Annotated in this window: 50 protein-coding genes, 2 pseudogenes and 1 riboswitch (2 of these 53 cut by a window edge); of the genes and pseudogenes, 27 read left to right on the top strand and 25 right to left on the bottom strand. The window is 47.7% G+C overall.

Annotation, left to right across the window (positions count from 1 at the left end):
* Nucleotides 1-1,342: the 5' portion of an FAD-binding protein gene (locus SIB64_RS11605; RefSeq protein WP_413440354.1), read on the bottom strand. It extends 419 nt beyond the left edge of the window; 1,342 of the gene's 1,761 nt are visible here — the first part of the coding sequence; its start codon is at nucleotides 1,340-1,342; the stop codon falls past the left edge of the window.
* Between the two features lie 586 nt (nucleotides 1,343-1,928).
* Between SIB64_RS11605 and SIB64_RS11610 the strand changes: the two genes are divergently transcribed.
* From SIB64_RS11610 to SIB64_RS11620, 3 genes are all read left to right on the top strand, one after another.
* Entirely contained in the window at nucleotides 1,929-2,822 is an 894-nt protein-coding gene (locus tag SIB64_RS11610; RefSeq protein WP_413440355.1) for an alpha/beta fold hydrolase, read from the top strand.
* Between the two features lie 209 nt (nucleotides 2,823-3,031).
* On the top strand, nucleotides 3,032-3,223 hold the full coding sequence (locus SIB64_RS11615) for a hypothetical protein (RefSeq protein ID WP_413440356.1): 192 nt from the start codon (nucleotides 3,032-3,034) through the stop codon (nucleotides 3,221-3,223).
* Nucleotides 3,224-3,633: 410 nt separating this feature from the next.
* Nucleotides 3,634-4,068 carry a hypothetical protein gene (locus tag SIB64_RS11620; RefSeq protein ID WP_413440357.1) on the top strand — a complete coding sequence of 145 codons (435 nt, stop codon included), beginning with the start codon at nucleotides 3,634-3,636 and terminating at the stop codon, nucleotides 4,066-4,068.
* A gap of 537 nt (nucleotides 4,069-4,605) precedes the next feature.
* On the opposite strand, the gene SIB64_RS11625 is transcribed toward SIB64_RS11620, so the two are convergent.
* Nucleotides 4,606-5,229 (bottom strand): hypothetical protein, encoded by a 624-nt coding sequence (locus SIB64_RS11625; protein WP_413440358.1) that lies wholly within the window; start codon nucleotides 5,227-5,229, stop codon nucleotides 4,606-4,608.
* A 1,686-nt stretch (nucleotides 5,230-6,915) separates the two neighbouring features.
* Between SIB64_RS11625 and SIB64_RS11630 the strand changes: the two genes are divergently transcribed.
* Nucleotides 6,916-7,326 carry a DUF302 domain-containing protein gene (locus SIB64_RS11630; protein ID WP_413440359.1) on the top strand — a complete coding sequence of 137 codons (411 nt, stop codon included), beginning with the start codon at nucleotides 6,916-6,918 and terminating at the stop codon, nucleotides 7,324-7,326.
* A gap of 653 nt (nucleotides 7,327-7,979) precedes the next feature.
* Nucleotides 7,980-8,390: a hypothetical protein gene (locus SIB64_RS11635; RefSeq protein ID WP_413440360.1), complete on the top strand. Its 411-nt coding sequence runs from the start codon at nucleotides 7,980-7,982 to the stop codon at nucleotides 8,388-8,390.
* 1,036 nt (nucleotides 8,391-9,426) lie between these two features.
* Here SIB64_RS11635 and SIB64_RS11640 read toward each other — a convergent pair.
* Nucleotides 9,427-9,471 carry a hypothetical protein gene (locus SIB64_RS11640; protein ID WP_413443009.1) on the bottom strand — a complete coding sequence of 15 codons (45 nt, stop codon included), beginning with the start codon at nucleotides 9,469-9,471 and terminating at the stop codon, nucleotides 9,427-9,429.
* Between the two features lie 78 nt (nucleotides 9,472-9,549).
* On the opposite strand from SIB64_RS11640, the gene SIB64_RS11645 reads away from it, so the two are divergent.
* Both SIB64_RS11645 and SIB64_RS11650 read left to right on the top strand, forming a co-directional pair.
* On the top strand, nucleotides 9,550-9,681 hold the full coding sequence (locus tag SIB64_RS11645) for a hypothetical protein (RefSeq protein WP_413440361.1): 132 nt from the start codon (nucleotides 9,550-9,552) through the stop codon (nucleotides 9,679-9,681).
* Between the two features lie 771 nt (nucleotides 9,682-10,452).
* Nucleotides 10,453-11,172 (top strand): hypothetical protein, encoded by a 720-nt coding sequence (locus tag SIB64_RS11650; protein ID WP_413440362.1) that lies wholly within the window; start codon nucleotides 10,453-10,455, stop codon nucleotides 11,170-11,172.
* Between the two features lie 795 nt (nucleotides 11,173-11,967).
* Here SIB64_RS11650 and SIB64_RS11655 read toward each other — a convergent pair.
* Both SIB64_RS11655 and SIB64_RS11660 read right to left on the bottom strand, forming a co-directional pair.
* Nucleotides 11,968-13,710, bottom strand: a complete 1,743-nt coding sequence (locus tag SIB64_RS11655; RefSeq protein WP_413440363.1) for an arabinan endo-1,5-alpha-L-arabinosidase — start codon at nucleotides 13,708-13,710, stop codon at nucleotides 11,968-11,970.
* Between the two features lie 963 nt (nucleotides 13,711-14,673).
* A complete protein-coding gene (locus tag SIB64_RS11660; protein WP_413440364.1) occupies nucleotides 14,674-14,907 on the bottom strand; it encodes a hypothetical protein in 234 nt (77 codons plus the stop codon).
* A 1,490-nt stretch (nucleotides 14,908-16,397) separates the two neighbouring features.
* Nucleotides 16,398-16,496: riboswitch (guanidine-I (ykkC/yxkD leader) on the top strand.
* Nucleotides 16,497-16,521: 25 nt separating this feature from the next.
* Between SIB64_RS11660 and speB the strand changes: the two genes are divergently transcribed.
* From speB to SIB64_RS11695, 7 genes are read left to right on the top strand one after another with little or no spacing between them, the layout of a single operon-like run.
* Nucleotides 16,522-17,712, top strand: a complete 1,191-nt coding sequence (speB, locus tag SIB64_RS11665) for an agmatinase (protein WP_413440365.1) — start codon at nucleotides 16,522-16,524, stop codon at nucleotides 17,710-17,712.
* A gap of 3 nt (nucleotides 17,713-17,715) precedes the next feature.
* The gene (locus SIB64_RS11670; protein WP_413440366.1) at nucleotides 17,716-18,117 is read left to right on the top strand and encodes a hydrogenase maturation nickel metallochaperone HypA; all 402 of its coding nucleotides are present in this window, start codon (nucleotides 17,716-17,718) and stop codon (nucleotides 18,115-18,117) included.
* Nucleotides 18,118-18,135: 18 nt separating this feature from the next.
* Nucleotides 18,136-18,843 (top strand): hydrogenase nickel incorporation protein HypB, encoded by a 708-nt coding sequence (gene hypB, locus SIB64_RS11675; RefSeq protein ID WP_413440367.1) that lies wholly within the window; start codon nucleotides 18,136-18,138, stop codon nucleotides 18,841-18,843.
* A gap of 36 nt (nucleotides 18,844-18,879) precedes the next feature.
* On the top strand, nucleotides 18,880-19,884 hold the full coding sequence (locus SIB64_RS11680) for an ABC transporter substrate-binding protein (protein WP_413440368.1): 1,005 nt from the start codon (nucleotides 18,880-18,882) through the stop codon (nucleotides 19,882-19,884).
* On the top strand, nucleotides 19,884-20,711 hold the full coding sequence (locus SIB64_RS11685; RefSeq protein ID WP_413440369.1) for an ABC transporter permease: 828 nt from the start codon (nucleotides 19,884-19,886) through the stop codon (nucleotides 20,709-20,711). Before SIB64_RS11680 ends, SIB64_RS11685 begins: the two co-directional genes overlap by 1 nt.
* Before the next feature lie 2 nt (nucleotides 20,712-20,713).
* Nucleotides 20,714-21,469 (top strand): ABC transporter ATP-binding protein, encoded by a 756-nt coding sequence (locus SIB64_RS11690; protein ID WP_413440370.1) that lies wholly within the window; start codon nucleotides 20,714-20,716, stop codon nucleotides 21,467-21,469.
* The gene (locus SIB64_RS11695) at nucleotides 21,463-22,551 is read left to right on the top strand and encodes an aromatic ring-hydroxylating oxygenase subunit alpha (RefSeq protein ID WP_413440371.1); all 1,089 of its coding nucleotides are present in this window, start codon (nucleotides 21,463-21,465) and stop codon (nucleotides 22,549-22,551) included. Before SIB64_RS11690 ends, SIB64_RS11695 begins: the two co-directional genes overlap by 7 nt.
* Here SIB64_RS11695 and SIB64_RS11700 read toward each other — a convergent pair.
* The 7 genes from SIB64_RS11700 to SIB64_RS11730 all read right to left on the bottom strand — a co-directional run bounded on the left by SIB64_RS11700 (nucleotide 22,482) and on the right by SIB64_RS11730 (nucleotide 31,541).
* A complete protein-coding gene (locus SIB64_RS11700; protein ID WP_413440372.1) occupies nucleotides 22,482-23,348 on the bottom strand; it encodes a sugar phosphate isomerase/epimerase in 867 nt (288 codons plus the stop codon). The genes SIB64_RS11695 and SIB64_RS11700 overlap by 70 nt on opposite strands.
* The gene (locus tag SIB64_RS11705; RefSeq protein WP_413440373.1) at nucleotides 23,348-23,515 is read right to left on the bottom strand and encodes a hypothetical protein; all 168 of its coding nucleotides are present in this window, start codon (nucleotides 23,513-23,515) and stop codon (nucleotides 23,348-23,350) included. Before SIB64_RS11705 ends, SIB64_RS11700 begins: the two co-directional genes overlap by 1 nt.
* Before the next feature lie 432 nt (nucleotides 23,516-23,947).
* Nucleotides 23,948-25,828 carry a hypothetical protein gene (locus SIB64_RS11710; RefSeq protein ID WP_413440374.1) on the bottom strand — a complete coding sequence of 627 codons (1,881 nt, stop codon included), beginning with the start codon at nucleotides 25,826-25,828 and terminating at the stop codon, nucleotides 23,948-23,950.
* A 224-nt stretch (nucleotides 25,829-26,052) separates the two neighbouring features.
* Nucleotides 26,053-27,249 carry a glycosyltransferase gene (locus SIB64_RS11715; RefSeq protein ID WP_413440375.1) on the bottom strand — a complete coding sequence of 399 codons (1,197 nt, stop codon included), beginning with the start codon at nucleotides 27,247-27,249 and terminating at the stop codon, nucleotides 26,053-26,055.
* A complete protein-coding gene (locus tag SIB64_RS11720) occupies nucleotides 27,240-28,766 on the bottom strand; it encodes a glycosyltransferase (RefSeq protein WP_413443010.1) in 1,527 nt (508 codons plus the stop codon). The genes SIB64_RS11715 and SIB64_RS11720 overlap by 10 nt, the downstream gene beginning before the upstream one ends.
* A gap of 30 nt (nucleotides 28,767-28,796) precedes the next feature.
* Nucleotides 28,797-31,118, bottom strand: a complete 2,322-nt coding sequence (locus tag SIB64_RS11725) for a glycosyltransferase (RefSeq protein ID WP_413440376.1) — start codon at nucleotides 31,116-31,118, stop codon at nucleotides 28,797-28,799.
* 75 nt (nucleotides 31,119-31,193) lie between these two features.
* On the bottom strand, nucleotides 31,194-31,541 hold the full coding sequence (locus SIB64_RS11730; protein WP_413440377.1) for a Nif11-like leader peptide family natural product precursor: 348 nt from the start codon (nucleotides 31,539-31,541) through the stop codon (nucleotides 31,194-31,196).
* Between the two features lie 286 nt (nucleotides 31,542-31,827).
* Here SIB64_RS11730 and SIB64_RS11735 point away from each other — a divergent pair, with 286 nt between their 5' ends.
* The 4 genes and pseudogenes from SIB64_RS11735 to SIB64_RS11750 all read left to right on the top strand — a co-directional run.
* Nucleotides 31,828-33,960, top strand: a complete 2,133-nt coding sequence (locus SIB64_RS11735) for a C1 family peptidase (RefSeq protein WP_413440378.1) — start codon at nucleotides 31,828-31,830, stop codon at nucleotides 33,958-33,960.
* A gap of 540 nt (nucleotides 33,961-34,500) precedes the next feature.
* Nucleotides 34,501-34,800, top strand: a complete 300-nt coding sequence (locus tag SIB64_RS11740) for a hypothetical protein (RefSeq protein WP_413440379.1) — start codon at nucleotides 34,501-34,503, stop codon at nucleotides 34,798-34,800.
* Nucleotides 34,801-37,178: 2,378 nt separating this feature from the next.
* On the top strand, nucleotides 37,179-37,352 hold the full coding sequence (locus SIB64_RS11745) for a hypothetical protein (protein ID WP_413440380.1): 174 nt from the start codon (nucleotides 37,179-37,181) through the stop codon (nucleotides 37,350-37,352).
* A gap of 2 nt (nucleotides 37,353-37,354) precedes the next feature.
* Nucleotides 37,355-38,764, top strand: a pseudogene (locus SIB64_RS11750) (SwmB domain-containing protein); the annotation flags it as partial.
* 388 nt (nucleotides 38,765-39,152) lie between these two features.
* Here SIB64_RS11750 and SIB64_RS11755 read toward each other — a convergent pair.
* A complete protein-coding gene (locus tag SIB64_RS11755; RefSeq protein ID WP_413440381.1) occupies nucleotides 39,153-40,736 on the bottom strand; it encodes an alpha/beta hydrolase in 1,584 nt (527 codons plus the stop codon).
* A 373-nt stretch (nucleotides 40,737-41,109) separates the two neighbouring features.
* On the bottom strand, nucleotides 41,110-41,526 hold the full coding sequence (locus SIB64_RS11760; RefSeq protein ID WP_413440382.1) for a hypothetical protein: 417 nt from the start codon (nucleotides 41,524-41,526) through the stop codon (nucleotides 41,110-41,112).
* A gap of 54 nt (nucleotides 41,527-41,580) precedes the next feature.
* Between SIB64_RS11760 and SIB64_RS11765 the strand changes: the two genes are divergently transcribed.
* Complete coding sequence (locus SIB64_RS11765) at nucleotides 41,581-42,918, top strand: hypothetical protein (protein WP_413440383.1); 1,338 nt, start codon at nucleotides 41,581-41,583, stop codon at nucleotides 42,916-42,918.
* Nucleotides 42,919-43,084: 166 nt separating this feature from the next.
* On the opposite strand, the gene SIB64_RS11770 is transcribed toward SIB64_RS11765, so the two are convergent.
* The 3 genes and pseudogenes from SIB64_RS11770 to SIB64_RS11780 all read right to left on the bottom strand — a co-directional run bounded on the left by SIB64_RS11770 (nucleotide 43,085) and on the right by SIB64_RS11780 (nucleotide 46,215).
* Nucleotides 43,085-43,747, bottom strand: a complete 663-nt coding sequence (locus SIB64_RS11770; protein WP_413440384.1) for an SDR family oxidoreductase — start codon at nucleotides 43,745-43,747, stop codon at nucleotides 43,085-43,087.
* Between the two features lie 416 nt (nucleotides 43,748-44,163).
* A pseudogene (locus tag SIB64_RS11775) lies at nucleotides 44,164-44,472 on the bottom strand (DUF2939 domain-containing protein); the annotation flags it as partial.
* 102 nt (nucleotides 44,473-44,574) lie between these two features.
* The gene (locus SIB64_RS11780) at nucleotides 44,575-46,215 is read right to left on the bottom strand and encodes an FAD-dependent oxidoreductase (RefSeq protein ID WP_413440385.1); all 1,641 of its coding nucleotides are present in this window, start codon (nucleotides 46,213-46,215) and stop codon (nucleotides 44,575-44,577) included.
* Nucleotides 46,216-46,267: 52 nt separating this feature from the next.
* On the opposite strand from SIB64_RS11780, the gene SIB64_RS11785 reads away from it, so the two are divergent.
* Both SIB64_RS11785 and SIB64_RS11790 read left to right on the top strand, forming a co-directional pair.
* Nucleotides 46,268-46,666: a hypothetical protein gene (locus SIB64_RS11785; RefSeq protein WP_413440386.1), complete on the top strand. Its 399-nt coding sequence runs from the start codon at nucleotides 46,268-46,270 to the stop codon at nucleotides 46,664-46,666.
* 138 nt (nucleotides 46,667-46,804) lie between these two features.
* Entirely contained in the window at nucleotides 46,805-47,083 is a 279-nt protein-coding gene (locus SIB64_RS11790) for a DUF3764 family protein (protein WP_413440387.1), read from the top strand.
* Here the strand turns inward: SIB64_RS11790 and SIB64_RS11795 are convergent.
* The 3 genes from SIB64_RS11795 to SIB64_RS11805 form a co-directional block, all read right to left on the bottom strand.
* Complete coding sequence (locus SIB64_RS11795; RefSeq protein ID WP_413440388.1) at nucleotides 47,080-47,316, bottom strand: hypothetical protein; 237 nt, start codon at nucleotides 47,314-47,316, stop codon at nucleotides 47,080-47,082. The two genes, SIB64_RS11790 and SIB64_RS11795, sit on opposite strands and share 4 nt — an antisense overlap.
* Before the next feature lie 454 nt (nucleotides 47,317-47,770).
* Nucleotides 47,771-48,799: a hypothetical protein gene (locus tag SIB64_RS11800; RefSeq protein ID WP_413440389.1), complete on the bottom strand. Its 1,029-nt coding sequence runs from the start codon at nucleotides 48,797-48,799 to the stop codon at nucleotides 47,771-47,773.
* A gap of 1,102 nt (nucleotides 48,800-49,901) precedes the next feature.
* On the bottom strand, nucleotides 49,902-50,345 hold the full coding sequence (locus SIB64_RS11805) for a hypothetical protein (RefSeq protein ID WP_413440390.1): 444 nt from the start codon (nucleotides 50,343-50,345) through the stop codon (nucleotides 49,902-49,904).
* 237 nt (nucleotides 50,346-50,582) lie between these two features.
* Between SIB64_RS11805 and SIB64_RS11810 the strand changes: the two genes are divergently transcribed.
* The 4 genes from SIB64_RS11810 (at nucleotide 50,583) to SIB64_RS11825 (ending at nucleotide 52,234) form a co-directional block, all read left to right on the top strand.
* Complete coding sequence (locus SIB64_RS11810) at nucleotides 50,583-50,837, top strand: hypothetical protein (RefSeq protein WP_413440391.1); 255 nt, start codon at nucleotides 50,583-50,585, stop codon at nucleotides 50,835-50,837.
* A 253-nt stretch (nucleotides 50,838-51,090) separates the two neighbouring features.
* Entirely contained in the window at nucleotides 51,091-51,507 is a 417-nt protein-coding gene (locus tag SIB64_RS11815; RefSeq protein WP_413440392.1) for a hypothetical protein, read from the top strand.
* A gap of 166 nt (nucleotides 51,508-51,673) precedes the next feature.
* A complete protein-coding gene (locus SIB64_RS11820) occupies nucleotides 51,674-51,868 on the top strand; it encodes a hypothetical protein (protein ID WP_413440393.1) in 195 nt (64 codons plus the stop codon).
* Nucleotides 51,869-51,907: 39 nt separating this feature from the next.
* Entirely contained in the window at nucleotides 51,908-52,234 is a 327-nt protein-coding gene (locus SIB64_RS11825; RefSeq protein ID WP_413440394.1) for a hypothetical protein, read from the top strand.
* Nucleotides 52,235-52,268: 34 nt separating this feature from the next.
* On the opposite strand, the gene SIB64_RS11830 is transcribed toward SIB64_RS11825, so the two are convergent.
* Both SIB64_RS11830 and SIB64_RS11835 read right to left on the bottom strand, forming a co-directional pair.
* Entirely contained in the window at nucleotides 52,269-52,505 is a 237-nt protein-coding gene (locus tag SIB64_RS11830; RefSeq protein WP_413440395.1) for a hypothetical protein, read from the bottom strand.
* A gap of 373 nt (nucleotides 52,506-52,878) precedes the next feature.
* Nucleotides 52,879-53,121 (bottom strand): hypothetical protein, encoded by a 243-nt coding sequence (locus tag SIB64_RS11835; protein WP_413440396.1) that lies wholly within the window; start codon nucleotides 53,119-53,121, stop codon nucleotides 52,879-52,881.
* A gap of 417 nt (nucleotides 53,122-53,538) precedes the next feature.
* Here SIB64_RS11835 and SIB64_RS11840 point away from each other — a divergent pair, with 417 nt between their 5' ends.
* The gene (locus SIB64_RS11840; protein ID WP_413440397.1) at nucleotides 53,539-54,420 is read left to right on the top strand and encodes an alpha/beta fold hydrolase; all 882 of its coding nucleotides are present in this window, start codon (nucleotides 53,539-53,541) and stop codon (nucleotides 54,418-54,420) included.
* Here SIB64_RS11840 and SIB64_RS11845 read toward each other — a convergent pair.
* The 3 genes from SIB64_RS11845 to SIB64_RS11855 are packed head-to-tail and all read right to left on the bottom strand — an operon-like array spanning nucleotide 54,356 to nucleotide 57,002.
* Nucleotides 54,356-55,237 (bottom strand): metal ABC transporter permease, encoded by an 882-nt coding sequence (locus SIB64_RS11845; protein WP_413443011.1) that lies wholly within the window; start codon nucleotides 55,235-55,237, stop codon nucleotides 54,356-54,358. The two genes, SIB64_RS11840 and SIB64_RS11845, sit on opposite strands and share 65 nt — an antisense overlap.
* On the bottom strand, nucleotides 55,230-56,000 hold the full coding sequence (locus tag SIB64_RS11850) for a metal ABC transporter ATP-binding protein (RefSeq protein WP_413440398.1): 771 nt from the start codon (nucleotides 55,998-56,000) through the stop codon (nucleotides 55,230-55,232). The genes SIB64_RS11845 and SIB64_RS11850 overlap by 8 nt, the downstream gene beginning before the upstream one ends.
* A 6-nt stretch (nucleotides 56,001-56,006) precedes the next feature.
* Nucleotides 56,007-57,002, bottom strand: a complete 996-nt coding sequence (locus SIB64_RS11855) for a metal ABC transporter solute-binding protein, Zn/Mn family (protein WP_413440399.1) — start codon at nucleotides 57,000-57,002, stop codon at nucleotides 56,007-56,009.
* 125 nt (nucleotides 57,003-57,127) lie between these two features.
* Between SIB64_RS11855 and SIB64_RS11860 the strand changes: the two genes are divergently transcribed.
* Nucleotides 57,128-57,671: the beginning of a CobW family GTP-binding protein gene (locus tag SIB64_RS11860; protein WP_413443012.1), read on the top strand. Its footprint extends 833 nt past the window's final position; 544 of the gene's 1,377 nt are visible here — the first part of the coding sequence; its start codon is at nucleotides 57,128-57,130; its stop codon lies off the right edge, out of view.

The raw sequence follows: 57,671 nt of genomic DNA on the forward strand, positions 1-57,671 counted from the left end.
CGTGGCGTGATGCTTCAAAAAAAGTGTCGGCTACTGCTGCTGGTTGATCGCGCATCGCGGCAGCTGGAACCCAGAGAGAGTCGTAGCTGTTCCAAAAAGCTCCCACTTCCCCCTGATTGCTGGCCCACCAGAAGCGGCTGGCTGGAGTGCCCGGCCGTGGATCACGGTTGATCATGCCTGGGTCGAGTTCATCCCAGTAGCTGGCATTCCAGAGCTGCTCAAACGGCAGATCCGTGTAAACCGGCTGAACATCAAAGTCTTTGGGACGGGATCGGAATGGCTGCAAGAAGGCTTCGAACGTGCTGCGGACTTCGCTGTCCTCCAGATCGAGCACGGTGAGTGTGAAGCTGAGTTTGTTGTCAGGCCCAAACTTCACCTTCTCTCCCCAAGCCGGATTGTCGAGGTTGTTGGGGCAAAAACGGATGAACGCCTCAATCAGCTCGCCATAGCCCGAATCAGTACTGGCTTTGACCGCTCCAGTGATGACGGTGAGGCGCTGCGGGATGGGATGGCTCAGCAAGGTGATTTCACTGAGCACAGCAAAGCTGCATGGACCACCGCCGCGCAGAGCGAAGAACAGATCAGGGTGGCGATGCGCATTCACGGTGCGGATGACGCCATCTGCGGTAATCACCTTGGCCTGCAGCAGATTGGCCGCTCCGCTGCCGAACCGTTTGGAGAAACTGCCGAAGCCACTGCCGAGGATGAAGCCGCCGCAGGCACCAACGCTGGTGCAGCCCCCTCCCTGCACATAGCGCCCTGCACGGGTGGCTTGCTCGTAAACCTCCAGCCAGCGGGTACCGGCTTGAACGGTGATCGCGGCTTCGGCCTTGGTACCAGCGGGTGCCCCCTCGGGGAGGAAGGCTTCATGCACGGTGACCTGCCGCATCCGGTGCGTCCAGAGCAGCAGTGAATCCGGTGCGCAGTTGCGGCCGAGGTAGTCATGACCAGCGCCCTTCACCACCAAGCGCAGATTGTTCTCGCGCGCAAAGTTCACCCCAGCAGCAAGATCTTCAGCGCAGGTGGCGGCGATGGCCCAGCGACTAGCGCTGGCTGTCCATCCACGCAACCAGCCAGTGGATTGGAGCCCTCCCGGTTGTTCCTGGATCCAAAAGGGGTTGCGCAGCTTGGTTAGCACTGATGCCGTTGCTTGATGCCAAGGCAACGTCGGTTTGAGGAGTTCACCGCGCAACTGGCGGCGAAGTGCCTGAAAAGACGCGCTGTTCCAAGCACGATTGGCGGCTCTGGCTGAACTGGGCCGCAAGCCTTGGACCACCTGGCTCAACGCAGTCCCTGCGATCGTGAAGAGCAGATCGCGACGGCGCCAATGACGATGGCCCATTTAGCAATGACTCAGTTGAGGACACTCTGTTTGGCGCCATCGGATCGATCAACCAAACCACGTCTATTGAAATTGAGCATCGGCCACCAGGGCCAGCGCTGTTCCTCAGATTGAAAGCCGTTTGAAAGCGCGCGGTTCAAACCCCATACCATACCCACGCTTCTACCCAAAGACGGTGCTATATAGCGGCTGTTATTAAACAGGCCTGAAGACAATGTCATCGACCTGTGCTGTGAAAACACAACCCAGCCGCAAAACCCACTGACTGCCTCTCAGTGAAACCGAACAATGAACGTACTCAATCCTGCGGAGCCTGACGAAGACACGAAGAACTGAGTCCGACAGAGCTTCGATGGTCATTGACACATCACGACCGCCCTCATTTGATCGCTTAAGCGAGCGAACAGGACTTCTGCCAAGAGACAGACTGATGAATTGTGATGTCGCGGCATCTCCCCTCAAGCTTGTTCGCCATCCCGTTATTAGAAAAATGAACAACGCGTTCTTTCTGGTCTATCTCGAATGTGCTTCGCAAATCATAGATATTATAATGACTTAAATAGCACAAGAGACATTGACAAAAGACATGAAAAAAATTCTCACAGAACTAATCATTTTATCTTGCCTCTACCATCCAATCCAGGCCTCCGCCCAAGCCAATTTCACAGAAATTGATGGGTCCATTCTATATTCGGAGTACTACCCGAATTCTCAATCGGAATTCAAAGGGACAATCATCTTTCAGAATGGGTCTGAGTCGCCTTTAAAAGTATGGACTATCAACAAAACCTTCTTTGATTGCGTCAGGGAAAACGGCAATGCGTTTATGTACGACAGAAGCGGCCTCGGCCAAAGCCCACCAGATTTAAGTGTCTCTTTAAAAAAACCAATAACAGCTCAACTCGTTAATTCAAAATTAATGAAGTTATTGGGAAAAAATCATATACGAGGACCCTACGTTCTTGTTTCACACTCTTACGGCGGACTGTATGCAGGATATTTTGCTCGCAAACACCCTCACTTAGTTGCTGGCATGCTAATGGTCGACCCTGTACCGAAAAACTATCAGTATTCAGGTCAAATCCTGGAAAAATTTAAGTTCACCCTCAAGAAATTGAAAAATACTACAAGCAAAGAAGTCTATCAACGGTACAACCTCGAAAGCCCAAGAGAAAGCAATATGATGACAGCCGATTCGTTTTACCAACAACTTGGCTTCAACAAAACCAAGAAGCAGCTGGCTGAATTACCCGAAATGACTAGCAAATTTCCAATCACAATCATATCTTCCTCTGACATGGAAAAGAATGCTCCAATCAAAGGAGATTGGTATGCCCTACAAAAGCAATGGCTGAATCAAAATCCTGAGAGCATGATTTTCAAGGCCCGTGGCGGTCACTTTTTACAACTCGATCGGTCCAAACTAGTTTGCGAAGAACTTAACAAACTTGTGGGAATAGCAGTACAGTCTTCCAAATAAAGATTGTAGATATGAAAGAACTTGTTGCATTAACCCAGCTCAATAATTAAATAGCAATACCTTTCCCAACTCAACTCAACTCAACTCAACTCAACTCAACTCAAAAGCTAGCTGCTTACCAACGCTCACGGTTATCCCTTTAAGCGCGCCGAGGATCAGGAGAAAGTCAATCAAGACCTGCAGCTGCTGCCATAAACGAGACGGCCAGCGTGATCGCTGGGTTCATGGCACATCCATCAACCAAGACAATGAACATCACTAAACAGTCCCTTGAGCAGATCGAATGCGGCAACGGTGGTTTCGTTCGCGAGATTTTAACTGTATACAGGATTGTCAAAGAATGGACTGAACCTCAAAAGAAAGGCCGAGCAATAATGCTGTTGATCAAGCCAACAGGGTGACGGCTAGACCATTATCCTGATTTCTTTGAATCCATCTAACGCCATTGATAAACCATCACTTGGACCTCCTCAAACAATAATATTACAAGTACTATTCCTACTAAACATGGCAACCTGGAGCAATCTCTTGAGTATCTAGATGCTGTGAATAGTTGTGGTCCTGTTGCCACGGCCAATTGGGACTATGTTAACTTATTTATCGGTGGCTTGCCTGCTTTTGTTGATGTTAAACATGGCGCGCCTGAACCAAAGATGCCATAAATTCAAAGGATTGAATCCACTAAAAAATCACCCAACACAAGCTTGAAACCATTTGTGCAACAGGCTACCCTTGCTCTTATCAAGGAAAAATCAAAACATAAACAGAAAAGACGCTTATACTGATGCGAATAAACAGTAACGCAACAACTATGCTTAATCGTCAACCTCCTACAGAAGAATGGAATTTCAAGTTAAAAATATCTAAGTCTAATTTAATTGCATTGTTCATATTAATTTCTATGGGAGGGGGTCTGGTCTACGGCCTCCTTCCCGGTCTTAAACGATTGGATAAAATGCAAAATTTAATGCCAATCACGTCTCAGCAGGAAGCTCTCAGGGCTTGCCAAGAAGAAATCAATGTGGCAATAACTGAGTATAGCTGGTATAGAAGTGATGAGTATACGGATCGCACAATCCTCAAGCACTACTGCGATCCAATTGAGACGAAGACCCAAGGGGTCTATATGTATCACCCCAAGATTGAAGTCATTGAGGAATCCAAGATAGGATCGAGTAGTGAAGTTGAAACGCATAATTTGCGTGGCCTTATGGAACTTGACAATTACTTCGCCTTCGACGAATAAAGAAGTTGTTTTAAATGGTATATACCAAAAGGTAAAGAAAGGCAGTGGCAAGGATGGTGCTGCTTAATACTAGGGCTGTGCGGATGTGGTGTTTGGCTTCGAATATCAATTAGAGAAACTCAATTGCCTCTGAGGGCAGCACGCCACTCTTCTTCTTGGTTCACAATTAATGCGGAGCATTGAACTCGATCAACTCTTTAGAAAAAGCCAAGATATCAATATTCCTTGAATTAATGATCAACAAAAATCAAGACCCTGTCAATTATAATGTTGTACAATTACAGTGTGGTCATTTTTTTGGAAGGTGTCATTCAGGGCAATCAATCGATTGATTTACAAATGAAGAGCATCGACATTATCGCAAAAAACATTAAATGATTTACAATGAACAGGTACGAGTTGAACTAAAAATAACTAAACCACCATCTAATGCCTGATGTAGAACAATTCTGTGAATTTCATTGAGAGTTCACATGCTCGTGGGCGAATACCACCACGTCTTTTCTCGAAGGCGCAAAATCGCAGATATGAGTCAGATCAGCAAATTGATGAGCCTGAAGAAAAGAAGGTAATTTGTCCAGTTGGCACTTGATCACCACTGTCAAAAAGGTTAGCAAGATCTAAATAATTGCTATCCGTGGGATAAACATTTAAAAGCTGGGTAACCGAAGAAACATCCTCTTCCCAATAGGAATGCTGACTATAAACCCGCTGAGGAGAACTAAATTGCTCCTTAGGGTAGAAAATGATATTACATCCCGAATCAATCATTGTGTATCCAAAAGACTCATTCAAGCCTTCCATGTCCATCATGAATAGCACAAAGCTTGTCTTTTTGTCCCAACCATCTAACTTGCTAACTTTGGCCGAATTTTTGTATTCGAGACCACCTCGCTTGAATTTATTTTGCTTATTGATCTTAGAACCCCAGATTTTATGAGACCCATTCTTGCTGATCTCAAAGTATTTAATTGTATCGCCGTAACCATGCTCGTCGGAACCATCGATATAACCTTTTATTTTTCGCTTTGATGAATTTTGAGGGATCCATTCTCCAAAAAACTTCATTACGTCAAAACGTTGATATTTTAATATAATACCACACTCTTCTGTTAAAGCAACACAGGCATATAAATTATTGGACAGAGTTGAGAAAGCCAAAAATTTTAAGCACAAGAGAGTCACACAAAAAGTAGTTGTAAGATCAAGGTTGTCACCCGAATTGCAAATCCTACTCATACAAACAGTCGGACGATGCCTGACAACCAGGCAACAGAACAACTAACCTAAACAACCTGAAGACGATTTCAAATGCACAGTCTTCCTATGCAAATACAAAAATTCTTCCCTCTTAGCCAGGCATGTTATTTTGTGTTGGATTAGATCAGATCAGGCGGAAGCACTGGTCGATCCCCAGCATGGCATCCAGAGGGTAAGGACATCGAACGAACCACTTTGGGGTCCTGCGGGGAGAGCGTGGGAATGACAAGTCGATTACAGAGTTTTGGAGCCAGTGACAAACAACACAGGAATCGCAGACTCAGGTAATCGGGTCGAGCAGTAGAGATTCAGAGGAAGGAGCGTACATCAGCGGGATCTACCCCATCAAACTGATCCACAACAAATATGAAAAATTATAAGAAAACCGATCCATTCAATCGCGTTAAATCTCATTCCAAGAACGGTTTCCAAATTTTACAAGGCTTCGATAAAACAGAGTCGAAAAGCAAAAGAGTGAACATGACAATTGAGCCACTCCAAAATGTCGATATCAGTAAGATTGAGCACAACATTATCCTCGAAAGTGATCTGGGTAGAGCGACAAGTAAGTGCAAAAATATTAATAATTTATCAGAAAAGTCTGTAGGTTTATTCACACAACCAGTGACAGCAAACGAATGGATAAGTTAATGCCTGTATCACTGGCAGCCATTCATGGAAAATGATGGAATAGATATTCAACATGGAATGTGATAGTGTCCTGTAAAAACTCATCAAGATCAATCTGAAGCGAATTTAAAAGTGGTAGAAAATGTTGTGGATACTTACAACACTCTAGAGAATGCCATACACGCAGCCCGAGGAACATTTGAGTACGCCAAGACAGCTTAGAAAGTTGACACTGATGCGAAAATCGATCAACTTGTTGAGGCGGTTGGTGGCGCGGCAAATGGGCAAGAAAACTGGCTAACGAACACTGATGTCTTGAAGACACTATTGGGCTTTACCATGAAAACCCCGATGACATTACGGGCGGTGCAGGCAGCAACGATCCGCTCATGAGTGGCAGCCAAAATCTCAATATGAAAATACTTAAAGGACTAAACCCACAAAAAACACAACCAAAGAAAATCAAAATAGCAACTATAGAATCATTTCATAGAAGAGCCTATTACTTATCCTGGGGTCTCTATTGGCTCTATGGCATGAAATCTAGGCAGTAAAGCTGGTTGATTTAACAAAATAGTGATGCAATCACTGCAACTGATATATTCATTGATGGCATATTCTGAAGCGATGGTGGGACGAGCATGGAGGAAATGAAAATATCTAGTTCAATTGGCGGGGCACTTCCAGTTCATTCAATGAACTGAAAACTGTACAAGCCTCTTCAAGGGTAAAGCAGAGGGCAATGATAAAACGAAATCGATGGCCAATCAAAAAAACACAGACACCAGTAGTAACCTAGAATTTGGACCTAAAGGCAAAAAATCGAAAATCAAGTTAGATCGGTTATCCATCGTCGACCAGCGGCAATCTCTCAACAACCTGTTTCAGATGCCGTACAAAGCCAACATTTGCTAAGTAAAGTAATAGGCCTACACAACGGCATGGCCCTATCCACAGATGAACAAAGCAGACACTAACGGCGTGATCTCCAGAGAAACTAAGCAATCCGTAGCTGTAACGATCCAGCGCATTCAACGACTGCTCGACGAACAGGGTGTAAACGTATTTGGTGTAGTTGATCATGGCGCGGCTGCTCAAAAGGCCGACCTGGAGCTTGATGAAACACAGGTGATCCTTTTTGGCAATCCAGCAGTTGGCACACTGCTGATGCAAGATTTCAGACCGATTGCCCTTGAACTACCTTTGAAATTGCTGGTGTACAGCGAGGGATGCTCAACCCGTATTCAATACAGGCTTCTGAGCAGCCAAGCAAACGTCTACGGGTTTGATCCGAACACGCCAATCATTAAGAAGCTCGATCTGTTCATCACAAAGCTGGCACAATCAGCGGCAGATGACACGCCATAGCAATAATCTGCTAATAAGAATTAAATCCTGCTCATCCTCGATTAATAACGAACCATTAATCACCAGAAACAAAGACAAGCAATAACACCATCACACCATCTGGATGATGATCTTGAAGGAAATATCTGTGTCATCAAGACGATTCACGACAAGCAGAGCCAGCATCAAAGGCTGAAATAGCTGTAGCAGCAGGGAATTGACAAGTTGAAACATCTTTTTTCAACAGATCGATTACACAAGTTGTCGAAATTCTTAGGTCAGTATCGTTGTGGCTTATTTCAAGCAGCCCATAGCAAGATGCATGTACGCTGGATTACAATCCAGCTTCGTGGCAAATGGGCAGTTCAACTTTAAAGTCACTTTATGCCGCATCAAGAGGGGAAAGTTGCAAACCAGTGGCTTGCCAAGCAGCTTCGATGCCCTTAAGCAGAGAAGGCCGCTAAGGAAGCGTTAAAAGAGGCAGCGTCATAAACCTCCATTTTGAGTCACCCCCTTAATGGATCAAGGCTGCGAGAGCTACCAACCATCAAGCGTTCCCCTGCTTCGTCAAAGCCCGGATGATCCTTGGTGATCCGCAGAAACCTTTTACCTGATGAGCAGATGAGTGAGTAGAACTTGGCTAGAAATGACAATGAACACCACTTAAATGAACCATGGCGACCAGCATTGACGGTCAATACAGGGTGATTGCCTGCCAGCTCAAAGCTCACTGGCTGGCACCTGGGATCTGGAGCCATTACATCTGGGAGATCAAGAATGGACGCTTCAAGCTGCACAACCATGACGTATGCCCATCAGCTTATGTAGGCAGCTTTGTTAAGTACGCTACTGGCGATGTTGTAGCAGATGACGCCACGGGCACATTGGACATGACGCCTGATGGCGGTCAATTTGCGGGCCAAGCCCTGAAGGGCGTATTCAAGCTTGATGACTCAGGCGAAATTGTCAGTCTTGTGCTGGCCTTTCCTGGACACGAACGAGCGACAAGCTATGCCGCTGATCCTGGCCAGGTGTATGAAACTTGGCAACGGCTAGAAACGGCGTCGGGCTCCTTGTTTATGTGAACTTCAACTAGACAGATCCAACAACCAAGCCTCATCACTTAGTTTTCAGGAGGTTCCAATGGGGATGTGATGTTTCGATGGATATGGAGTGGTTTCGCCGCGTTCAGCCTCCTGTTGCATCGCTTAAGCAGTTAGTTCTGGTTCGCATACGGACGAGAATTCAGCCTTTGGCGGAGTGTCAGGATTTCGACACCACACGTTTATGGGAGATGGGTTCCCAGATGAAACGGCCCTGGAGTGCTTGGGAGGCGAAATCAATCATCGCATCAATCAAATGAATCTTTTGGCGCAATTGTTGTAATCATTCTTGCAGGTACTTCTAGAGCGGCTATCGATCAGAAGCTTGGGCAATCATTTTTGAAATTGTTGATATTCAATCGCAGAATCGGCATAGTTCAGTAGCAATAATATCAAGTTTATTTCAGTAAATGCTAAGAAGATTGCCAACTTAAGAATCAAGAGGATACTTAAAGGCAAGATCTCAGCGCTCAGGAGGACATGCTGGTTCCTACACTTATTGGCTATGCAGTAGGGGAGTTTGTAAAATTCAATGCACAAAAAGAGGGTGGTGCTTATCTCCCCAATACTAGAAGGAACAAGGCAGTTCCTGGAGAGGATGAACGATCGTAAAACCTTTCCTACCACGCAATGTTCGCGATGTCTGCAGCAATATTTGAGCTTGTAGATTTGAGTCTAGACCAGGTACTGATAGCTATTAATACTACATCAATGCATACACTGCATATATCCATAGCAAGGTGGAATCATTAATTGGTATGATGGCAGTAATTATAATTTGCTTTGCACTCGACAGTCTTCTGATTTTCCTAAAATCTCTAACGGCAGAATTGAAAACCATAAAATAGCTCGACGGGACATTTTTGATAACTACAAAAAAAAATTCATAAAGGCAAGTGATTAAAAACAGATACGAACCGGAAAGAGTTAAGCAGGGAGGATTAATAGTCGCAATCTATCCCCAACAAACCAAACACGGACACCAGCCTTGCCAAATGCGGTTTTTTTGGTGTCAATGTCATCGCAATGGAGGTGCGCACCGCTGCCAACCCATTTTCAGCATCGTTTTCCATGCCTCTATTGCGTTTTAACGCGGAATTAGTCTCTGCATTTGCGGGATTGGTTAATCCGGTGGCCGCCAATGGAACGTTCGCAATATCACCCACTCACCATGGGCTGTCGGCACATCTGGCTTGAAGTGGACGACCTTTTGTTGATCAGCGATGGCCAGCCAGCCCTCACCGTGGTGTTGTTCCAGTCGTTGTTGCGTTGAACGATTGTTGATCGGCATTGCTGTAGCTTGGCCACCATCCGGCTGGATCGCAGGTTGTCGTGAACAGTAGCGAGAAGGTTGAATCTTTCTAAGAAGAAAGAATCTAGAGTAAGTCAGTAATGGGATAGAACAGTCCGGTAGCTTGTTGGGTTCAAAAGCCAAAGATCGGGAGCTTAAATCTTGCTCTGCTTAAATCAGGCGACTGGCTAGAGCACGGGATTCATAACCTTGAGGTCGTGGCTTCAAATCCCAACTAATCCGCCTAAGCCGAGGGCGCATAACCGAGGAATGGATCTGCTGCAGGGTTTTCGACGGTTGACTATCGACCGACTGCTTAGAAGGCAGTTGCTCGATCCAACTGGGTCATCGCTGGCTTAGAGGCGCACCAGATTGGGGTCGGGTGGCTCACAAATCAGGAGATGCTCAATCGGTGCTTATCAAGCTAATGAAACATGCCAATTCGTCAGACATCTCATGCTCATCGATATGATTTATGATCTTCTCAGTAACACCAAAAAGCCAAAAAATTAGCTCTTGATACCCAGAAAGATTCACTATGACCTGCTATATTAATAAAAAAATATACACAAATTTCTACATCATTTGAAGAGTATCCAAAGAAGAATAACCTTGCAAATCTGGCCAATTCGCCCTTTGCTGTTATCGCAAAGGGCGAAGATTTTCCTGAATCCTAATTAGATGCAACTAGACGCTTGAAAAAAATCAATAGCTATCATATAATGATAACAAGAGAATTACTATCGATCCAAAATGTTGAATGAAGATCAATTGATCATTAACTTTGCAGACCATATCACCACTGTCCTTACGATTGAAGAATTACGATCAATCAGTCAAGCGCTATTCAAAATCGGCTTGCCTCAGGCTTGGCCCCTCTCTGAGCAACCCGGCTTTGCAACTGCAGGGATCCGTTTCGGCAATCTAAATTTAGAACTTTGCACAGTTGATCGTCGGTTCAACAAGCTCAACGACTGGCTCACGTTTGAACCAGTGGACCTCGACAACCTTTCGCAAGAGCTAGCTCTGCGCGGCATTGAACACGATCCATTCGATGCCGTCGTGATTCACGGACAGCCCATTTACACCAGAGTCGGTCTGCCCTCATTGGCTGAAGGGCAAACGGCGTTGCAACTCTGCCATACCTTTTATCCAACTCGAACGACAGGACCGATCGCCCCCAAAAATCAGGCAGGAATCAGCTACGTATCGACAATCAAGCTTGGGATGACCGATCGTTCAAAGCAGACAATGGAGAAACTTCTATCACCGAAACAATTTGTGAACTCGGTAGACTTTGAACAAGGTCCAGGTCTTCTCATTTCCCCTGCGGCGCAACTACAGGTTAAAGGATTCATAGTTGTAACAGATAATTCTGAGCAAGCAGTTGATACACTCGTTGAAGCGGGAATGACACGACTTGATGCACACATGGTTCAAATAGGATCACTGAAGATTGAGATCAGCGATTAAAGATCTGACTCCGATCGCAAACCTCAGGATTTTTCGCTCATCCAGGTCAAGTAGAAAGCAGGAAAAATATTTGGTTCCTGAGCAATACACCCCCAACAAAATCCATGAATTACCAACCCCGCTAACAAGGGCGATCTTTTTCTTGGAACCACTTTTTTTCAGTGGATTTAAGCAAAGCAGCAATGCTAAACCAGCTTCTCACCAATAACCCGCTCCACCCGCAAAAGAGAGGAATAGGAGTGTTCACCAACAAAGCAGTGATCTTGTACATGTTAGGGCAATACATATCAAAGCAGTTCCAACTACACCTCAGTTCCTCACCAAAGAACAAAGACCAACTCATTTAATCGATGGGATCAAGAACATAAAATTGATGATTGATCTTCTGATTGCAGCGGCAGTGCTCACCTCGCCATGGCCATTTGGGTCTGTTTGAATTTGGTCTCCGATGAATAGACATCCAATCACCCCTCAGCCCAGATTGAGTTTTTATGAATAGACATACTTTCACCAAAAATTATTTGTGACTGAGGGTAGTAATTAGCGAAATCAAAAACTAGATACAGATCAAAGTTCAGCTGTACAAAAAAGCCTGATGGCAAGAGGAGGCTTCGAGCCGGAGTTTCTTGATCGTCAGAAGCAACGAATGGCATTCCAAGGCGGTACCTGCATATCCAACACTGAACTAGCGTGTACTACACACATTTAATGCAAGGCACAATAGGATCTGCAAACAACCAAATCATTAATGAGTATCAAGCATGATCATCAAGATTTCTGCAAGAGGTATTGCACTTAATGGTCAGGGACAAGCGTAAAGGTATCAACACCTAGTTCCTGAGCAAAATATTCTTTTTGGTTATTATTTTCTAAACCATTAATTGATCGGAAATCACTTCTTAAGTTATCATTTTCATCGGAAATAAAATTTATTTCTGTCGAAGCACAGGCAGGAGTCCTTATGTTGGCACTGTTATTGATGATTGGATCAAAGCTTTTCTCACCAGTAAACCTATAGTGCCTATCATCAAAATCCCCATATTCATCAGCAAGAGCATAGAGACTGTCCTCAAGATCATAAAATTCAATCGGTCTTTTAGGGTTAATACCAAGAAGGTTGATGACATCCCTGGAATCAAGCTCTTCGCCAATAATTTGCTCAGTCAATGTAAGAATATCTTTTCCATCAACAGAGCGCCACTTAAAGGGAGACCTCAAATCAGCATATTCCTCTAAAAATTCATCAATTTTTAAAGTGACATCATCGTAACCGTCCTCGAAATCAATATCATCATCAAAATGACCATATTCGTCGGCAAGATCATAGAGACTGTCCTCAAGATCATGCAATTCAATCGGTCTTTTAGCTTTAATATCAAGCAGGTTGACGACATCCCTGGAATCAAGCTCTTCGCCAGTAATTTTTTCAGTCAATGTAAGAATATCTTTTCCATCAATCGAGCGCCACTTGAAGGGAGAGCTTACATTTTCATAGGCTTTAAGAAATTCATCAATGTCATCACTAATTTCTTCAAAGACTCCTTCATACTCGTCATCAACTTCACTGTTGTACGCTAAGTTATCGGCATGTTTTACCTTTATTACTGATCCCAAAATTGGCCATCCATCCTCCCAAATCAATTTTCTAAGGCCTAGCTTAGATGTACCTTTTAATAATGAATCGTAGTAATGATAAGTGAATAAATGACGGCCATCCCTGAGGCTAATTATTCCAGCGTGTCCAGGGCCTTTCTGTGAACCAACGGCATCAAGAAAAATTGTACCTCCGGCATTACTGAGATCAAATCCGTCCTTATCTAAATAAGGACCACTTGGTGTATTTGATCTACCAATTCTTATATTATAGGTACTTTTTGAGCCGGAACAACATCCTCCCCAGTTCACAAAAAGATAATAGTAGCCATCATATGGATAAATATATGGTGCTTCTATAATATTCTCCTCATCGATAATCAAACCACTAGCAATGTGTTTAAAACGTGCATCACTGTTATCATCTCCAGCCCAAGTTTTCTTTGGTTTATGAGCTAACAGCCCACTATCAGGATCGAGTTTTGAAACATAAATACCACCAGCATGAGAACCAAATACCAGCCAAGGATTTCCCGAATGATCATTAAATACGCTAGGGTCCATAGCTCTAGGGTGATTTTTTTCTCCCTCTGAGTGAACAACTACTCCATCATCTATCCATGCTCCTGAGGAATAATAGGCTCTACCAATGTAGTCATGGACTGTTCTTCTATTTTCATCATAGACAGTATAATAAATAACATCAGCACTAGGCATTGCCGGCGCATCAAATTCACCAGTTTTATTCCACTTCTGTACTTTTTTGGTCCACTTTGGCTTATTATCATTAAATATGGAAGCCTTTTCCGACAACACTCCGGTTTTAGGGTCGAGACTCCATCGCTGCAAACCCTTGCCAGCAGTTCCACTTGTGCTGAATATGAGCTGACCGCTCTTATCAAGAACTAGCTGACTGGGATCATGAATAATCTCCTTCCAGCCCATCTTATGATCATTTAGCTAGACTAAAAATAAGTCTATATTTATGATTCGATCAAAAATTGAATAAAATATTTACACCTCTGTTCCTCTATAATTTGTCAATTGACCTGCTCGTTGTTTAGTATTGCTTAGAAAGTTATACATCCCTTATTTGAATTATTGTCATCTTCATATGCTGCAAGGTTAATCTCGACCAAGGTGTGTTCCGATTGTTTCTTATTTCCTATTTAAAGAATTAATAATGGTATAGATACAGCAATGATCAATGAATTCTCAAATATTCAATTTAGTGTATCTATTAAGCCTCGTCAGGGTTCAGACTGATTCGTGAAGAAGATCGAGCAGCGTATCAGTACATCAAATTTTTCACTCCCCATTCCCCTATTAAACCTCTGGCAATAGTGGGTCCTCTTGTACGCCAGCAACTGTTCTAAGGATGTTCTTCTGGTCCATTCGGCTCTTGAGATCTTGTCAGTCGTGGTAGAGAAGAGAATACCTAAGCTGTGACAAGCAAATCAAGTAACTTTACTAAGGCATCATTTCTGAACTGAGTTTCAGGGAGTTCATGGGGAAATCAATTTTCTGCAGTAAAACTTACTATGGGATGGAGTCTCGGCAGCTAATTTGATGTTGCAAACCAAAGGTTTCTGGAGTAGTGATTCACTCCATAGCTGCCTTGCTGTTACAGCATAGAGAAGCAGGTGCTGTATCAGCGTGAGTGGAACTTAGTCGGCCACAACGAAAGGTCTGTAGATTCTTGTGAAGACCGTTGGACTTGTAGAGAAGTCCATCGCGAGTCGCCGACAAGCAACTGAACTCGCCATCGCTGGCATGGCGGTCATAAAGGTTCCAACCCCAATGTTGAATGCAGTTGTTAGGACAAATATGAATGGAGACGTTGTGAGCGTATCGTTGCGAAGGTCGAAGTGTTAAATCATCTGAGAAAAAAATTTTCTCAAACTTGAACTAAATTCTCTTTTCTGAAGGATCGTCTTCAATTTCAAAAACTGACTCTGGGGTTCCATCTTTGATTCTTTGCTTTGCGTAGCGCAACTCCAGCTCATAAAGCCTTTTTGCAGAAGCCTCTGCAAGGCTTTTATATCCTTGCTTTAGAAAAAAGGCTTGGCGAAGACGCTCTCGTTTGATAGCGAACTCAGATTCACATCGAGCTGATGTTCTAGATTCTCTTCGATCTTTCATGCTAGAGAGAGTGAATATAATTTCCCTATGCCAATGCTAATAATGAAAGCAAACATTATCACAACGTCCCATGATTTTGATCTGACAAAATAGGGCATTGAAATAGTCATGGCCAAGATATGAGTTACGATGCCAACCATCACATTTAGGTGCAAAATAATAAAATATGCAGCAATAACCAAACAACTACCAATAATTCGAAGTGTGATTAACTTTTCCATTCCAACAATCAAGTTAACACCTAAATTATGTCAAGGTGCCTTTGTCTGCTGTGGGCATGATCAACTAGAGAAAACCGTACAAATCAAAGCTAAGCAACACGCACAAGTGAAGTGTCGTTCTGTGGCGCTGCCAAGGGCAGATTTTTCTTTGTATCACAGCCTCCGATGTGGGGGTTCCAGGCCAGCAAAACTTAAAATAGCGAACTCAAATCCAAGACAACCAAAAAATAATTGGCTTTAGCTAATTATTTTCAGCCATTTAATGATCTAACGACTATTTTACCTCATAGAAAATCATTCTGCTCATCATTATCATCCATTTGAGCTTGCATGAACAAAGCTGATAATGGGAGAATCATGCAGAGGCCAATAAGTAATTCCATTGCGTTTCAGGTGCATAGAATAAATCTGCATGCTTCGGGAAATCAAAAATGTTCCATCCGCGTCCTTTTTGACGAGAAAGCGTGTCAAATGATGCAGTTGCGGCAAAATGAATATTTATTTCGCTTTGCTGTGAGATGTGTGCTGGTTTTGGGGTGTGAATGAAAAATCACTTTAACCACGAAAAACCTGTCATTATTGATGTGTTAAAGGCTTGACTGGAAAATCCGTAGCGATCCGTCGACGCCGCTTACTTTCCTCTCCAAAATACATATAGCCTTCTTCATTTTTATAGCGCCTTGCTTGCTTACAATTTTTCTACACTTTGAAAAGGTAATCTGGCTATAGCTTCAGCTTATTAACATGAATTCGTATCATAAAAAAACACAGTCAACTGGTTGCTGCAATGGTTCATCGCATCGGCTCAAGGCTCAGTGCGCCACCGCTGAAGGCGCTTAGATGATGGTTAAAGAGCTGCTGTTGTTGCACTGAAAACCAAATCAGCTAGATGAGGATTCCCAAGGATGGTCATGGCGTGATTCGATCACTCGACCCCTGCCTCCTTCAACTGAAGCATAAGGTGTTCCATCTTAAACCCGTCGCAAAAGTAAGGCCTGAAACCAAAACAACGAGGGGATTGTGTAAGGAAGCAGCGGCAATCTGATCGGTCGGTCGACCTTTTGATGAAAAGAATCTGTGAAGGCTTGAATGGACTCAACAGGCCTTGTCTGCAGCACGTCCACCAGTGAAGTTAGTACTGCTGCGTTTATTGCCAAGCTTGATACCAGCTTGATACCAGGAAGTGAAGCTGAAGCGAACTCCATAGATGGTGGCTCTTTGGTAGTGGATTACACCTCACCACTTCTTTAACGACGGCACAACTTAGGAAGCGGAGAAACCTAGGGTTCCGATTCCTACGGGAATGCCTGGTCCAAGAGGTTTCGGCCGGATCAACCGGCTGCACGGAGGGACAAAAGCCCGGGAGACCGCCAGACACACAACCTCCCCTCCGATGTCATCCCCAATAGAACCAAGCGGGGCCTTCCAGCGCCTCCATCCCAGTGAAGGGATGGAGGCGCTGGAGAAGGAACGCCAATTGCCACTCACTGGATGGCAACAGGAAGTTGATCAGGCCAAGCGCCTGGGACTCGAGGCAGCCGAGAGCATTGTTGATCGCAACATCTCAACATTTTCGCGGGGGGAACTGCCACATTTCGCGGGCATCAACACCTTCATGAAGGCGCCTTATCTCGAGGACGTGAACCAAGTTGGCAACTACGACGTGGCCATCGTTGGTGTTCCCCATGACTCCGGAACCACATACCGCCCGGGAACGCGCTTTGGCCCCCAGGGCATCCGTCGCATCTCAGCGCTTTACACCCCTTACAACTACGAAATGGGGGTGGATCTGCGTGAACAGATCACGCTCTGCGATGTCGGCGACATCTTCACCATTCCCGCTAATAACGAAAAGAGTTTCGATCAGATCTCCAAAGGCATTGCTCACATCTTTTCCAGCGGAGCATTCCCGATCATTCTTGGAGGCGATCATTCGATCGGTTTCCCAACGGTACGAGGGGTTTGCCGGCACCTTGGGGACAAGAAAGTCGGCATCATCCACTTCGATCGCCACGTCGACACCCAAGAGATCGACCTCGATGAGCGCATGCACACCTGCCCATGGTTCCACGCCACCAACATGGCCAACGCCCCGGCAAAGAATCTGGTGCAACTGGGCATCGGCGGCTGGCAGGTTCCAAGAGAAGGCGTGAAGATTTGCCGGGAGCGCGACACCAATGTGCTGACGGTGACCGATATCACCGAGATGGGGCTTGACGCCGCTGCGCAGTTCGCCATCGAACGGGCCACCGACGGCACCGACTGCGTCTACATCTCCTTCGACATCGACTGCATCGATGCCGGCTTCGTTCCCGGCACCGGCTGGCCCGAGCCTGGTGGCCTTCTGCCACGCGAGGCCCTCAAGCTGCTTGAGCTCATCATCCGCAATGTGTCGGTCTGCGGTTTGGAAATCGTGGAGGTGTCTCCTCCTTACGACATCAGTGACATGACCTCACTCATGGCCACGCGCGTGATCTGCGACTCTATGGCTCATCTTGTTGTCAGCGGGCAGCTGCCACGCAAGGGGAAGCCGGAATGGATCAGCGAGGTTTGCAACATGAACGTCGATCAAAAGTGGAGGTGAGCCATGCACGAAGTCGACATGACCAAATGTCTTCTGATCTCCTTGAACCAATGGCGAGAACTACAGCAGGAATCCACAGCCATGGTGGAGACGGTCCATCTCGATGTTGGTCGTTTCACATGCGTTGAACCCGACCAGCTGGTGACCACCTACAACGCCGCCGTTCAAGGAAGTTGGTTGGATGGCTCTCGGCTAGCCATCCATGAGATTGCCTTCGTCGGCAGATGCATTGTCTGCGCGAGCGATTACACACCTATGCCGGATTCCGCCTACCGGTCGCCTTGTTGTGATCACCCACTGGAGCAGATCGTCAGCGGCCGTGAACTGCGAATCCGCAGCATCGACTACCGCATCGACACCGGCGCTGAACTTGAGTCCAGTTCAGTCCAGCGTTCTCATCAATGATCGATAACCGACCCAACCATGCACAAGCCTCTCGAAGACAACCTCGCCCTGAATCTGCTCGCCGCCAACGACCATCAGGCTGAGCACAATCACGAGCATTTCCAATCCTGGAACCTGCTCTGTCTCAATTTGATGAGCAGTCCAGGTGCAGGCAAAACGGCATTGCTCGAGCGATCGCTTCCACAGCTCAGCAAAACATTGCAGATGGCTGTGCTGGAGGGCGACATGACAACCCAGCTCGATGCCCAGCGCCTCGAGGCTGTCGGCATCCCCGTGGTCCCGATCACCACCGGCCGGGCTTGCCATCTCGATGCCGCCATGGTCAGCGGTGGCCTGACCCTGCTCAAGCAGCGTCTCGATCCCACCGCTCTGGATGTGCTGCTGATCGAGAATGTGGGCAACCTCGTTTGCCCGGCTGAATTTGAGGTAGGCGAACACCACAAAGTGGCCCTGCTGAGTGTCACCGAAGGCGACGACAAACCCTTGAAATACCCACTGATGTTCCGCCAGGCGGATGTGGTGCTGATCACCAAGATCGATCTTCTGCCCTATCTGCCGGTGGATCTGGAGACGATCCGGCACAACATCCACAGCATCAACCCCAACGCCAGCGTGATCGAGGTCTCTGCCCTTACGGGCGAAGGCATTGCGACCTGGCATCAGTGGGTTCAACAGGCTCTTCTCCAGAACGTCCAGACACCCACAACTGCTCTGGCAACGGCCTGAGCTCCGCTCCATTTCTCTCCACCCTGCGCCCATGCCATGACCAAACAACTTCGCAACGTTCTCATCGCCGGATTAGCCCTGCTGATCGCCGTCGCCTGTGCCAAGGCACCGACGCCAACCGCAGTCAGTGGGCCACCGATCGTGCTCGGCTACAGCAACTGGGCCGGCTGGTGGCCGTGGGCGATCGCCGTGGAGGAAAAACTCTTTGAAAAGAACGGCGTCAATGTGGAGATGAAGTGGTTTGATGGCTACGTGCAGTCGATGGAAACTTTCGCTGCAGGCAAAATCGATGGCAATTCCCAAACTTTGAACGACACGATCTCCTTCCTGCCGGGCGAGAACGGCGGCGAAGTGGTGGTGCTGGTCAACGACAACTCCGCTGGTAATGATCAGATCATTGCCGACGCCTCGATTCAGTCCGTCACCGATCTCAAAGGCAAGACCGTCGCCGTTGAAGAAGGTGTGGTGGACGACTACCTTCTCAGCCTTGCCCTCAAGGATGTTGGTCTCAGCCGCGACGATGTGGTGATCAAGGGCATGCCCACCGACCAGGCCGCCACCGCCTTCGCCGCAGGCCAGGTGGATGCCGTCGGTGCGTTCCCGCCTTACACCGGCACGGCCATGACCCGTGAAGGTGCCCGAGTGATTGCCAGCTCCAAGGAGTATCCCGGCGCGATCCCCGATCTGCTCACCGTCAGCGGTGATCTGATCAAAGAGCGGCCTGACGATGTTCAAAACATTGTCAAGACCTGGTGGGACGTGCGGGCGTTCATGGCCGAGAACCCTGAAAAGTCCGAGGCGATCATGGCCAAGCGCGCCGGCATTCCCACCGAGGAATACGAGCAGTACAAGGACGGCACTCGTTTCTTCACCGTTGATGAAAACCTCGAGGCCTTCAGTGCTGGTGAAGGAATGCAGTTCATGCCGTTCGCAGCCGAATCGATGGCGGACTTCATGGTCTCGGTGGGTTTCATTCCGGAGAAACCTGAGATGAGCAATTTGTTCGACTCCAGCTTCATCAAGAAGGTCGCCGCGTCCTGATGAGCACCAGGGCCGCTGCTGCCAAGACAGGGTGGCCCCTCGGGCTGTTCTCCCTGCTCAGCCTGGGTGTCACCCCATCCAGAGGGGTGATCAGCGGCCTTCAGATTGCGTCCCTGCTGGTCCCACTCCTCGCTTGGACAACCATCGCGAGCATGGGGGTGGTGGATGAGAAATTTCTGCCCTCCCCTGGAGCGGTGTTCCGCTCCCTGGCCTCGATGGCCGAAAGCGGAATCCTGTTTCAAGACATCCTCGCCAGCACCGGGCGGGTGTTCGCCGGCTTCCTGCTCGCCACGGTTCTTGCAATTCCGATCGGGATCTGCATGGGTGTCTACCCGGCTGTGTGCGCCCTCTGCGAACCGCTGATCGCGATGCTCCGCTATATGCCGGCGGCCGCGTTCATTCCACTACTGATCATCTATCTCGGGATCGGAGAAGAGCCCAAGATCGCACTGATCTTTCTTGGAACGGTTTATTTCAACATCCTGATGGTGATGGATGCCGTGAAATTCGTTCCCAAAGAACTGATCGAAACCACCCTCACCCTCGGTGGTCGCAGCCGGCAGGTGTTGGTGCAAGTCGTGGCCCGCTACAGCATGCCCAGCATCATCGATACCCTCCGCATCAACATCGCCACCTCCTGGAACCTGGTGGTAGTAGCAGAGCTCGTGGCCGCTGAAGTGGGCCTGGGCAAACGCATCCAGCTCGCCCAGCGTTTTTTCCGCACCGACCAGATCTTTGCAGAGCTCATCGTGCTCGGCCTGATCGGCTTCGCGATCGACATGGCCTTCCGCCTGTTGCTGCGTTTCACCTGTCGCTGGGCGGTCTGATCATGGAGTTGCATCTTGAGAACCTGAGCAAACGATTCGGCAGCAAAACGGTTCTTGAAAAGATCAACTTCTCGATGCAATCCGGGGAGTTCCTGGCCCTGGTCGGCAGCTCGGGCTCAGGGAAAAGCACGATCCTGCGCCTGATCGCCGGGCTGGACCAACCCAGTGAGGGCAGCATCCTGGTTGATGGTGATCCCGTCACCGGACCCGGCCCGGATCGAGGCATGGTCTTCCAGAAATACAGCCTCTATCCCTGGCTGAGCGCCGCCGACAACGTCGCCTTCGGGATGCGGCTTCAGGGGATCAAACCCCAGGAGATTCGGGAACGCACCGGCTACTTTCTCGAAGTGGTCGGCCTCAGTGATGCTGGCGCGAAGTTGCCTCGAGAACTCTCCGGTGGGATGCAACAACGGGTGGCGATCGCCAGGGCACTCGCCACGAACCCAAGGGTGTTGCTGCTCGATGAACCGTTCGGGGCGCTGGATCTGCAGATCCGCGAATCGATGCAGGATTTTCTGCTTCAGCTGTGGCAACGCACCGGACTCACGGTGCTTCTGATCACCCACGACGTGGAAGAAGCTTTGGTGCTGGCGCAACGCATCCACGTGCTGGCCCCTGATCCCGGCCGGATCATCCGCTCGATCGATGTGAATCTCGACAAGCAAGACCTCAGCCAATTGAGGCTGAGCAAAGACTTTCTGGACCTGCGCCGCAGCCTGTCCGGCACGCTCCGAGCCCTTGAGGCCGCCTTGTGCTGACGCCTCCCAACCCGATCAGCGCTGATTTTCTACCGAGCTGGCTCTACGACTCGGAGACGATCCACCAATGGGATCAACAGCATTACAGCCATCGCTTCTGGCATCCCGTCGCCGCAACCTGCCGCCTCCGCCCAGGCCAGAGCCTGGCCCTGACCCTGCTGGGACAACCGCTGCTGATCACCTGGCCCGAGCGGGAGCAACCCAAGGCTTTTCACAACCGCTGCCCGCACCGGGGTGTGGCGTTTCAGACAGAGGAGCATCAAGCAAGAACCTGCCGTCGACTGATCTGTCCGTATCACGGTTGGACCTACAACCTGCAGGGCCAGCTACTGGCAGCAGCGCGGGAACACGACTTCATTCAGCCGTTTGATCGAAGCGACTGGGATCTGCAATCTCTCCCCTGCTGCGTCGACGGTCCGTTGATCTGGGTCGCCTTGGATCCGAACGTGATCGAGCTCGACGACCAGCTGGCGTTGATCCATCGCAAGGCGGCGATCGCCTGGCGAGGGCCTCAGAAGCAATGCCGATTGATCCAGGTCAGCCTGGCCTGCAACTGGAAAATCGCTCACGACAACACACTCGACGATTACCACGTCGCCATTGCTCACCCAACGACTCTGCACCGAGAACAAGGGCCTGTGCGTCACTACAGCTATCAGTTCAGCCCCTACGTGAATCTGCTGGAGACTCCACATCCCGAGGGTGGAATGTTCCAAACCTTCGGTCTACCGCCATGGACCCATCTGCTGGTATGGCCCGATCAGCGCATGGCCCTCTTGGAGTTTCTGCCCCAAGAGCTGAACCGTTGTTCGCTTCAACTGCGACTGTTCAGCAGCCCCAACAACGGGGACGAGGACGCAATCGAGGCATGGCTGCAGCAGCTCCTCACTTTTCTGGCAGAGGATCAACGCCTGATCGAATCAGCGCAACGGGGCTATTCCACTGGGTTTGTCCCAGGGCCAGCCCATCGGCTGGAGCAGCGGATTTTGCATTGGCAGGCGATCTACCGCGATCAACTCACCGCTGCCGGCAAAGTCAACGATGAGCGCAGCCAGGATGCCATCGCGGCATTTAGTGCCTGAACATCCGCCAGAGGTTCAGCGCTGAAGGGTTGCAACGGCATGTAGCCATCCGGTCCGAATTCCGGAGTGATGGTGACGGGTTGGCAACGGTCGCGGTTGCCGCTGTCCAAGAACATCTGCCAGCAAGCCCGGTGGGCCTCAAGCGCATCCGCCCATTCCGGTGCGAAAGGGTGGGGCACCGAAGGACCCTGGGGGTGACCGACCCGGGCATGAATGTGATCCACATGTGCTGCGATCGCTTGGATCGGCGCAAGATCCGGCGTCATCAGGCGCTCTGAGACAGCGCACCAATGGCTCAAATCTGCGGTGAGCCTCAAGCGTGGATGCTGCTGCAGCCAGGAGGGCAGACACCAAGGATTGAACAAACTGCGGCTGCGATGGGTTTCAAGGCTGACCGGAACCGGAAGCGGGTCGATCAGATCGAGAACGGCTTCAAGGAAATAGTGCTGAACAGAGCTATCCCAGCTATCGCTGCCTGTGATCAGAGATATCTTCAGCGGTTCGAACTGCAAGGCTCTGGCCAGTTGCTCTCTGAGCTGCTCGAGATGCTGTTTAGGAGTCCAGGACAGATCTGGGCAGTAATCACCGCCACTCACCAATTCGAGGATCAAGTGCTGATCACAAGCTCGAATCACCGAGACAACCTCAACAGCGCTGCTGCTCAGTAAGCAAGGATGGTCGAGATTGCACTCGAGGCCATCAAAACCTGTCTCAGCTGCTTGGTGGGAAGCATCTTTAAATGACCCAGTCCAGCCCCAAAGCGTTTGGAAGACGCTCAGCTGCGCGGCCGGGTTCATTAGGGAAGCGTGAACAATGTGGGTTGGATGCCGAGATAAATGGCTTCGCGGAAGAGGGCTTGCTTGGCCAGGGCGTCAGAGCGGTCATTGGCCAGGCGGTAGCGATCCCGCAGCGAGTTAATCAACGCCTGTCGACGCGGATTGGCAACGACAGTCGTTGAAGGCATGACGACGGCAAAAGATCCGTTCGCAGCAAACTAAGGCCAAGAAAGCCAGATCTGCGCAACCACAGGCCGGATCGTCGTGACGGCCGCAATGGACGGCGTTTGAAGATCGAAACCTTAAGTCGTCGAATCTCTCAGGCTGTTTGCACAAAACGACTCAGACTTAGATTCCTTCAATGAAAACAACAATCCCCATCCAGCTCTTCAACGATCTCTTCTCAACACACTGCAAACTAATTGGACAATCATTCAGAGCGCGCAATCAAGGTCTAGCCCCAGTCTAATTGATATTTCAAAGAATGCTAACACGGCTAAATCACATTCAAACGGACACGATCAAGCCATGTTGAACAAAAAACCAGAGGAAACACAACAACAAACCACCACCTTCACTGCAATCAAACACCACTGAATGAAAGGAGCATTATCCACAGTTCATGCGGAATTCCCATGGGTGACGCAAGAATCGTGGAATAAATTACAATAGGATTGACTAGACTTAGATAATCCTAAACGTATCGAGAGGTTGTTCCACTGCTCCAGCCTTGTTCCAGAAAGAGATCCGATCATTTGAAGTTGATCGATATACATGACAGGCAAACCAGTTTGAGATAGCTCATGCCAATCAATCAAAAAAACAGCTGACTGCAAATCTCGATTCAAAAGCACCTCTCTGGGATGCTTGTAACAGTAAAAAAGTTCGTGATTCAAAATATCATCCGCCAATACATGCTTGTCCACCAGGTTTTTTGGAACAGCCCAAATATTATATGGCTGCTCGTTGAGAGAGTTTAATAGATCTGCAAAATCTAAAGTATCACCGGAAAACACGATCACCTTAATTTGAATTTTCGCCTCTTCACACACTGAAAATACCTGATCCAAAAAGATAGTTGCCCATGCTGGGTGAAGCAACTGAAAAGGATTAACATCAATCACCCAGATCTTGCGAGAGGAGCAGAGAGATGTGATATCAGTGGAGATCACATCGATTCCTACATTTTCCAAACCGAGAGCACGTGAAATTCTACGAGCCATGCTTGACAAGCTGAAGTCAATTTTGGAATCAAAGGATTTCGACGACCAATCCTGGCGATCCACCAAATCTGATCTGATCACAACCCTCTGCCCAGATTTAGGAATGGACTCAGCGGACAAACCTTGAAGGGCCAGCTGGGACAGCACAGAAGGATCTTCGATTGAGACAACAGATCCTGTGACCACACCGCCGGGCAACTCTGAGGGGCTGGAAGGAGAATTGAGAATGTCCTGAACTGACCTGATTCCATCACCAAGTAGGAATGGAGGACGCATCCGCTTGATACTAATCAGGTCTCCACCTATCACATAAAGCCTGTAATAATCGCCAGGCACCTGCTCCTCAATCAAGACCCCCATAGATGTTGATGCACCAGCTCTCTCTACAGCCTGAAGAAGCGCTGTTGAATCACACACATCAGTGGTTACACCAATGCCATTGTCCCTGTCGGATGGCTTGACCACACACGGAAATCCGATAGCAGATGCCTTTTGAATAATAGTATCAAAAGATAATTTGCCTTCCAGATAAACGCTTTTGGGCACTTGACAACCCAAAGCACGAAGAAACTCATTACATTTTGGTTTCTGGCCGCACAAACGCACTCCAATATAACTATCACGATCTGTGCCAGTTGCACTCAGGATTCTCGAATTTGCACCAAGACCGATCTGCAACAATGGAAATTGTCCAATAATAGGAACGTGAAAATCAATGTTCAGTCCCAATTGAGCTGCATGCACAACAACAGCATTGGAAAATGCGTCAGCCATTATCAACTCTGCTCGCCTCATCAGGCTCAGAGCAGAATCACATTGGAGGGTAACGACATGTCCATCAATAGAATTCTGAAAAAAGTCAAATAAAACGCTGACCGATGAACGTAGAGATTCCCCCGCAAGGTCGTGATATGAACTAAAAACAAAACAACCCGCTTCAAGTTTATTGGCACCAGGAAAAAACTGAATCTTGAGATCAATTGGACCAAGCAACCAATCAGCCAACTCCAAACAAGCTTCAAATGGAGAACAATGGACTGAAGGCTTAAATCCAGTGAAAGTTTCTCCCAGAAAAATAGCTAAATCAGAAAGAAGACCAAAAATCATCACCCTATGAATAGAACCATAGGCCTGCCAAACCTTCAAGTCAGCACTAAGAAACCATCCTGATCTGGGGGTGTAAAAATTGGAGCCATGAAATTCTCTAATTAACTTCATAATCAAAGCTATAAAGAATGCGCAAAAAGGACTTTCTTTAATCAGCCAGGCTAAAGACAAACATGATGTGTCAACACTTTAGGGAGGAACATTAACTCCATTCAAGATCACACTAAATTGCTCATCGCATTTTTCGTCTAGCTCATCAGAAGTGAGCAAACATGATACTGGCTTAAAAACAGCAATAGGTTGCTGGCTTAAAGATGGATGCTCGCTTTTGTTGGACTCTGAGTTTTTATCCATAAATCTAAGATTTATCCTATAAAATTAGCACATCGAACAAGTTAGAGCAAGAGTTCTGTAATCAGCGACACCGCTCTAGGCAGACCTTCAAAAACATCGTGATGCAAATCATATTGAGTACGAGCCAATTGAAACCTGAGCGCGTCTGCAACCTCAACAGAATCAAAACGATAAGGATGAACGGCAAGGGCCAGATCATGCTCGATCGCAAGGCGAGCATTCAAAAATTGATCATTGCCATAGGGCTCGATGACAGTACGACACCTTGCCTGAAGGGCACGAGCCAGGGTCCCCATCCCACCATGGATGAAAACAGCATCAAGACGCTGGAACAACCAATTTAAAGGGAGAGGATCAACAACAATGAGATCTGGATGCTTCAACATTACGACCAAATCAGAAGTAAGAAGTTGAGATTCCTCACCAAAAGCCCAGCCTTTCACAACCGCCAGGCGTCTGCCTAATCTCTGGGCCACATCAAGATGTTTGGCAAGGACCTGAACAGGTTGATCCAATGGCTGACTGCTGAAGACCAACCCCAAAGGAGAGTGACGACCTTTGAGGGCTAGAAGAAGAGAATCAGCAGGTTTCCAATCATTCCACTGAGGATGCTGATAACACCAGAAGCCTGTGCGTATTGCATCCAGCAACGGATAATGACGTGGTGCCAAGAAATCAGGTATGGCATGCAAACGCAGCAGTGGCACTAAATCAAACGAAGAGTCAGAGGATTGCAACCAGCGGCGCCTCAACCTAAGTTCAAGGCGCTTCAAGCCCGTTGCCCATGAATGTTTCGAATCCTTAGCCACAGCAAGACGAGAGAAATCAATCATTGAACCTGCATTGAGACCAATCTCGATCAGCTGACAATTGCTAACCTGCGCTACCAAAGAAAGGAAATAGATATTCTTTGCGCCAATAAGAATGTCGCCTGCAGTAAGCTGTTCGATCAATGAAGCAACATTGGAAGTCAACCTTTCCTCAATATCCTCAGACCAAATTTGGGATAGTGGAGGAGTCTTCCAATGATCCCAGCATAAGGCTTTATGAGAAGCCTCGATCTCAGAAAGAGGAATGCCAAATGATAAGGGCTGCACACCTGCTGATTGAACTAGCCGGTGCATCGCATGATTACAAGCCAGCAGAACTTCAAAGCCCGATTGCATCAACTGCTGTGCCAACCCAATCATCGGGAGATGATCACCGAGGGTACCTTGTGTTACAAGAATTAAACGCATTCTGAATATTCGCGTATGAACAGGCGCCGCTGTAATTCTGAGCATAAACGGTTTAGATCATCACCTTGCCAACGTGAAGTAGAACTCTTCCAATGATCATCAAAGTGCGAGGGAACAAATGTATTACGGCCGTGAACGATGTAGAGATAAAGTCTGGGCATATCAATCCTGGCCAAAGTGCATTGTTGCCGCAACTCTTCAAAAAGAACACTGTCTTCCCCCTGTCGAAGATGAGGGTAAGCAGGCAAACAACCTTTCCTACATAAAAGAGAACCTTCCCAATCACGATAACAAGATAATGCTAAACGCTTGTACTGTGGCCACCAAATTAAAAATCGGGCTAAGACGATAGCATCTGATCCTGTACTGATCAAAGTGGCCATTTGGATCTCGAGTCGAAGAGGATCGTATAAATCATCATCATCCCATTGACAGACATAGTCTCCTAATGACTGGCGAACTGAAAAATTACGCAGCTCCCCAAGACTCAAACCCTGATCTGGTAAGCGGAAATATCGAATCAATTTACTGTTAAGGGATATGATCCAGTCATAAAGCTTGGAATCTGGATCATCATCGACCACAACCAGTTCCCTGCAAAAATAAGTTTGTCTTAGAAAAGATTGAATCGATAGCCGAGCTTGAAAATTACGATTTCGTGTAATCATCAGGCAAGAGATTAGGGGGCGGTTATTGATCAAACCTGCTGGAGATGGTTCCAACTCATACTTCACTGTTTTGTCCTTGCCCTGCGACGGAGCACTCACGTTGGCCGGAGCTGTGGACGGAACAAACGCATGCCAACCTTCAGGAACGGTAGATGAAAGAAAGGTGAGATCCCAATAGCACGCAACAAAAGCTGTTGAGCTACGCTCAAGCCAAAAGGCAGGGTCAAACACAAGGCCTTGACGGCATTCCGCTCTGCTAAATGGATAGATGAATGCCTCGTCAACAAGACAAGATTCGTATTCGGGATGAATCTGGAGAACATGATCAAGCAAAAAGGAACCTGCAAAATCCAGATGTTCGCCTTTAGCCCGAGCAGACTGCAGCTCATAATGGCATAAACCACCCAACACATCGTTCCAAAACGGATGCCTGGGGCTAGAGGCCATGAAGGCATTACGTCTTAACTCCTTCATTCCAAAGTCCAGCAGGTTATTATGCTTGCGCTGTAACACGGGCTCCAAAGCAATCAATAATTCACGTCCCTGCAACAGAGGTGAAAGAGGACGTAAGCACTGACAATCAAGATCAACAACAATTCCACCGTAATATTGCAAAAGAAGATAACGACATAATTCGATTCGACAAAAGGGGTGAAAAAAAGAATCAAACAAAGGAAGATACGCTGGAGTCTTGTTAGCAACAAACAAACGTAGTTCTTGCTCGGACCAATAGGACACTTGCAGATCAGGATTCCATTCCCTCCAGCTATGGCTAAAGCCTTCAAGATGGCTAGGAAAGCCATCATCAGGAACGATTTGATGCAAGAGCAGAGGAATAGTCTGAGTCATTTTCAGCAAGTCATCGTGCAGATCAGGGAATTAATCATGACGCACAATCAACTGTGGCAAAGCCCAACTCCGTACACCTAAATTGCGAGCCATTAGAGAGAGTGCCTCCGTTTCAATCAAGCTATTCATTGGATAAGGAGGGAAATTAAGCCCTTGGCGATGGAGGTCAGCTCGTATCAACAAAACTGTCGCACCAACTGAATCAAGCTCAATCAAGGATTGATCACGAAAATCATTAACATAATTTCTAGCAAAACCGATCGGAGGCTGATACAGGCCGTCGAACATATACTCCTCAGGCAAGGTATCAGCTTGTGGAGATTCACGCTGCAATCGGTAGCTGTTTAAATCGAATGGCTGATCAAAAGCATTCAGGCAGTTTGCTGTAACAATATCTCTTCCCGCCGCAAGTAACCTTTCAAGAAGATCAGAAGGATAATCACAAACATCAACATCCAACCAAAGAACCCAATCTTCATCCTCGAGAGCCATCATTAGCAGCTGGTTTCTGACCCTTGCTAGGCGTTCACGACGATCACGCTGCAAAACACGACTCCATCGTTCGGCGTTAGAACACGAAGGATAATGATTGAATCGATGTAAAGAAATACGATTAAATTTATTTGAGAGACTAACGCGAAGTTGTTCTAAGACCGGAAAAGTCTGATCTGTACTATCACCCTCCAGCCAAGCGAAAGACAATCTTCTGGAATCAAAGGTTAATGATTGCAAAAGAGACTCATAACGACTTAAATATTCCTGCGCATTACGTACCGGCGTCAGAATTAAAATTTTTGGATCTTTTTTTGGAACATCAATGGTATTGCAGACGTTAAGTGGAGCTTTATTCTCAAAAAACAGACAACGTAGCAATGGAATTCGTCTATCAAGCTCATTGAGCAATCGCTCACAATCACAATTCGTCCATAGGCAAGTGTAGCTCTGAATATCACTAGATTTCGAGAGATCACAAGAGAAGCTCACAGAGTTAAAATTAATATGGATACAAAGACGTGGTAGATCTATTTTTGCAATGCGTACAGTGTTATTCATTAGATTTACAATATTGCATGGTGCATCAGAGTGAACTGCCGAACAACGAGGAAACAAAGAACGCTCGCACATGACAGATTGATATTCATCGAGATAAGACGAGATGCTCAAAGTGTGCTCACCTGGCCACCACGTCATCCGGCGCGCCAACACAGAAGCCTGCGCATCAGTGGATTGCATCACTTTCCACTGCATTTCAAGTCGCAATGGATCGTGTAAGTCATCACTATTCCATTGACATATATAGCCACCCAACGCACAATCAAAGGCAATATCATTCAAACTTGATAACATCACACTTTTAGATTCTATTAACACATAACGGATCAAGCCTGAGTTAAGCAGCCTGACTTTACTTTCTAACTGATCATCGCAAGAAGCATCAACAAGGATCAATTCTTTGTTCGGATAACTCTGCTCGAGGAAACACTCAACAGCTAGCGTCGCCAGCAGAGAGACCTCCGTTACGACCATCAAACAAGAAATCAGTGGTAAATCAGTTTGATCGCCAGTATTCCTCTTGACTACACCAGGGATGGTTATTGGCCCCTCAGGCTCCTGCAAACTAACAGGAGCTTGAGAAGGAACAAATGCTTGCCACCCACGAGACGATCGAAACCATGATCCGTCCCAGTAATGAGCGACATAGGCCCCTGAACTGCGCTCAAGCCAGAAGATTGGATCAAAAACAAGACCTTGCCAACAGTCAGCTTTGCTAAACGGATTAATCAAACCCTCTGGAACAAGATATTGTTTATATTTTGGAAGAGCAACCAGAACACGACTTAACAGAAAAGGGCCAGTAGCATCAAGTACATCATCAGTTGTTTTAATCGAGGAAGGAGGATATTTCGTTAAGGATAAAAGAACATCAGACCAAAATGGATGACCAGGAATTGAAGCAATAAATGAAGGACAAATAACCCTCTTTAGGCCACGAAGTATTACATTTTTCTGCAGATGATGAATCGCTGGTTCAGTCGCTATCAACAGCTCTCGATCTTCAAGTAGAGGAGCCAAAGGGCGTAGGCATTGGCAGTCAAGATCTGCATAAATACCGCCGAAATACTGAAGCAGCAGGTATCTACCAAGATCAGCTCGACAAACTCCCTTGCTATAACTATCAAATAAAGGCAAAAAAGTTGGAACATGTTGAGCTATGAATTGCCTCAGAGTTGCATCTGACCAATAGATCACCTCTAAATCGGGATTCCAGATCTTCCAGCTACGACGAAAACCCTCCAAATGCCGCGAAATTGATTTATCAGCCCCAATCTGATGCAAGACAAGCGGAATCATCAATACAAAGAACTAGATATATATAGAGTGGTATGCAATCTATTATTGTATTGCATTATCGATGACACAAAAGACTCAGGAGCCTTGGCAAGGATTGCCCCGGCTCCAGCAACCTCCGTTGTCAAGGGGGTCAACATTTTTTTTGGCCTTAAACCTTCCGATATTCATCTTAGTTCTAAGCTTCCTCCTAGATGAACCCTTTACCTGGTTCGGCCGGACTCCTCCAGCTAAGTTTTTGAGTTCATCATCAGAAAGTTCCGAGGGATCTCCGTCATCCGTTGTGATGTCTTCAGCGGTAATAGAAAAACCTGCTTCTTTAGCAATGGAGACAAAAGCGCTTGTATCAGCAGCCTTACTGAGCCTCTGCTGAAGACGCGTGTCAGTTTCAACCCTCTCCAACAAGGCTAGGAATTCCTCTGACATGGGGAACAAAATGCTTGCTTGATCTTGTTATAGTACTCAATTACTCATTTGTCAGGATCGATTCCAGGATTAGGGAAACCGACGCCAATCCAGCGAGGCAAGCTTTTGAGCCTCACAACGTAACTCCATCTCAGACGCTGGGCAGAGTAAAAAGACCACCACTTTGGCAACAATGGGCATGGATGCAACGAGAAAATAGGTCGCAGCGGAGGTTAAGAAGCAATACGAAACCCCTACAATTGCGCAATATAGCTATTAATAAAATATAAATGTTGGAAATGCAGTCATGTCACCCAAATTTATTTCAGGAATTTTCAATTCGGACTCCGAAATTCTTTTGAGATTTAGTGACAAGCTTCAGGAAAATCCGCTATCAAAACGAAGAATTAAAGTTAAGAGTGGCAAAACCAAATTAAAGCCTGAGAATATCCTTGTAGAGGATGATGAAGTCAGTATAGAATTGACCGATAAAATCAATAATGGATCTAAAATCAAAATCATATACAGGGATGAAAAAGGAAATCAAAAAATGAATGTATTGCAGGGCATAGAGGGAGCAGACGTTAAATCCTTTAAAGCAAAGATACTTTCCGAATCATCCACAGAAACTACACCTACAACCCCCTTAGGAACTCCCTCCGATATTAGATCAGTGACTCAACCCAGCATGGGATCTATTGCTGATCAATCTGATGATACTGAAGACTTAAAGGATGTAGGAACAGGAAAGGTATCCAAACTGGAAAAGGATTACATTCTGTCAGACGAAGATCTTGAGCATCCATCTTTTATTGAGACAAGGTTTGATCCGCTTGAGCTGGATAAAAATGATTTGGCACGGATAGATAAATTTTATGCGAACAAAACCAAATCATTGTCTGCTAAAAAGATATTGGCTGGTATTGAATCCAAAAGAAAGTCAAATAAACTATCAGGCGCATTTGGGCATACAGACGTACTGGATCTATCGGGTGAATTTTTGATGGATCCAGCTCTGAATGAGAATGTAGACATAAGCCCAAAAACCCTTGCTTCAAATAACAAAAAATATGATGATTTAAATTTAAGGCTGAAATATTTTGAAACATTTAATCCAGGCATTGAATTTAATTGGCAACGCATACTTAGGCTTGCACTGCAAAATACTGAATCGAATAGATTTTCATGGGCTGACTGGGGGATGACACCTCCTGTTAAGAATCAAAACCCAAGGGGGTATTGTTGGGCATTTTCCACTTTGGGAGCATTGGAATCAAGTTACATGATACGAAATGGATACATGCCCAACCTTTCGGAGATGCAATTTGCGGATTTTGCAAAACATCAAAGTACGTCAATTAATGGGACTACTGGGACATCTGACGGGACTTCTGCAATTTCATCAGATGGTACAAGTACATTTAACACTGCTTTATTTTATGCAGTTGAGGATGGTACATATAAGGGATTTACAACTGAATCCGTCGTTCCATACGATGTGAACGCTCCTAGAATTGCTGATGGACCACGATTTTCCCCAAAATCATATGGTGCAGATGCTATAGGCGCAGTCGGAGCAACTAATAATTCACCTTCTACCATACAGGAAGTCAAGCAAGCGTTAGTCGATCATGGGCCGATTAACACATTGCTTTGGGCTGCAAATAGTTTCATGGCATATCGCGCACCATCTCCAAATTCGGGTAATAGTGATGTGTATTTCGATAATTTGAACGGGTTGTCTATATCACCAGCTAGTGCAAATCATGCAGTTCAGATTGTGGGTTGGGACGATAACAGGCAAGCATGGCATGTTAAAAACTCCTGGGGTACGAATTGGGGGCTAGATGGTTATGCATGGGTCTCATATAATCAGCCTAATTTTGGCCTGCAAGACTTCTGGGTAGAAGCTCCCGTTGATCTATTTAGAGATCAATACTCGTATGGAATAGCGGGCAAAACTGGACTGGATCAATCTGATTCGCAAGAAGGCTTTGGAGCAGCAAGAGTATTCAACGGTGCACACCCCTACTCTCAAACCCATGGTTCAAGTGAACCTTCAGAAATAGATACTCTTACGGGAAGAGATAGAACTTCTGACCTATTCATTCTCGGAAGAAAAGGCGTCTCAGATATAAGGCAAGCGGCATTAGCAGACGAGCTAGTATTATACAAGGATACACCGTCAGTGAAAACCGGCAGAAAGCATTTTGCAAAAATAGAAAACTTCAATCCAAATGATGATCGAATTCAATTAGTAGGAAACCGTACGGATTATTTATTCATTCCTAATCAAGCATCGCAAAAAATGTTTATTTATCTTGATAGTGGATCACCGAGGGGGACCGAACAGCTGGATGGGGGAGACGATTTATTAGCGTCAGTGTCATATGAATCATCGATGAATGAGAATCATTCCAATTATACGATTTATGTGTGATTGCGTACACAATAAGTAGCCAGAAATTTAAATAGCTGAACCTCAAAATCTTCTCACAACTTGGGGGAAGGTTTTTTATTTATCGAGAATCAAGCAAAGATTTTCGCTCATCAATGAGATAATAAGTCCTGGCTCGCACAAGCAATAAAAAAGCAGCATAAAATTTCAAAAATAATATCTAATTAGAGTACAATCGGGCACATGAAACTTTCATCGCTAACAACCAAAGGCAGCCTTGATTGGACAATACGGTGCCCTCAGTTACACTCCAGTGTTGCCACCAATAAATCAACTGCTTCAAGACCCGGGTTGGTCATACAGACAAGACATTGTGCAAGTTGCATTCAAAACAATTCGAAAACGAGCACGAACAGGTACACCTAGGAAAAGAAAGCAAAGGGCAAGTCTGACGGGCGAGACAGACACGAAGCCACTAGACTGGCTTAGCACCTGGCGTTGGGTAATTCGATTACCGACATGAATGAAATGCGACACCGACTTTTAATAGTATCAATTATGGCATCATCACACTTAACACTAATGCCTTTACCTAGCGAGTCAAAACCGGCTTCTATAGAACGATATGAGTTTAAATCACAAGCGATCGATGCTTGCGAAAAATGGAAAAAGGGAGGTGTCAAATTCTATTACTACACCAATGAATGGGTTGAGGACAACAACAGGATTTGCGTCGACGGGCAAGAGGAATACCAATCCTCTGAGATTGTTGGAATGGAAGCCCCGGCCATCGAACCTAAAAATTACGATGAGATACCAGAGATGGTGATGGAAATTATCAAGTTTTTTGACTACCAATACGATGACGAATCGATTCTTTGACCGTCAGCTTCAGTTGACCACACTCGCGATTTGGCTTTATCCCTGGTAAAATTTCGCCACGTTGAGCCGGTCGACTTCCGGCTGCAGTCAGATTCGGGGCATGCAACGGGGACCCGAACACTGTGGAGTTTTCTCCCATGCTTCTCTCGATCATCAAGCGGCGTCTTACCCGCGAACAGCGTCTTCGCGCTGCACAGCTTGCCTTTACTGGGGAAGCTTGATCAATGGGAACCGTCTGCGAGCGGGCCGGCGAGTTCATCAGCCACGGCTGAACTTGAACCGCCTTCACAAGAATGAATCACAGGGCCCTCCGGGGCCTTTTTTTATCTATTGATTCGAAGCTCAGATGTGGCCAAATTGCTCCAAGCAACAGAAAGAACCCTCAAAGTCATGCCATCACCTTATGGCTGAACTCATTATCTATCTCAGCGACAAAAATTCAGGACAGAAAAAATATAAACAACAGCAAACACTTAAACATACACTCCTAGTCAAACAAGAACAGAATCCGATAAAAATTATTAGCAATTAAATGGGTAAACCTTATTAAAATAAAAAGAGTTTAAAAGCAACTTTTCATGTGATTTCCGTTAGGCATGCCAGCTTCACAGGCCAACGCAAACAAACAATCAACAATTTTTTTTCGAAAGGTACCGATAGTCAATAATTCAAGAACGCTGTATGAAGACACGATAAGATCGATCAAGAGAGCGTGCACGTGATTGACCTCCCCCAACCTTGCAAAAACGGACTGTCACCTCAATCTCTCCAACAAACTTTCAGAAATGATCGACAAAGAAAAAATATTAGACAAGCTTGAACGATGGGCCGCAAGTGGAGAGCTGCTGGAAGCAGCGCGCCAAGCCTTCAACCTGCACAACACTCCAGCGTTGCTGCTGCAATGGATTGCTGAGCTCAGTCGCGGTGATCACCATTTGCTACCGCCCGTTGAACTGCTCGACGGCCAGACCATGGCAGGTCTGCGCGGGGCATACACAGCCTCTGATCCCAATGGGCAGGAACGCATCTATCTCAATGCCGCCTGGCTGCAAAGGGCCGACCCCAAGGCGATCGAAGCTGTCCTCCTCGAGGAAATCGGCCATGCCATTGACTATCAAATCAACAAGGGAAAAGACAGCCAAGGAGATGAAGGATCAGCCTTTGCAGCGTCTTTGCACAATCGCAGCATTCCTGAATCGATTTATCAGGAGCAGGACCATCAATTTTTAGTCATCAATGGCCAGCAGATTGCCATCGAAGCCGCCACGATCACAAGCCCAATTGCTACGTCAAGCTTTAGCGATGGAATCGGAGGGTTCGACGAACTTGATTCGCCAAGAACAATCACAACAACAACTATAAATGGCAGAAATTATGCGCTCATTCATGCGTATTCCGATAATGGTGTTCAGATTGTTGACATCACAGATCTATCCACGCCAACCCCTGTCGCAGTCCTCCAAGATGGCGTTACATACACTGAATTAGAAGGAGCTAGGCACTCTGCAATCACTAACTCCAACGGGAGAACATATGCATTAATTGCTGGATATTTGGACGATGGCATTCAGATTGCCGATATCACAGACCCCGCCAACCCAACGTCAGCAGGAAGAATCCGAGATGGAGACAATGGAGGAGAGGGAAACTATAAACTAGATGGTGCTTATTTCATTGCCACAACCTCGACCGGCGGCAAAACCTTTGCTCTTGTTACATCCTATAACGATGACAGTTTACAAATCATCAATATCACAGATCCCACCAATCCCAGCCTTGCCAAAAGCATCACTGATGGAGCTGGTGGTTACGAGAAACTTAACGGCGCAAGAGGCTTAACAACAGTCGAAATTGCAGGAAGCAAGTACGCCTTAATCGCATCATCGAGTGACGATGGAGTACAAATCGTCAACATTACGGACCCAGAAAATCCAAGCGCAGTTTCAAGCATCACTGATGGAGTAGGCGGCTTCAATGAACTTGAAGCCGCCAGGATGGTTTCCGCAGCTTCCATTGGAGGCAAACCTATGCCCTTGTCGCAGCGAAAGATGACAACGGCGTTCAAATCATCGATATCAGCAATCCTGCAGCCCCAACCGCAACCGCTAATTTTGACCAAGGTGATCTCGATAGTCAGGGGGGCACATTTGACCTTCTCACCAAAATTCGGCACATCAGCACGGTTTCAATCAATAATAAACACTACGCATTAACCGCCTCCAAAACAGACGATCTAGAAAATGGAGTTTCGTTTATCGACATCAGCGATCCCAGCGATCCACTGGCTGTATTCAGCATTAAGGATGGAGATTTAGACAGCCAAGGCAATCAGTTTCACGAGCTTGCTGGCCCCTATTTCATCGAGCCATACACAAAAGATGGCAGCACGTATGCACTTGTTGCCTCCAGATCTGATGATGGGGTTCAAATTATCGAGCTCGATTCCCCTCCAGCACCGAGTCCATCACCAACACCATCTGGTGATGACGATGCTGATTCCACCCCTCCCGAGCTCCGATCCGCTGTTGTCTCCAGCGATGCTCTCTCCTTAATTCTCAAATTCAATGAACCCTTGGCTTCCACTTCAAGGCATGTATCAGCTGCCTTTGTTGTTGATGTGGATGGTCAATCCATTCCTGTTATCGATGCCACAACCCGTGGCGGCGAACTCACCCTCAGCCTGACGCGCAGCATCAGCAACGATCAAACCGTTGCTCTCGCCTACACCGATCGCTCCAGCAACAACGATCGCAATGAGCTGAGCATTGGGGATGCCTCCGGCAACGATCTCGCCTCCTTTGCACGCTTCCCCGTTCAGAACCGCTCCACGCTTCCCGGCACGCCACCATCGATCAACGCTGCGGTGACATCTGCTGATGGGCGGGTTGTCTCCCTCAGCTACGACCACACCCTCTCTCCTCTTGCTCCTCCCGCTTCCGCGTTTTCACTCGCGGTGGATGGGGTGCGCTCCGCTTTCTCCTCCCTCTCCCTAGCTGGCAGCACCGCACGCCTGGGCCTCTCTGCTCCCTTGTTTCATGGCCAAGCGCTTCTGCTCAATTACCGCGATCCCACCGTTGCCGATGACCGCTTCGCCATTCAAGACATCCATGGCAACGATGCCATCGCCATTCAAGGGCTGATCGTCGAGAACAACTCCACCGTGATCGATCCAGCCACGCTGCTGCCCGCTCCACTCCCAACACCAACACCAACACCAACAACAACACCCATTCCCGCTCCGCTCTCACCGGGTGCCGTTGCAGCCCTGAGCCAACCAACCAAGGAATCTCCCCGACCCACACCTGAACCAACAACACCAACACCACTACCAGCCCCAGCGGCGCGACCCGGCTCCGCCTGTGACCCCGAGGCAGGCAACGCCATCAGCGAATCCCAGCGCGATCGCTTCACGCTGCTGCTTGGTAGCTCCTGTTCCGATCAAATCATCGGCAGCCCAGCAGACGACATCCTCAAAGGTGTCGATGGTGATGACACCCTGCGGGGATTGGCCGGCGATGATCGCCTCCGCGGTGGCTCAGGCGCTGATCGCCTCAAGGGTGGCCTGGATCACGACAGCCTCAGTGGCGGCAGCGGCGATGATCGCCTCAAAGGACGCTCCGGCAATGACCAGCTCCTTGGCGGTCCGCAGCGCGACAGCCTCGATGGCGGCAAGGGCGACGACAGCCTCAGTGGCGGCAGCGGTGCCGATCTGTTCAGGCTTTCATCCGGCAACGATCAGATCCTGGATTTCAATCTGCTCGACGCTGATCGCATCACGCTGCCACCCACCAGCTCAGCAAAACGCACGATCAAGCTCAGCATCAGCCAGCCCCAGCCCGATCAATTGCTCCTCCTGGATCCCAGCAACGGCATCAACACCACTCTCCTCAACACCGACATCACACCAGAGCAATTGCTTGATGCACTCCCGAAGCTGTTTTCGTCAACAATGCAAAACGAATAAATCTTCCATCGACACATCAATAACATTCACCAGTCACAAACCGAAAGTCACAAACCACTAAGCCCCATTGCACAAACAATCAGAGGCTAAGCAAAGCCATCTATCTCCAACGAGGTTGTGAGATCAACTACAGATGAGGCCATTAAGGGCAACAAGGAAACCCGCCAATCTGATCAACAAAGTGTCAAGTCATTTGGGTCTTTGCTTGATGGCGCAGAGATCACAGGGATAAGCCCTGTCTTGCTCAAGGGGTAAAAACCGGTGGCAGCAATGCTTCAGAAACGCTAAATCAACCTCTATGGCATGGAAAAATCATCGATCCGCAGGATCAACACAACGCCCAAGAGGACGTGATTGAGGCATCAACTCTGCACCTGTTGCGCTGCTCTCAGGGAACCTCCTTCAAACCTGGCTCCACCAGCTCAAGTTGCTGCATTGTTAGAGAAGAACGCAACAGCAGAGGTAGGGGCGCCGAACCAGACTGGAACGATCCATTGCCGGCTGGGGCGAGAGCAGGGGTCTCGGACTGACCGAACAGATGACTGTCAAAGAAGAGTTTCGCCATTCCCTGGAGTTCTTGTCTGGCAAGGGACTGATCCGGTCCGGTGATCACCGCTGGCAGGTTTGAGGTGGCATCCAGGAATGAGAGATGCGTTCCGTTCTTCTGAATCGCCAACACCGAGCCTGACTGGCGGAGGCTCGTGAAGAGCGAGAGCTGCTGGGAGACCGGCGGAGCGAAGACATCTTTCATGCCAGCAACCACCAGCATCGGCACCGCCACGCGGGACACCGATTGACGACTGAAGATTGGATTGGTCACCGGATTCACAGCCACGGCAACCTTTACGCGGGGATCTCGGAAATTGGTGCGCTCCACCACACGATCGGGCGCTGTGCACTGCCAAACGACTGCAGGGTTCAAAACCACGGTTTTGGGGTCATTCAGCTGCTGGCATCCCCGCACCAGGTTGGGCCAGTCAAGTTGAGCACCGGCAAGGGCCGTCACCGTGTAGCCCCCGAGGGACTGCCCGAGCACACCAACCCGTTGCGTGTCGATCCGACTGCCCCAGCGCTTCTCCACCTGATCGATGAGGTCACTGACGGTGATCGGCTGGTGGTACCAAGCGTTAGCAGGAGGAATCGCTCCTGTTCCCTCAATGGCCGCCGTCATCGTGTCAGCGCTGGTGAAGGGAAAATCGAGCGACGCCACCGCATACCCATGGCTGGCGAGGGATTTCCCCAGGTACAGAAGGGCAGTCATATCGGTGTTCAGTCCGGGAGCAAGCACCACAAGGGGGGCCTGGCTCCGGGCCGTTGCCGACTCAGGCAGATAGATACCGGCCTTGATGCTGTCGACGACACGACCTTTGAAGCTGAAGGGCACCTGATCGAAGCGAATGCTGCCCGGTTGTGCTGCTGTCAGGAGGTTCGGACCAACCTCGGGGGTCCCTCCCAGGTCAGCCAGACGCGAATAGAGCTTGTTCTGAAGATTGAACTCCTGAGTTAGCGACCGCAGCAGCGAACCAACAGCGTTCAGATTCACAGGAATCGTGGGCAGTGGATAGGCCTGAAGCACATCAATCAAGCGAAGACTGCCGTGATTGGCTGCTCCCTCGATTAACGCCGCGGATAGAGCGTTGCCAGCAACATCTGGGGGCTGATTGATCAACTTCACCAGCTGTTGAACCGTGCGCCGGCCCAAGGCTGTGGAGAGATAGTTCGATGCCATCACGGCATTCACGGGCGCCGACTGGTTGAGGACCTTGCGCAAATCCTGCTGCTCGGAGGGTTTGAACACTCGAAGGGCATCGGCGAGCTCGGTACCTGGGACATTCCCTGCCGCGAAACTGGCGAGTTCGTCAATTGGAATGGATCGTTCGAATTCACCTAGCTGAAAGCTGATGCGCTCTGCGGAAGACACCGGAGCGGCCAGGGCACCGAGGCAGATCACCGCGGAGAGAAGCTGCTTCACATCAACGTTAAGTACCTGCGATGAAACTACCCCTAAATGCTCAATGGCCCAGCAGCAAAGTTACGAAAAAAGGGAACGTCCATTCTTAGATGATGTGACCACTCTTAGGACATCAATCAAGGCTTTAAACCCATCCACATCCGCCATTGTGATTTGGAAGAGTCGCCAAGGTCAAGTTCGCAATGATAGTCATAAGTACAAAAGATCAGCGTCAGTCCAAGACGCAATCGCTTCAACCAAAAACAGTGGTACGGCAAGCATGAGAAGCAACGAAATTATGGAAAGAAATGAAAACTTTTCAGTAGACGTTAGGGCAATCAGCGTGGGCAGACGGATGAATCGGGGCAGTCGTCGACAAGAGAGTTGACCAAGGTCACAGGGGGGTGTGGGGCAGATCAACTCTTGCCCTCGCCATCGCGGAAACAGTGGATGCAAAGACCGCTATGGCCTCGTCCATCCACAGATCATGCAACGTCCCTTGGAAGATCAGATCGCCCGCCCCCTGCACCAGGGACAGCCTCAACCACACGAGCACAGACACCCACATGGCCAGAGACACCCGCACGAGCATGGTCATCACGCGAGTGTTGTTGATCAAGGACCAACGACTTCGCAACGCCCGGATCGGTTCTCCTTCGGACCTGTCGATGGAGGACACCACGACCACGAAAAGGGACGGGGGCAACCAAAACCGCATCGCCCAGAACACCTCGGCCACGGATTGAGGGAGGAGCGTCCTCATCTCCATGCTGGCCACCACGACAATCACGGCCCGGATCACGCTGGCCATGGCGACACCGAAGGCGAAGACTATGGCGAATGCTGCCCTGAAGGCAGCACGTTCATGCTCCTGAGCCGAACCGACGACATCTCAAGAACGACTCCGGTGGCATCGATCAGAACCACTGATTATCAGAACGCTTACAACCTTGAAAAGTTCTTCACCACGCAGCTTCGCTCCTCCGGTGGCTTCAAAGAGCAGCTGATCAACTTCGAAATGAACAATGGCTGGTTCGATGTGGATGCAGCGGATCCAAGTGCGACATATCAGCCCATGACAGGTTCGGTGTCTCCTTACGCATCAATGAGTCCCTATGCGATTGGAGCCAATGGACGCACCACGGGAGTGGTCGGCAGTTTCAGCGGTGTTCACAACCCAGATGCCAACGCAGAAGGAACCGTTCGCTTCTTGGATGTGGGAAGTGATTTCAAAGTTGATTTCAGCCTCAGCGAAATTGGAAACGTTGGTGGCCCCGACGAGCCAGGTCTCGCCCGCGAACAGTCGGGAAGCAATATCGATCGAGGCATCAACACCACCCAAGGATTCGATTCAGTGAGTGGTGAGGCCTACAACCAATTTCTCGAGGTTGCCCCAAGTGAATCAGCCGAAGGAAGCCTGGAAGTGCGCTTCTCAGGGACAGACTTCAGTGGCACGGCCTGGGAAAACCCCGTTTATGGCTTTGGTTTCTACCTGATGGGCCGTGAGGACAAACGCGATGTTTATCTCGACGTTTATGACGTTAACGACAATCTAATCACCAGCGAATTAACCCACGGAGCAGGGGTCTCCTCCAGCGATGCAGCCATTGAATACATTGCATTCCATGTGTGTGAACAGGAAGAGGATGTCGGACGATTCGTGCTCAGGGAGGAATACGATGGCAACGGCGATCGTGCCGGAGATCGCGACATTTTCTCTATCGACGACCTTACCCTTTTCAGCCGAGCTGGGGGTTCAAGTCGGCCCCTGGAGATCGTCACTGGTCCGGAACGCCTAAAGGATCAGATCACCCGGCACCACAGCTCAGCTGAGAACGGGCATTTCAACGAAACCCGTGGGCGTGATGTCTTCAGCCTGGAAGCTCACAAGCGGTTTGGCAAACGCCATGCAGACAGAATCCTCGATTTCAGGGGAGAGCAGGGAGATGTCATCGAGCTGTCTGCAGAGCTGTTCGATGGCCAAACAGATATCGAGATCGCCAGAGTCGACAATCGGCGGGAGTTAAAACAAATCAGCCGCACGGATGTTGATCTTGTCATCTGGGATCAGAAACACAAGCCCATGTCGATGTTGATGGTCAACGACAATGGTTCAATTCCTGGTTTTGGGAATGGGAAAGGCCTGGTCGCCATCCTCGACAACCCAAATGGATTCGCAGCTGAATCGATCCATATCATTTAACAAAGACCAACAGTGCAAAAAATCGATCCGGCAAGCAAAACCGGCCGGATCGATTCAGCCGTTGGAAGATTTAGCTTGAGTTAAAAGGTGGTTGACTAATGATCAAGGCCAACCAAGCTAAAGCCTGCCAATAATGACAGTACATCTAATTGTTGGAATTAACCAATCACCACGGCAAAACCTTCCCTTCAGCATGCCAAAACGAACCAGTCGTTTCCAGAGATAATTGACCAATTCTATCCAAGAGATTGGAAACAGCCTCTTGTGGAGGGATGCCATCTGAGTTCAAATTCATACGCGTTTGAACCATCCCTGGGTGTAAAACACCAACTGAAATGCCTTGATCCTTCAGGTCAATTGACAAAGATTTGACAGCACTATTAAGCGCCGCCTTCGACATCCGATAACCATATTCACCACCCGAGGTATTGTCTTGAATTGAGCCCATACGGCTGCTCATAAACACGAGCTTACCGCCTGCAGACATGGAAGGAATCAATGCACTCGCAAGAAGGAGAGGTGCCAAGGCATTCACATCAAATTGCTGACGAATACTTGAAGGATCAAGATTGTTCAAATCCATAACATGGTTAATACCTGCATTGAGTATTGCTGTATTGATTTCAAGGCCATTAAGGCGGCCAATCAGATCGGCAATTGACTCCTGCTGACTCAGATCAGGAACCTGCTCAATCCGTACATCCAACTCCCCCAAATCGGCGCTGGTTTCACGGCAAACTGCTATAACAGTGTCCCCGCGAGACTTCAGTTGGCGGCAATATTCAAGACCAATTCCACGGTTTGCGCCTGTGACCAAAAAAACAGACATCTCTTGTGTCCTTATCCATGTGTCCACTCAAAGGTTAGTCAAAAGTTGCCAGTTGTAAATCACGCAGAAAAACAGATCAATTAGAGAGACTATTGGAGCTGAGCAATGTGCCTTCTCCTCATTCAGCCAACAGCATGACGACTTAAGACTATCAGTTGCGCAAGACATGATTACCTAGCATCGAAAGGTGAATCAGACTGGGGGGCCAATGCCTGCAAATGTTGATAAGCAGGGAGAATCAAACCAGCGATCTTCCAATTTCCAATCCCCTGCCTCGACATTTCAAATCCAAGTTTGATGCCAGGCTCGAATCGACCAGAAACCAAATAATTGTTCACACCCTACTATTCCATTTTAACATCGGCAACCTGATTTATTTTACCATCAATCTGTTGCCTACTCTTGATGATTTCACCTTATATGTCCTGAAACGCAATAATTCGACGACATCTTTTTTGTGGCACATCTTTCTCGCCAGTGGAATCAATCAAACCCGCAACCACATTGCAGGTCAAATACGAGTCGAGCAATGTATTTGCAATTAGAATTGCAATAGTGGTACCAAGTGCAGCCATGCCATCATCGCCATCTTCCTCGGACTCTGGAGCAGCTGCTTGAGCCAGACTGAACACCCCATAAGCTTTCAGATCCTCACGAAGCCTGGGGTAATCAATATATTGATTCAACCGCTCACCACCTTTGGTTTCAATCGCTTCGCGAATTGAATTAACTGCTAATTACAGGCTTGCATACCAATAACCGTCTCATCGCAGCGCATCGATCTGAACATGGAAAGAACTCCAGCCCCGCCCGCATTTCCGCTGTGATCAAAAAGCGCTTCTAAGCCAGGGCCACTGAAGCCCCAGGGCATCAAGAGGATCCATCACCAACTTGTTGAGGGCACGGCCGAGCACCACTTGAGGTTCATCGGCGCGGATGGGAATCACCGGATGCTGTTGGTTGGCGGATAACGTGCGACCTTTCACAATTCCGCGCCTGAGCAGTGAGTTCCCCGCTTCCAGGCCGCTCACATAAGCCCGCTCCTGACAGAGCCCTTTGGCGCCATGTTCCTTCTCACCCATACGCACCCAGTCACCGGCACAGACCACCGCATCCAGCGCAGTTTCTAGCGGTGGCCGCTTGCTGAAACTTCCAGGGGAAAACAGTGACACCGAGCTCGGATAACGCCGGACCTCCTGATCGACAACGCGAGCAGTGCGGAAGGTGGGTTGAGTGTTGGGTAACAGGTCCTGCATCAGGCAATCAACGATCTCCTGATCAGTTAATTCAACAATCGCTGAGGCGTTATAAAAATCGCTGGCAATCACGGACCCTTGCGCTGAATCCCTGCCCCAGAGGGCCTGTTGGGAATCACGCTGCAATTGATCCAGCATAAAAAAGGTGGCTCCGGCACCTTTCAAACAGTCAAACCTCGACAACACATTGGCGGGATCTGACACCGACACAAACCGATCCAACCACAAACGGATCGACACCACATCGATGGAACCGAGCGATCCCGCACGCACAAGCTCCGAAGCCAGTTCGCTACATACTGGTGATTGCGACATCAGGGCACCCATCCCTTTGGCGCCCACCGCAAGCACCACAGCATCGACCGTCTCAAGCACACCGCTGTTCCCTGACTTCAAGTTGCGCGTCTCGATCGAGTGAATCGCGCGGGTCTCCGGCGATACATGCAACCGAGTAGCGAGAGTCCCGGCGATCACTTCAAGTTGGTGCTTTTCAGACAACTGCCGGTGCAGAGGAGCGAAGATATGCTCAGCAATACTTTTGGATTTAATCCAACGAACATCAAAAGAATCCTGATGAGCCAGTGCGTAGTAATAAAGAAGCTCCATTGTTACGGCGGCTGACAACTCCTCCGGCGGTTTAAACAGACCAACGAGAAGAATCGGTCTCAGGAAATCAGTGATCATCCGATCAGTGATTCCAATCTTTTTAAACAGCGTTAGCGCACTAATCGAATCGTACTTTCGGTAAGTGTCTTCGCTGCGATTCAGATCGAGCATGGCGTAGAGAAGTCCCGCGATGCTGAGCCGATCCTGAACAGGAAGTCGTTGAAAATGGTTGAGGGTTGCAAAAGCCTGGCCCAACGGGCTCGGCAGAATGGGCGCATCACCAAAAACAGGTGCTGTTGCTTCCAGACCATCTGGCGACCAAAACGCACTGGTGGTGAACTCCGTGAAGATGGTCCCCAAACCCAGCTCAGTGGTGAGTTGATTGATGTTGGGATAGTCCTTCCAGAATCCCCGTGTTCCAGCCTCGAACGGCTTGCCGCTTGCCGTTTCAAGCGATTCACGTCCGGTTGGATCTGCCATCCCATCGATGAGGGTGACACGAACCCCGGCCTGACAAAGCGCCTTGGCCGCGCCCCAGCCTGCCCAGCCAGCACCGATGACAACAACATGGGATGGCTCTGATCCCCGAACATCCGCCTCGGTCATGGGTGGGTCCTGCAGGAGTTCAACCTAGGGATTCAAGCCAGGGCCGCGACTGGTGAGCAGCTGCGAGGGCTTCTTCAATGGATTGGAACACGAACAACAACGTTTTTTAGTGAACAATGACGAGGGCAAAAAACTTGCTGGCGATGGAATGGGCCAATTCAATGAAACCTTTCATGGAAATCTTCAAAACGCTTCAACACCGATTGAAAGATTTTCCTGCCGATTGAGAGATGATTCAACGCATCAGAAGCCAAACAACAGCACCGCCCAGAACGACTCCTTTAAAGAACTGAGCCCAGGTCAACCCATACGTATCCAGTTGAAAGGTACGCATCATCAGGTTGAGGACTTCTTTGTGCTTTCGAATGAGAAGTGGACTATCAGCAGTATTGAGTTGTTGGATCTGCTTGAGCTTGATCTCACCGAGTTTTGGCACGCGATCTTGCCCTGATATAAAACCTCGACAAATGTAGTGCCCGCCGCCATCAACCCAAAGTGGTGGAGTTGTTGGCCCAGGAACCCAGCTGTGCCTTGGACAGCAGCATCAAACGGTTTGTTGTGTTGTACTCGAGCTGAACGCCCTCTGGCCATGACTGAAACCACTGTTCTGGACTTCACACTCAGCAACACCTTTGAAGAGTATCAAGCACATATGAATGCACCTGAACAGCAAGCTATGTTTACGGAGATGGGGGTCAAAACCTTCTACATCGGAGTTTGCAAGGACAACCCAAAGAGGGCAACGGTCATGTTCCAGGGACCGGAAAATGTCCTGTACGACGTCTTTATGAACCCAGAAACCAAACCTGTCGTGGAAGCCTCCGGTCATGTGTACGACGGCACTGTGATCACCCGCTGGCTGGCTTAGAGGCCTGTCCTTGAATCAGCGAGCCTTGAAGGTTTCACAGCCTGTCTCAAGCTGGGATAGGTCACCTTCTTCGCACGCTCGCTGAAAAGTCCCATCGGTTTCAGACTGTCGACGATCTCACTCTTTCGACAAACCCAAACCAGGTGGATGCGGCGTTCCTTCCGTTTCCGATGAAGATCCTTCAGAGCCGCAATACCGCTGATATCCACCCCACTGATCGCGATGGCATCCATAAACAATCAGCAAAAAGGTCATGGGTGAAACCTTTGGACAAATCTAATATCGCTGATGCTTCCAAGAGAGTCATCATCCAAAGAGTGAACGGGAGAGAGCGCTCTAATCCTTAATAGTAAGAAGAGATAGTAAATGGTTGTTTTACACCCAAGTCTGATTGGAACTCCAACCATCACTCTTTTATCTCGTTGATAAGTTCTTCCAACACCTTGTCTAACGAACACCTTGGCCTGACGAACAACTGATTCTTTCAGCAGCTTATTTCATCATGTCTGCCCCGTCGCAAGACGGGGTTTTGATTGTGCGGTTTTGATTGTGCTATGTCGTCATCATCTGTATTGGTCTTATTTTTCTCTCGCTTTCTATCATCAATTAATTGAAAACCTTGTCAGTATAACGACACTGTTGCTGTTCTAAGCCAAATCTTCTTCAGTATTTTAATGGCATTTACGATCAGCTAGGTTGCTCTCTAGTTGCATAGTCCTGAAATAAGCTTGAGGCTTCTTTTAATTTTGATCTTGGGAAGTTCATACGCTCTAATGCCCCCAACAGACTCTTCTCAAGCTCGATCAGTTCATATTCATCTTTGGGGTAATGGTAAACACTCTTGACAACTGATTTGTGTGGAAAGAAATGCCGCCACTCATTGTTCAGGTGGTTGTCGGCAAACGTCCTATTGCTTTGATCAAAATTTGCTGTTATTTCGTTGTAGAGATCCTGATTGAATCCATAAAATTTTTCTAAATGCCAACGTTTTTTGATTGCAATATCCCTTATTTCTTGTCCCCTATTCTTTAATTCCTCAGTATTTACATCCAAGCTGTCACAAATTTCCTTGCAGATCTTTGATAGCCAAATACCTCTTGTTCCGGGTTGTATGTTGACGCTATTGATTGTTTTCGTTTGCCATTCGTTTTGTGGATAGTTGAAACCGATTGCCTGCATGAGATCCTCAACTGGATCACTACTTTTAATGCTGCTCATCACAATATATTTATGATCAATTCCACTGGTATTGAGATTCTCGAATTTCGTACACCAATCAAGTGTCCAGTAGTTTTTTTGTACGCACCAAGACTTCGCAAATTCTGCGAAGTCTCTTCGGTGATACAAACGTCTAATGGTATGGCAATACATTGAATTGATCCAGCTTGCTTGATCTCTTATGAAAAAGATAAGACCTATTTTCGAATTTATTTTGTTGGAAAGAAGTTCCAGCTTTGAGATGCTTCCACTGTTTAGGATTGTTGGGTGTAGCCATTCAGAACTCAGTAATTTGCATTTATTTCCCTTTTTACGAATAAACTTTAACTGTTGAATGGCGTCTATCTCTCCATTATTGAAGTGACGAGCAAACGTTTTCGCGTCCGACTTTTTGGCAACAAAAACACCTCTTTGCTGTAGGTGTTGTCTATTAACTTGAAGGATGTCTTGGATATAGCTGCTAGCTGTTTTGTGTGGTCCAGCATGAATCCAAAACATAAAATCATTCGGAAACAGTTGCTTGAATGATCGGTGACCATTCTCGGTTGCCTACATTTATGTCCTCAGTCGAAAAATCTAGAATCGACCATTGGCTAGGCAACATCACTTCTTTGAACCCCATTTATAATTGTTGTTTTATAAAGATAACATTGTTGTGGCCCAAAAGGCAAGAGATGCAGTTTGCGACTATTCGATGGTTCCTGCTCGATTGTGAATTATGACAGTCGCTTTAAGGTGGCGAGTGGAGCAGTTCATGAATGCTGTGAATCCAGTTTTATCGTATTTGTTATTTCGAATATATTCCATTGAGTTATTACCAATACGAGCCCAGCAGTGCTCACTGCCGCTGTCGCCTTCCCAGTGATTACATCAGCTATGGGTCGCAATCCTTGGAATAATACATAACAAAGTATAGCATAGAGAAGATAAAAGAGCCAATCACTGCCTATATCTATTCCTTTGCTTAAAAGGATTACTAGTTCGACTGCGGCAATTCCAAGAGTTAAAGCTATTGCAACCTTATCCGAATTCAATGTGAGTAATCAGCTTGTCCTTTCTAGCAAAGTCCTAAGTTATTAGCCCTCGACGTCAAGCCATTCTTGCAATCATACTTGCCTCGCTTCAAAGCGAAAGCTATCAAACAAAAAGGAACTGCAGAAAACTTTTGCTGTAAAACTTTTGCTGAATAAAAGTTACGCTGAAGTTTCTTGCTGATGACTTGCGCTCACGTCACAAGCAAGTGACAATAAGTTGTCTACAATTAATCCCTCCACTAGTTTATTTTTTTGTTTGAGCCACCCCAGAGGAACAGAGGGGGTTTAATGTCTAAAAAATCTCACAGCACATTTAGGGTTCTATAGGTTTTTTTACTTCGGGAAAACACCAGCAGTAGTATTTTTATTGCCAGCCAAGCGTCATCGCAACTTAAGTTCGGGAAAGCCCTAACTTCTGACAGATGCTGACACAGAAAGGGGGTCTCCGCATATAACTAAAGATTTTCCATAGCACTTGTTAGGTTCATATGAGACGAAGGCTTTCACGAACTCACTAGAACTTAAGGCACGTAGATAGTAGATGAAAGGAATGGCCAGCCGCTCAATCAATAACGCAGCAAGGGACAGTCCTTAAAAACTTCTTCAGCCAGAACAGCGTCGATTGCTTGCTTCTTGGATACAAATCCTACTTTGTCCTCCATGTAGCCCTTCTGGGCTACATGGAGATTGTCCATTGAAATTTCTTCGTTCAGATATAGGTCACATAATTGCGCAAAAGCACCAGCAGAATATGCGTATGCGTAGACCAAGAACCATCTTTTCCATGGATTGAGTGGTAGATGCGATTGAGTTCGAGCGCTGGCGTAGGCCACTAAGGCATAGAAAGGGATTAGGATGGACAGAGTTACTGAAGTAGTTAATTTTGAAGCTCTTTCCACTCTTTGGTGCTCTCCTTCTTTCAGCGGCACCAGTTCAGGCTTTTGAAACATTTGAAGAAATAGTGAAACCTTGTGAAGCATCAGAAAAAACAATGGAAGCATGTTTTGCATCGGCTGTTTATTTTGCTTCGCTTTAGAGTCTTTTGATCCTTTGTCGTCAAAGGGAAGTCGGTGACATAACCCAAAAGACGTTTACTGAGGCACTAAGAGATCTTGCGGGATCGATGACAGAAGAAATTGAAAAGATGGCTTGGAATCGAGCAGTTAAAGAGCTGCCAGATAGTTATCCGAATTGCCCCATTAAACCTATTCCCTAGTTTTCATCATCAGTTCTTTCACGCTAGTCCTATGAAACTCATTCGACACATCGGAGCACTGCTCCTCTCAGCGTCACCTGTCATTGCTGATGACTTTGTATACGTTAAGTGCAAGGCAACCATTAAAAGTACTGTGTTTGATTGGAACCTCATCAAGCAGGTCAAAGAATGGGGGCAAGACGCTGTAATCTTTTACAAATTAGATATCAATAAGAAAATAGTGTTTGTTTCACCAGAACCTGAGATTGCAAATCAGTTTGATACGGATTTAAATTGGCCTGGATGAGCTGCGTGGAAAGCAGTGAATACAATGGGAAGCACATTTAGTGAAGACATTACACATCTTCAATACGACCCTCCAGGTGAAGTTGTTGGCACATTGTTCCAAAAGGATAGAGACCGCAATCTGGAATACGGGGGCACTCTCAGTGGAAGTTGTGAAGCATCGGATGCTTCTGCCTATGAGGCGAGCAAATGAAACTATCAATGCTCTTGGGTGCTCTACTCTTCAGCATCATCAGTTCTTTCAGGCTAGACCTATGAAACTCATTCCACTCATCGGTGCACTAGTTCTTTCAGCCCTTGCCATTCCTATGAATGCACAATTGTCGAAACAAGATGTAACTCAAACTTGGCACCGAGGTGCATTCCAGTGGGAGGATAAAAAACAATTTGCCTCTTACAAGTTTCTGGGAAATGGGTCTGAATTTGCAGTTGCTTTTATCTATTCAGGTAGTGCTGTTAGATGGGATCTGCGTATGCCTTCGCTTAGTATTATTGATTGCAAAACTGTAGCAACTATCGGTGGGTGGATTGTGCCTGAGGCTACCAATGACCAGCTTCTTAAAGACTCTAATGAGCTTACTAAGCAAACGGATCAATTCGCAGCTGACTTCTGCGCTACACACAAATCTATCTTTCCAGAAGCTGGTATCTACAATGGCATGGAGATGTAGCAGGCATCAGCTGTAAACAGAAAACCCTATGAAACTATTTCCACTCATCGGTGCACTGCTTCTTTTAGCAGCACCAGCTCAAGCCTCTCCGACACCTGAGTAGATAAAACAAACCTGCGAAGCTTCAGAAAAAGTATTGGATGCATGTTATGGAACAGGAATGTATATGTCTTCGATCACAGGGTTTGCAGTGCTTTGTATGCTAAGGGAAGCCGGTGAAATAACACCAAAGGTATTTGCAGAGACAGAGAAAAGACTTGGGAATGGAACAGAACAAGAGTATGAAAAGGTTATGTGGAATGAAGGGATAAAAATTGTATTGGAAGAATATCCAAATTGTCCACTCAAACCTATTCCCTAGTTGATGCCTTCAACATCACAGTTCTTTCAGGCTAGTCCCATGAAACTTCTTCCAATCATCTGTACTCTGCTCCTTTCAGCAGCACCAGTTCAGGCATATGAGACATGGGAGGAATTACAAAGTGCTTGTGCAGCAAAAAAAGAGATTAGTGAAATATGTCAAGGAGTTGCTGATTACGTTGGTTCAGGAATGGCGGTACTTACGCTTTGTGAATTTTATCGAGATGGCATGATTGCAGCAGAGGATATAATTAGAAACTGGGAGGTAATTAGCAGAGGTTTTGGGACCGAGAGCACTTGGGCGATTGCCGGAATAAAATTTGCTTTAAAAAGATATCCGAATTGTCCAATTAAACCTCTTCACTAGTTGATGCCTGCAAGTTATCCTTGTCACGGCGTGATTAGAACCAAAAGCGTTGATGTGGTTCCAATCCCAAGCCAGAGCTTTTTGGTGGGACCAGTAGTTCGTAATAACTCCCCTTCGTGCTGTCGTATTGACACGTCCATCTTTTCACCGGCATGTCCTGCCCCTTCTCCTGACATGCATTCATGGCTGCGGATTGATCCGCATAAGCGTTGGGGTTGAGTGCTTTACAGCTCGTCAACAGAAGGACGCTCAACAGCAAAACGAAATTCATGGGTCTTCTCACGTTCTCTTATCCGCTAAACACAATTATATAGCCGAAGAGCTGAACCAGTTGAATATGTCATAGGTCATTTGTCAGGATTTATAGGTGGTTAAAAAGGTTATTTATTGCTTACCACCCAATCACCCATAGCCACCTCTTACGCAGCTTCTAGGATCGAAAAATATTAAAAATCAAAAAGCCGAAGAACAATTCATTCATTCAGACAGTGGAGAAGCACAAAGAGGCAACTAGAAAGCAACAGGTATTTGGTTGAATCAATCCATGACAGGCTAGATTGAAAATTGATTAAGACGATTACTTAAAAAAACCTGTCTAAATATTGAAACCTTATTTCCCAACTTGTCTGAAAATAACGATCAGATCAACCATGTTGCTCTCGATCCATCTCTGATTTGTCATGATTCTGGGTGGTGAGCTCGGCGCACTCTCCCAAGCCATCCTTGCAGTCGATGTAAGCAAATCCAAGTTGCTTGCCCAGAGCCTCCATCAAACCTTGCTCCCCAGGATCAAGCTCACAACCATGTTCATCGCAGAGAATCCCTGATCCCCGCTTCGACAGCTGGCAAGTATCGGTGCGCAAAGACCCATCAAGTGAAACACGCACAGTCTTAATGTTCAAAGGATTGGAGTATTGCCTGCTTCATAGGCTAATGCCGAATCAACACCCGGGGAGGCATCAGCTGCTAACACCACACAAGAACAAACCAAAGACGGCAATCCTTACCAAGGCAAGAACAATCACTAACAATGAGATCAACAGTCATGGGCTCAGCGATCATTTCAATGTTGGCACGCCGCGCATTAAGTATCATAATTTAATCGGATCGATCGACCTCAAAGACAAACATTGCAAGCCAGGTGCTTGACCACTCAACCATAACAATGAAATCGCGATAGGCCATGAAAAACAGCTACAGATACACTTGTAGACAAACACAAAAAGTCCCAAAAGAGTGACTCCACACCCACACAAACAAAACGACATCAACGCAACAAGTACACCGACAACTTCAACATTGTGATGACAGTACAATCCCAGTCGGTGGCCGAAGAGCTCGAGATCAGCCTGGCCGGTAAAAAGGTGCGACTTGCCCTTGAAAGACGGGGATCGGAACCGAATGAGATCTGGCTACTTCTCCCTGCTTTAAGCACCGTTTCAAGCCAAAGTGAATGGGACACATTGGCCGACAATATTGACCGAAAGGCTCAGTTGTGGAGCTTCGATTGGCCAGGCTTTGGTGAAAGCGATCGCCCTGCAATTAACTATGACGCTTCAACACTTAGCATCGCATTGAATGCTGTTCTGGATTATCTGGTAAGTAACGGAACAACCCAAATCAATGTGATGGCGGCTGGTCACAGTGCATCCATTGCACTGGGCCTCGCGGAAGAGCGCTCAGAGCAGTGGAAACAACTGGTGCTTGTGGCGCCAACCTGGCGTGGACCATTGCCAACAATGACAGGCTGGAATCCAGAACGATTCCATTGGCTGCGGAAGCTGGTGTCACTGCCGGTGATCGGTTCGCTTCTCTACAGACTGAACACCAGCCGTGCCGTTCTGAAGCTGATGCTGCGCCGACACGTGTGGGTCAACCCGGAAATGCTCAGCCCGGCACAGATTCGAGAACAACAACGTCTGAGTCGCAGGAAGGGTGCACGCTTCGCCAGCGTGTCATTTGTCAGTGGAGGATTTGACCCTGCCACGCACAGCGACTGGTGGTTGGACAAGGCTGAAAAATTGCACTGTCCGCTGCATGTTGTTTTGGCTGAACAGGCGCCGCCACGATCAAAGGGGGAGATGCGAGAACTGGCCAGCAAAGCCGATCGAGTCTCTGTGATCAAAGGTCGATTGGGCCTGCACCAGGAATTCGGGGCCGAGCTGGCTGCCTTGATCTCCCACTGAGCAAACTCGAACTCAAAATCAGCGCCATCACAAACCCCAAAAACTGAACCATCACCACAGATGGACCCGATGGAAGATTGGTTAGTCCGGAAACAAGCAAACCGAGGAGTGCGCAACTTCCCCCCAAGGCAGCGGAAGCAGAGATGTAATAGGGAAAACGACGGCACAGCAAACGACCGGCACAGGCCGGAATGACCACGAAAGCACTGATCAACAAAACGCCGACTGCCTTAATGGAAACAGCAACCACCACGGCCAACAACACAATGAAAGCAAGCCGGTGCCAGCCAGTGCGTACACCAACAGCACCAGCAAGTTGTTCGTTCAACGTAAGAAGAACCTGAGCACGCAAACTAACGCCGACATAGATCACGGCAGCTGTGAGCAGAACGCCAATAACAACAAGATCAAGATTGCTGACGCCAAGGATGTCTCCAAAAAGCAGCCGACGAATACCACCGCGATAGTGTTTTACAAGGCTCAGGGCAAGAATCGCAGCCGCCAGGGAACTCGAATAAACGATATTCAGAAGGGCATCTGTTGGGAGTGAACTACGTTCAACGAGTTGGTTGACAAGAATGGCAAAAACCACCGCAAACGGAATGAGAATCAGCGTTGGATTGACACCAATCAAGATTCCGATGGTGATGCCCAACAAAGCTGAGTGACCAAGAGCATCACTGAAGAACGACAACTGCCGCAAAACGGCAATGCTGCCGAGCACTCCACCCAGCGCTCCCGTCAATAACCCACCCAGCAACGCACGCTGCATAAACGATTCAGCGAGAATCAACTGCAAGGAACCGGCATCAACCATGGCACTGGTGTCGATAGGGAACGACGTTGGACCCATACAGCTCAGTTAGCCGTTCCGGAGTGAGTGTGTTGTCCGGTGTGCCGCTACAGCAGAGGCGCCTGTTTAAGCAGAGAACCTGGTCACTGCTGCGACGCACCATGTCCAGATCGTGGGAAACATGCAAAACAGTCCATCCTTCTTCACGACGCAACTCAAGCAGTAGTTGCTGAAATCGTTCGTTTGATGGCACATCAAGCCCTGCCTGTGCCTCATCAAGCACCAAAAGTTGGCGAGGCCGCACAACACAGAACGACAGCATCACACGTTTCAGTTGGCCCCCGGATAATTCACTGAGCAAACGATGTTGGAGATCAAGACATCCAGTGCGATCAAGGGCGGTCTCAACCGCTTCAAGCCGTTGCATCGTCTGGCGCCAGGGCCAACGGGGGCCAGGGGGATCAAAGCCAAAACCGACAAACTCTGCAACCGTCAGTGGGAAACGGCCCTGCAGAGACAAACTCTGGGGCACATAAGCAATCTTTGATCTGATAAAACCCGGAAGGTGGCCGTTGGAAGCCAGGGAACGGCCAAGGATCTCAACATCACCAGCAGACCTTGGCAGCAGACCTAGCAAGGCAGCAACCAAGGTGCTTTTGCCAGCACCGTTTGGACCGACGACAGCGGTCTCGCTTTCACTCGCAAGTTCAAACGAGACCTTCTCGACAGCAAGACGACCTGAACGTTCGACCGAGAGGTCGCTCACGACAAGAACTGGGCTCTGCATCAAAGGTCAGTTCCCGATGGCCTTGACAAGGTTGTTGACGTTGGAGCGCATTACATCAAGGTAAGTGTCTGGAAGCTTTGACGAATCTTCAGAGCCAGTCTCCAATGGGTTGAATTCAACGATATTCACCCCCAGGTCTTTCGCCAACGCGTTGAAAGATCGGTTCCCCTCTTGCGGTTCGGTGAGTAGAGCCTTGAGGCCTGAAGATTTAACCTGCGCACTCACACGCTGGAGGTCAGCAGGACTTGGGTTCATTTCGGGGAGATCAACCAAAAATTCAGCCTTCAGTGAATAACGATTGGCAAAATATGTTGCAAAATCGTGAAATGCAACAAAGGTCTTTCCCTTATAGGGCTTCAACAAGACTGTCAGTTCGGTATTCAAATCCTCCAGCTTTGCCGTAAAGGATTCAGCATTTTTCTTGTACCCATCTGCACAGGCTGGATCAGCTGCAACTAAACCATCTCTGATGTTTTCAACCTGTTGAACAGCGCGCAGAGGATCCAACCAGATGTGCGGGTCAAACTCGCCATGACCATGTGAGTGCCCACCACTATCGCCAGCAGCGACAGTCTGATCATCATGGGCCTCAGCATGATCTTCATGATCTTCATGACCTCCCCCAGCCGCCTTAATCGTGGCCACACCCTGACTAGAATCAATCACAACAAGATTCTGATTTCCAGCAGAAGACACCAGATCTTCCAAGAACTCCTCGATACCCAATCCGTTCTGAACAAGAACCGACGCCTGGCTTAAAGCAGCTAAGTCTGAGGGTGAAGCCTGAAAGTCATGAGGACCCAGACTCGGTGGAATCAAGGAAGTGACCTCTGCACATTCTCCAGCAACAGCTTCAGTAAACAATGTAATTGGAAGAAACGTCGTTACGACCTTCAACCCCTCATCTTTGGAAGCAACATCTTCGGTGGTGGTAGGCGTCCCGCATGCGACAATGCTTAAAAGGATTGAAACCGCACTTAACCGAGAAAACAAAGAAGCCATTCAGCGACGAAAGCCAGAGAAAGTAAAATCGAAAAGATGCTTAACAGCATCTGTAAGAATGGTAATCATTCTCACAGGTGCACGCCAGTGTCATTATGCTGGCTTCAGAAGTATGTGATCCAACGATGTATCAAAAAGTACCAGTTACAATTCTGACGGGTTATCTTGGATCCGGAAAAACTACGCTGTTAAATAAAATTTTAAGCGAAGAACATGGAAAGCGAATCGCGGTAATCGAAAATGAATATGGAGAAGTTGGCATTGATCAAGGGCTCGTGATCAACGCAGATGAGGAGGTATTTGAGATGTCCAATGGATGTATATGTTGCACAGTCAGAGGTGATTTAATAAGAGTCTTGGGCAATCTAATGAAGCGAAGAGACAAGTTCGACTATGTCCTTGTTGAAACGACTGGACTGGCGGACCCGGGTCCTGTTGCTCAAACATTTTTTATGGATGAGGAGATTCGAGAAGAGTTCACCCTGGATGGCATCGTGACACTTATTGATGCCGCCCATATTGATCAACAGCTCGAACGCAGCCAAGAGAGTTCGGAACAAGTTGCATTTGCCGATGTACTGATTCTGAATAAATCAGATTTAGTCAAAGAGGATTCGTTGGTCAAATTGGAATCCAGGTTACGCGATATGAATTCAATGGCGCAGGTTG

Origin of the sequence: Synechococcus sp. MIT S1220 (genome assembly GCF_047303025.1) — a bacterium.
Classification (GTDB): domain Bacteria; phylum Cyanobacteriota; class Cyanobacteriia; order PCC-6307; family Cyanobiaceae; genus Parasynechococcus.

What these genes read in the sequence shown, in the direction of transcription:
- SIB64_RS11795 (WP_413440388.1), bottom strand. Translation starts at nt 47,316, where the DNA reads ATGGATGCCATCGCGATCAGTGGGGTGGATATCAGCGGTATTGCGGCT.
- SIB64_RS11690 (WP_413440370.1), top strand. Translation starts at nt 20,714, where the DNA reads ATGGAGTTGCATCTTGAGAACCTGAGCAAACGATTCGGCAGCAAAACG.
- SIB64_RS11800 (WP_413440389.1), bottom strand. Translation starts at nt 48,799, where the DNA reads ATGTTTTGGATTCATGCTGGACCACACAAAACAGCTAGCAGCTATATC.
- SIB64_RS11610 (WP_413440355.1), top strand. Translation starts at nt 1,929, where the DNA reads ATGAAAAAAATTCTCACAGAACTAATCATTTTATCTTGCCTCTACCAT.
- SIB64_RS11725 (WP_413440376.1), bottom strand. Translation starts at nt 31,118, where the DNA reads ATGATTCCGCTTGTCTTGCATCAGATTGGGGCTGATAAATCAATTTCG.
- SIB64_RS11635 (WP_413440360.1), top strand. Translation starts at nt 7,980, where the DNA reads ATGGCGACCAGCATTGACGGTCAATACAGGGTGATTGCCTGCCAGCTC.
- SIB64_RS11730 (WP_413440377.1), bottom strand. Translation starts at nt 31,541, where the DNA reads ATGTCAGAGGAATTCCTAGCCTTGTTGGAGAGGGTTGAAACTGACACG.
- SIB64_RS11700 (WP_413440372.1), bottom strand. Translation starts at nt 23,348, where the DNA reads ATGAACCCGGCCGCGCAGCTGAGCGTCTTCCAAACGCTTTGGGGCTGG.
- SIB64_RS11850 (WP_413440398.1), bottom strand. Translation starts at nt 56,000, where the DNA reads ATGCAGAGCCCAGTTCTTGTCGTGAGCGACCTCTCGGTCGAACGTTCA.
- hypB (WP_413440367.1), top strand. Translation starts at nt 18,136, where the DNA reads ATGCACAAGCCTCTCGAAGACAACCTCGCCCTGAATCTGCTCGCCGCC.
- SIB64_RS11650 (WP_413440362.1), top strand. Translation starts at nt 10,453, where the DNA reads ATGTTGAATGAAGATCAATTGATCATTAACTTTGCAGACCATATCACC.
- SIB64_RS11655 (WP_413440363.1), bottom strand. Translation starts at nt 13,710, where the DNA reads ATGGGCTGGAAGGAGATTATTCATGATCCCAGTCAGCTAGTTCTTGAT.
- SIB64_RS11705 (WP_413440373.1), bottom strand. Translation starts at nt 23,515, where the DNA reads ATGCCTTCAACGACTGTCGTTGCCAATCCGCGTCGACAGGCGTTGATT.
- SIB64_RS11745 (WP_413440380.1), top strand. Translation starts at nt 37,179, where the DNA reads ATGGCAGCACGTATGCACTTGTTGCCTCCAGATCTGATGATGGGGTTC.
- SIB64_RS11765 (WP_413440383.1), top strand. Translation starts at nt 41,581, where the DNA reads ATGCTCCTGAGCCGAACCGACGACATCTCAAGAACGACTCCGGTGGCA.
- SIB64_RS11825 (WP_413440394.1), top strand. Translation starts at nt 51,908, where the DNA reads ATGAAACTTCTTCCAATCATCTGTACTCTGCTCCTTTCAGCAGCACCA.
- SIB64_RS11670 (WP_413440366.1), top strand. Translation starts at nt 17,716, where the DNA reads ATGCACGAAGTCGACATGACCAAATGTCTTCTGATCTCCTTGAACCAA.
- SIB64_RS11760 (WP_413440382.1), bottom strand. Translation starts at nt 41,526, where the DNA reads ATGGCCAGCGTGATCCGGGCCGTGATTGTCGTGGTGGCCAGCATGGAG.
- SIB64_RS11660 (WP_413440364.1), bottom strand. Translation starts at nt 14,907, where the DNA reads ATGAAAGATCGAAGAGAATCTAGAACATCAGCTCGATGTGAATCTGAG.
- SIB64_RS11805 (WP_413440390.1), bottom strand. Translation starts at nt 50,345, where the DNA reads ATGCAAAACATGCTTCCATTGTTTTTTCTGATGCTTCACAAGGTTTCA.
- SIB64_RS11680 (WP_413440368.1), top strand. Translation starts at nt 18,880, where the DNA reads ATGACCAAACAACTTCGCAACGTTCTCATCGCCGGATTAGCCCTGCTG.
- SIB64_RS11740 (WP_413440379.1), top strand. Translation starts at nt 34,501, where the DNA reads ATGCCTTTACCTAGCGAGTCAAAACCGGCTTCTATAGAACGATATGAG.
- SIB64_RS11855 (WP_413440399.1), bottom strand. Translation starts at nt 57,002, where the DNA reads ATGGCTTCTTTGTTTTCTCGGTTAAGTGCGGTTTCAATCCTTTTAAGC.
- SIB64_RS11810 (WP_413440391.1), top strand. Translation starts at nt 50,583, where the DNA reads ATGAAACTCATTCGACACATCGGAGCACTGCTCCTCTCAGCGTCACCT.
- SIB64_RS11720 (WP_413443010.1), bottom strand. Translation starts at nt 28,766, where the DNA reads ATGACTCAGACTATTCCTCTGCTCTTGCATCAAATCGTTCCTGATGAT.
- SIB64_RS11840 (WP_413440397.1), top strand. Translation starts at nt 53,539, where the DNA reads ATGACAGTACAATCCCAGTCGGTGGCCGAAGAGCTCGAGATCAGCCTG.
- SIB64_RS11830 (WP_413440395.1), bottom strand. Translation starts at nt 52,505, where the DNA reads ATGAATTTCGTTTTGCTGTTGAGCGTCCTTCTGTTGACGAGCTGTAAA.
- SIB64_RS11845 (WP_413443011.1), bottom strand. Translation starts at nt 55,237, where the DNA reads ATGGTTGATGCCGGTTCCTTGCAGTTGATTCTCGCTGAATCGTTTATG.
- SIB64_RS11630 (WP_413440359.1), top strand. Translation starts at nt 6,916, where the DNA reads ATGAACAAAGCAGACACTAACGGCGTGATCTCCAGAGAAACTAAGCAA.
- SIB64_RS11715 (WP_413440375.1), bottom strand. Translation starts at nt 27,249, where the DNA reads ATGCGTTTAATTCTTGTAACACAAGGTACCCTCGGTGATCATCTCCCG.
- SIB64_RS11780 (WP_413440385.1), bottom strand. Translation starts at nt 46,215, where the DNA reads ATGACCGAGGCGGATGTTCGGGGATCAGAGCCATCCCATGTTGTTGTC.
- SIB64_RS11790 (WP_413440387.1), top strand. Translation starts at nt 46,805, where the DNA reads ATGACTGAAACCACTGTTCTGGACTTCACACTCAGCAACACCTTTGAA.
- SIB64_RS11815 (WP_413440392.1), top strand. Translation starts at nt 51,091, where the DNA reads ATGAAACTCATTCCACTCATCGGTGCACTAGTTCTTTCAGCCCTTGCC.
- SIB64_RS11620 (WP_413440357.1), top strand. Translation starts at nt 3,634, where the DNA reads ATGCTTAATCGTCAACCTCCTACAGAAGAATGGAATTTCAAGTTAAAA.
- SIB64_RS11685 (WP_413440369.1), top strand. Translation starts at nt 19,884, where the DNA reads ATGAGCACCAGGGCCGCTGCTGCCAAGACAGGGTGGCCCCTCGGGCTG.
- SIB64_RS11645 (WP_413440361.1), top strand. Translation starts at nt 9,550, where the DNA reads ATGGAACGTTCGCAATATCACCCACTCACCATGGGCTGTCGGCACATC.
- SIB64_RS11820 (WP_413440393.1), top strand. Translation starts at nt 51,674, where the DNA reads ATGTCTTCGATCACAGGGTTTGCAGTGCTTTGTATGCTAAGGGAAGCC.
- SIB64_RS11735 (WP_413440378.1), top strand. Translation starts at nt 31,828, where the DNA reads ATGTCACCCAAATTTATTTCAGGAATTTTCAATTCGGACTCCGAAATT.
- speB (WP_413440365.1), top strand. Translation starts at nt 16,522, where the DNA reads ATGTCATCCCCAATAGAACCAAGCGGGGCCTTCCAGCGCCTCCATCCC.
- SIB64_RS11770 (WP_413440384.1), bottom strand. Translation starts at nt 43,747, where the DNA reads ATGTCTGTTTTTTTGGTCACAGGCGCAAACCGTGGAATTGGTCTTGAA.